This is a genomic window from Aliiroseovarius sediminis (assembly GCF_022678485.1).
In the GTDB taxonomy this organism is placed as follows: domain Bacteria; phylum Pseudomonadota; class Alphaproteobacteria; order Rhodobacterales; family Rhodobacteraceae; genus Aliiroseovarius; species Aliiroseovarius sediminis.
Map to the genome: position 1 here is coordinate 457,682 of NZ_JALBYP010000035.1, position 44,819 is coordinate 502,500.

The 44,819-nt window shown below is 58.7% G+C and carries 48 protein-coding genes, 1 tRNA gene and 2 rRNA genes (1 of these 51 cut by a window edge); 19 read left to right on the top strand and 32 right to left on the bottom strand.

Annotated features, from left to right (window positions below):
• Positions 1-126: the start of a DNA/RNA nuclease SfsA gene (gene sfsA / locus MN186_RS13690; protein WP_242114922.1), read on the bottom strand. Its footprint begins 573 nt before the window's first position; the window shows 126 of its 699 coding nt (coding positions 1-126); its start codon is at positions 124-126; its stop codon lies beyond the left edge, outside the window.
• A 38-nt stretch (positions 127-164) separates the two neighbouring features.
• On the opposite strand from sfsA, the gene MN186_RS13695 reads away from it, so the two are divergent.
• From MN186_RS13695 to MN186_RS13710, 4 genes are read left to right on the top strand one after another with little or no spacing between them, the layout of a single operon-like run.
• A complete protein-coding gene (locus tag MN186_RS13695; RefSeq protein WP_242114923.1) occupies positions 165-893 on the top strand; it encodes a competence/damage-inducible protein A in 729 nt (242 codons plus the stop codon).
• Positions 890-1,618 carry a GNAT family N-acetyltransferase gene (locus MN186_RS13700; RefSeq protein ID WP_242114924.1) on the top strand — a complete coding sequence of 243 codons (729 nt, stop codon included), beginning with the start codon at positions 890-892 and terminating at the stop codon, positions 1,616-1,618. The genes MN186_RS13695 and MN186_RS13700 overlap by 4 nt, the downstream gene beginning before the upstream one ends.
• A 15-nt stretch (positions 1,619-1,633) precedes the next feature.
• Positions 1,634-2,209, top strand: coding sequence for a peroxidase-related enzyme (locus tag MN186_RS13705; protein ID WP_242114925.1), 576 nt, complete (start codon positions 1,634-1,636; stop codon positions 2,207-2,209).
• Positions 2,210-2,244: 35 nt separating this feature from the next.
• On the top strand, positions 2,245-3,150 hold the full coding sequence (locus tag MN186_RS13710) for an OmpA family protein (protein ID WP_242114926.1): 906 nt from the start codon (positions 2,245-2,247) through the stop codon (positions 3,148-3,150).
• A gap of 11 nt (positions 3,151-3,161) precedes the next feature.
• Here MN186_RS13710 and MN186_RS13715 read toward each other — a convergent pair whose 3' ends face one another.
• The 7 genes from MN186_RS13715 to MN186_RS13745 all read right to left on the bottom strand — a co-directional run bounded on the left by MN186_RS13715 (position 3,162) and on the right by MN186_RS13745 (position 9,752).
• Positions 3,162-4,067: a LysR family transcriptional regulator gene (locus MN186_RS13715; protein WP_242114927.1), complete on the bottom strand. Its 906-nt coding sequence runs from the start codon at positions 4,065-4,067 to the stop codon at positions 3,162-3,164.
• 129 nt (positions 4,068-4,196) lie between these two features.
• Positions 4,197-5,117, bottom strand: coding sequence for an AEC family transporter (locus MN186_RS13720; RefSeq protein WP_242114928.1), 921 nt, complete (start codon positions 5,115-5,117; stop codon positions 4,197-4,199).
• 38 nt (positions 5,118-5,155) lie between these two features.
• A complete protein-coding gene (locus MN186_RS13725; RefSeq protein WP_242114929.1) occupies positions 5,156-7,183 on the bottom strand; it encodes an NADPH-dependent 2,4-dienoyl-CoA reductase in 2,028 nt (675 codons plus the stop codon).
• Between the two features lie 81 nt (positions 7,184-7,264).
• Positions 7,265-7,750: a 2-thiouracil desulfurase family protein gene (locus MN186_RS13730; RefSeq protein ID WP_242114930.1), complete on the bottom strand. Its 486-nt coding sequence runs from the start codon at positions 7,748-7,750 to the stop codon at positions 7,265-7,267.
• The gene (locus MN186_RS13735; RefSeq protein ID WP_242114931.1) at positions 7,747-8,130 is read right to left on the bottom strand and encodes a hypothetical protein; all 384 of its coding nucleotides are present in this window, start codon (positions 8,128-8,130) and stop codon (positions 7,747-7,749) included. Before MN186_RS13735 ends, MN186_RS13730 begins: the two co-directional genes overlap by 4 nt.
• Before the next feature lie 29 nt (positions 8,131-8,159).
• Positions 8,160-8,921 carry a DUF6478 family protein gene (locus tag MN186_RS13740; protein WP_242114932.1) on the bottom strand — a complete coding sequence of 254 codons (762 nt, stop codon included), beginning with the start codon at positions 8,919-8,921 and terminating at the stop codon, positions 8,160-8,162.
• A 75-nt stretch (positions 8,922-8,996) separates the two neighbouring features.
• Positions 8,997-9,752, bottom strand: coding sequence for a hypothetical protein (locus MN186_RS13745; RefSeq protein WP_242114933.1), 756 nt, complete (start codon positions 9,750-9,752; stop codon positions 8,997-8,999).
• Between the two features lie 130 nt (positions 9,753-9,882).
• Between MN186_RS13745 and MN186_RS13750 the strand changes: the two genes are divergently transcribed.
• The 3 genes from MN186_RS13750 to MN186_RS13760 are packed head-to-tail and all read left to right on the top strand — an operon-like array spanning position 9,883 to position 13,191.
• Positions 9,883-10,827, top strand: coding sequence for a CPBP family intramembrane glutamic endopeptidase (locus MN186_RS13750; RefSeq protein ID WP_242114934.1), 945 nt, complete (start codon positions 9,883-9,885; stop codon positions 10,825-10,827).
• Between the two features lie 31 nt (positions 10,828-10,858).
• Positions 10,859-11,920 carry an acetyl-CoA carboxylase, carboxyltransferase subunit beta gene (gene accD, locus MN186_RS13755; protein WP_242114935.1) on the top strand — a complete coding sequence of 354 codons (1,062 nt, stop codon included), beginning with the start codon at positions 10,859-10,861 and terminating at the stop codon, positions 11,918-11,920.
• Positions 11,921-11,955: 35 nt separating this feature from the next.
• Complete coding sequence (locus MN186_RS13760) at positions 11,956-13,191, top strand: bifunctional folylpolyglutamate synthase/dihydrofolate synthase (protein ID WP_242114936.1); 1,236 nt, start codon at positions 11,956-11,958, stop codon at positions 13,189-13,191.
• Between the two features lie 485 nt (positions 13,192-13,676).
• Here MN186_RS13760 and zapE read toward each other — a convergent pair whose 3' ends face one another.
• Positions 13,677-14,759, bottom strand: a complete 1,083-nt coding sequence (zapE, locus tag MN186_RS13765; RefSeq protein WP_242114937.1) for a cell division protein ZapE — start codon at positions 14,757-14,759, stop codon at positions 13,677-13,679.
• Between the two features lie 10 nt (positions 14,760-14,769).
• The gene (locus tag MN186_RS13770) at positions 14,770-15,228 is read right to left on the bottom strand and encodes an Lrp/AsnC family transcriptional regulator (protein ID WP_242114938.1); all 459 of its coding nucleotides are present in this window, start codon (positions 15,226-15,228) and stop codon (positions 14,770-14,772) included.
• Between the two features lie 160 nt (positions 15,229-15,388).
• Between MN186_RS13770 and ald the strand changes: the two genes are divergently transcribed.
• Together ald and MN186_RS13780 are read left to right on the top strand one after the other, a co-directional pair.
• Positions 15,389-16,507, top strand: coding sequence for an alanine dehydrogenase (gene ald / locus MN186_RS13775; protein WP_242114939.1), 1,119 nt, complete (start codon positions 15,389-15,391; stop codon positions 16,505-16,507).
• Positions 16,508-16,580: 73 nt separating this feature from the next.
• The gene (locus MN186_RS13780; protein ID WP_242114940.1) at positions 16,581-16,991 is read left to right on the top strand and encodes a DUF1801 domain-containing protein; all 411 of its coding nucleotides are present in this window, start codon (positions 16,581-16,583) and stop codon (positions 16,989-16,991) included.
• A gap of 67 nt (positions 16,992-17,058) precedes the next feature.
• Here the strand turns inward: MN186_RS13780 and MN186_RS13785 are convergent.
• The 11 genes from MN186_RS13785 to pyk all read right to left on the bottom strand — a co-directional run bounded on the left by MN186_RS13785 (position 17,059) and on the right by pyk (position 25,534).
• Positions 17,059-17,135, bottom strand: a tRNA-Met gene (locus MN186_RS13785).
• 143 nt (positions 17,136-17,278) lie between these two features.
• Positions 17,279-17,707, bottom strand: coding sequence for a large conductance mechanosensitive channel protein MscL (mscL, locus tag MN186_RS13790; protein ID WP_242114941.1), 429 nt, complete (start codon positions 17,705-17,707; stop codon positions 17,279-17,281).
• Between the two features lie 134 nt (positions 17,708-17,841).
• Positions 17,842-18,291 carry a YtoQ family protein gene (locus tag MN186_RS13795; protein WP_242114942.1) on the bottom strand — a complete coding sequence of 150 codons (450 nt, stop codon included), beginning with the start codon at positions 18,289-18,291 and terminating at the stop codon, positions 17,842-17,844.
• 50 nt (positions 18,292-18,341) lie between these two features.
• Positions 18,342-20,738, bottom strand: coding sequence for a phenylalanine--tRNA ligase subunit beta (pheT, locus tag MN186_RS13800; protein WP_242114943.1), 2,397 nt, complete (start codon positions 20,736-20,738; stop codon positions 18,342-18,344).
• Complete coding sequence (locus tag MN186_RS13805) at positions 20,735-21,181, bottom strand: ASCH domain-containing protein (protein WP_242114944.1); 447 nt, start codon at positions 21,179-21,181, stop codon at positions 20,735-20,737. The genes pheT and MN186_RS13805 overlap by 4 nt, the downstream gene beginning before the upstream one ends.
• Before the next feature lie 91 nt (positions 21,182-21,272).
• Positions 21,273-21,905 (bottom strand): hypothetical protein, encoded by a 633-nt coding sequence (locus tag MN186_RS13810; RefSeq protein WP_242114945.1) that lies wholly within the window; start codon positions 21,903-21,905, stop codon positions 21,273-21,275.
• Positions 21,905-22,978 carry a phenylalanine--tRNA ligase subunit alpha gene (pheS, locus tag MN186_RS13815; RefSeq protein WP_242114946.1) on the bottom strand — a complete coding sequence of 358 codons (1,074 nt, stop codon included), beginning with the start codon at positions 22,976-22,978 and terminating at the stop codon, positions 21,905-21,907. The genes MN186_RS13810 and pheS overlap by 1 nt, the downstream gene beginning before the upstream one ends.
• Positions 22,979-23,092: 114 nt before the next feature.
• Complete coding sequence (gene rplT / locus MN186_RS13820) at positions 23,093-23,455, bottom strand: 50S ribosomal protein L20 (RefSeq protein ID WP_242114947.1); 363 nt, start codon at positions 23,453-23,455, stop codon at positions 23,093-23,095.
• A 14-nt stretch (positions 23,456-23,469) separates the two neighbouring features.
• Entirely contained in the window at positions 23,470-23,670 is a 201-nt protein-coding gene (gene rpmI, locus MN186_RS13825; RefSeq protein ID WP_242114948.1) for a 50S ribosomal protein L35, read from the bottom strand.
• Between the two features lie 133 nt (positions 23,671-23,803).
• Positions 23,804-24,040, bottom strand: coding sequence for a hypothetical protein (locus tag MN186_RS13830; RefSeq protein ID WP_242114949.1), 237 nt, complete (start codon positions 24,038-24,040; stop codon positions 23,804-23,806).
• 45 nt (positions 24,041-24,085) lie between these two features.
• On the bottom strand, positions 24,086-25,534 hold the full coding sequence (gene pyk / locus MN186_RS13835) for a pyruvate kinase (RefSeq protein WP_242114950.1): 1,449 nt from the start codon (positions 25,532-25,534) through the stop codon (positions 24,086-24,088).
• Between the two features lie 112 nt (positions 25,535-25,646).
• Here pyk and MN186_RS13840 point away from each other — a divergent pair, with 112 nt between their 5' ends.
• The 4 genes from MN186_RS13840 to MN186_RS13855 all read left to right on the top strand — a co-directional run bounded on the left by MN186_RS13840 (position 25,647) and on the right by MN186_RS13855 (position 27,828).
• Positions 25,647-26,405 (top strand): N-formylglutamate amidohydrolase, encoded by a 759-nt coding sequence (locus MN186_RS13840; protein ID WP_420838937.1) that lies wholly within the window; start codon positions 25,647-25,649, stop codon positions 26,403-26,405.
• Positions 26,406-26,487: 82 nt separating this feature from the next.
• On the top strand, positions 26,488-26,805 hold the full coding sequence (locus MN186_RS13845; protein WP_242114951.1) for a DUF1244 domain-containing protein: 318 nt from the start codon (positions 26,488-26,490) through the stop codon (positions 26,803-26,805).
• Complete coding sequence (locus MN186_RS13850; RefSeq protein WP_242114952.1) at positions 26,805-27,443, top strand: DUF5671 domain-containing protein; 639 nt, start codon at positions 26,805-26,807, stop codon at positions 27,441-27,443. The genes MN186_RS13845 and MN186_RS13850 overlap by 1 nt, the downstream gene beginning before the upstream one ends.
• Positions 27,433-27,828: a hypothetical protein gene (locus MN186_RS13855; RefSeq protein ID WP_242114953.1), complete on the top strand. Its 396-nt coding sequence runs from the start codon at positions 27,433-27,435 to the stop codon at positions 27,826-27,828. Before MN186_RS13850 ends, MN186_RS13855 begins: the two co-directional genes overlap by 11 nt.
• 12 nt (positions 27,829-27,840) lie before the next feature.
• Here MN186_RS13855 and MN186_RS13860 read toward each other — a convergent pair whose 3' ends face one another.
• On the bottom strand, positions 27,841-28,695 hold the full coding sequence (locus MN186_RS13860; protein ID WP_242114954.1) for a D-amino-acid transaminase: 855 nt from the start codon (positions 28,693-28,695) through the stop codon (positions 27,841-27,843).
• A 104-nt stretch (positions 28,696-28,799) separates the two neighbouring features.
• On the opposite strand from MN186_RS13860, the gene MN186_RS13865 reads away from it, so the two are divergent.
• The gene (locus MN186_RS13865) at positions 28,800-29,249 is read left to right on the top strand and encodes a DMT family transporter (protein WP_242114955.1); all 450 of its coding nucleotides are present in this window, start codon (positions 28,800-28,802) and stop codon (positions 29,247-29,249) included.
• Between the two features lie 5 nt (positions 29,250-29,254).
• On the opposite strand, the gene dgcA is transcribed toward MN186_RS13865, so the two are convergent.
• Both dgcA and dgcN read right to left on the bottom strand, forming a co-directional pair.
• On the bottom strand, positions 29,255-30,220 hold the full coding sequence (gene dgcA, locus MN186_RS13870; protein WP_242114956.1) for an N-acetyl-D-Glu racemase DgcA: 966 nt from the start codon (positions 30,218-30,220) through the stop codon (positions 29,255-29,257).
• Positions 30,221-30,251: 31 nt separating this feature from the next.
• Positions 30,252-31,253 carry an N-acetyltransferase DgcN gene (dgcN, locus tag MN186_RS13875; protein WP_242114957.1) on the bottom strand — a complete coding sequence of 334 codons (1,002 nt, stop codon included), beginning with the start codon at positions 31,251-31,253 and terminating at the stop codon, positions 30,252-30,254.
• A 280-nt stretch (positions 31,254-31,533) separates the two neighbouring features.
• Between dgcN and MN186_RS13880 the strand changes: the two genes are divergently transcribed.
• The 3 genes from MN186_RS13880 (at position 31,534) to MN186_RS13890 (ending at position 34,050) form a co-directional block, all read left to right on the top strand.
• Positions 31,534-32,493 carry an L-malyl-CoA/beta-methylmalyl-CoA lyase gene (locus tag MN186_RS13880; protein ID WP_242114958.1) on the top strand — a complete coding sequence of 320 codons (960 nt, stop codon included), beginning with the start codon at positions 31,534-31,536 and terminating at the stop codon, positions 32,491-32,493.
• Positions 32,494-32,719: 226 nt separating this feature from the next.
• A complete protein-coding gene (locus tag MN186_RS13885) occupies positions 32,720-33,685 on the top strand; it encodes an acetyl-CoA carboxylase carboxyltransferase subunit alpha (protein ID WP_242114959.1) in 966 nt (321 codons plus the stop codon).
• Between the two features lie 26 nt (positions 33,686-33,711).
• Entirely contained in the window at positions 33,712-34,050 is a 339-nt protein-coding gene (locus tag MN186_RS13890) for a carboxymuconolactone decarboxylase family protein (RefSeq protein ID WP_242114960.1), read from the top strand.
• A 12-nt stretch (positions 34,051-34,062) separates the two neighbouring features.
• Here MN186_RS13890 and MN186_RS13895 read toward each other — a convergent pair whose 3' ends face one another.
• Genes MN186_RS13895 through MN186_RS13910 form a run of 4 tightly spaced genes read right to left on the bottom strand, consistent with a single transcriptional unit; the run spans position 34,063 to position 36,977 of the window.
• Positions 34,063-34,668: a pyridoxamine 5'-phosphate oxidase family protein gene (locus MN186_RS13895; RefSeq protein ID WP_242114961.1), complete on the bottom strand. Its 606-nt coding sequence runs from the start codon at positions 34,666-34,668 to the stop codon at positions 34,063-34,065.
• Positions 34,646-35,401: a lysophospholipid acyltransferase family protein gene (locus MN186_RS13900; RefSeq protein ID WP_242114962.1), complete on the bottom strand. Its 756-nt coding sequence runs from the start codon at positions 35,399-35,401 to the stop codon at positions 34,646-34,648. The genes MN186_RS13895 and MN186_RS13900 overlap by 23 nt, the downstream gene beginning before the upstream one ends.
• Positions 35,401-36,306 carry a cell division protein FtsX gene (locus MN186_RS13905; RefSeq protein ID WP_242114963.1) on the bottom strand — a complete coding sequence of 302 codons (906 nt, stop codon included), beginning with the start codon at positions 36,304-36,306 and terminating at the stop codon, positions 35,401-35,403. The genes MN186_RS13900 and MN186_RS13905 overlap by 1 nt, the downstream gene beginning before the upstream one ends.
• On the bottom strand, positions 36,303-36,977 hold the full coding sequence (locus tag MN186_RS13910; protein WP_242114964.1) for a cell division ATP-binding protein FtsE: 675 nt from the start codon (positions 36,975-36,977) through the stop codon (positions 36,303-36,305). The genes MN186_RS13905 and MN186_RS13910 overlap by 4 nt, the downstream gene beginning before the upstream one ends.
• A 157-nt stretch (positions 36,978-37,134) precedes the next feature.
• Here MN186_RS13910 and MN186_RS13915 point away from each other — a divergent pair, with 157 nt between their 5' ends.
• Positions 37,135-38,031, top strand: a complete 897-nt coding sequence (locus tag MN186_RS13915; RefSeq protein WP_242114965.1) for a zinc-ribbon domain-containing protein — start codon at positions 37,135-37,137, stop codon at positions 38,029-38,031.
• 253 nt (positions 38,032-38,284) lie between these two features.
• Here MN186_RS13915 and MN186_RS13920 read toward each other — a convergent pair whose 3' ends face one another.
• Positions 38,285-38,698, bottom strand: coding sequence for a universal stress protein (locus tag MN186_RS13920; protein WP_242114966.1), 414 nt, complete (start codon positions 38,696-38,698; stop codon positions 38,285-38,287).
• A 135-nt stretch (positions 38,699-38,833) separates the two neighbouring features.
• Positions 38,834-40,078 carry an AGE family epimerase/isomerase gene (locus MN186_RS13925; protein ID WP_242114967.1) on the bottom strand — a complete coding sequence of 415 codons (1,245 nt, stop codon included), beginning with the start codon at positions 40,076-40,078 and terminating at the stop codon, positions 38,834-38,836.
• Between the two features lie 172 nt (positions 40,079-40,250).
• Here MN186_RS13925 and MN186_RS13930 point away from each other — a divergent pair, with 172 nt between their 5' ends.
• Positions 40,251-41,186, top strand: a complete 936-nt coding sequence (locus tag MN186_RS13930; RefSeq protein ID WP_242114968.1) for a carbohydrate kinase family protein — start codon at positions 40,251-40,253, stop codon at positions 41,184-41,186.
• 405 nt (positions 41,187-41,591) lie between these two features.
• On the opposite strand, the gene rrf is transcribed toward MN186_RS13930, so the two are convergent.
• Both rrf and MN186_RS13940 read right to left on the bottom strand, forming a co-directional pair.
• Positions 41,592-41,706, bottom strand: a 5S ribosomal RNA gene (rrf, locus tag MN186_RS13935).
• Positions 41,707-41,917: 211 nt separating this feature from the next.
• Positions 41,918-44,814 (bottom strand): 23S ribosomal RNA (locus tag MN186_RS13940).
• Positions 44,815-44,819: the final 5 nt, after the last annotated feature.

A 44,819-nucleotide genomic window follows, 5' to 3' on the forward strand; every position in this document is an offset into this window, starting at 1 on the left:
CATCATCGATCCGGGATTGGCGCAATGCGCCGTCACTTCGCGCCCGTCATCCAGCACACAATCGGCAAGGAACCGTTTGTAGCGTCGGACAAGAATTGCGGGCACAAGAGGGCTGGGAAATTTCATAAAGCGGGCCTATACCGGAAGAAGAAAAGGAACAAGCCATGCCGAACCCGACCGCCGCCATGCTGGTCATCGGAGACGAGATTTTGTCAGGCCGGACAAGGGATGCCAACATGCATCATCTTGCGGGCAAGCTGACCGAATGCGGTATCGACCTGAAAGAGGTGCGTGTCGTGTCTGATGACCCGCGCGCAATTGAGGCTGCGGTGAAAGAACTTGCTGGCCGTTTCGATCACGTCTTTACCTCGGGCGGGATCGGGCCAACCCATGACGACATCACCGCCGACTGCATCGCACGCGCGTTCGGCGACCATATCGACATTCGCGACGATGCCCGCAACCTGCTGGCCGCGCATTATGCCGCCAAAGGTCAGGAATTCAACGAAGCGCGGCAGCGTATGGCCCGCATCCCTGATCGCGCGACGCTTATCGAAAACCCGGTGTCAGCCGCGCCCGGTTTCACACTCGAAAACGTTAATGTCATGGCGGGCGTTCCGTCTGTTTTCAAAGCGATGGTCGACAGCGTTTTGCCCGGCCTGACAGGCGGTGCGCCGTTGCAATCACGCTCCATCCGCATCGAACGCGGCGAGGGCGAGATCGCTGGACCCCTTGGCAAGCTGGCCGCAGATTATGCCGATCTGGGCTTTGGTTCATATCCATTCATCGAACATGGGCAATTCGGTGCCAATGTCGTAATCCGCGGCACCGATGCCGCCCGGCTTAACGCCGCCGCCCGCGCCTTGTTCCAACTTTTTCCGGAGGCCAAATGAAACGCGACCTTCCCAACGCCGACCAGATCATCGAAGCCAGCGAGGCAACATGGCCCCCCGCCTCCACCCAACGCGTGGGAGCATGGGTCATACGCGATGGCGCGGGCGGCGGTAAGCGGGCGTCGGCAGCGACCGAAAGCTGGCCGACCACCGAAGCAGACCTGCCGGTCGCCGAAAAAGCGATGCGCGCGCAGGGCATGGACCCGTTGTTCCAGATCCGGCATGGCGATGAGAATTTGGACGATATGCTGGAGAAACACGGCTATCACGTTGTCGATCCGGTTAATTTCTGGGTATCGCATGTTGACGATTTGGCCAATGACGCCCCGCCGCCCGTGTCTGCATTTTGCGCTTGGCCTGCTCTGTCGATCATGGACGAGCTTTGGGAACGAGGCGGCATCGGGGCGGACCGGCGCGCCGTGATGGCTCGTGCAGCTTGCCCCAAGACCGCGCTGCTTGCGCGGACAGACGACAAGCCGTCAGGCGTCGGCTTCGTGGGCATTCACGGTGACATCGCCATGGTGCACGCCCTGCATGTCGACGAAAAGATGCGGCGGCGGGGCACCGGTCAAAACCTGATGAAGCAGGCCGCCATCTGGGCAAAGGAACAGGGCGCGAAATACGTAGCCCTGATCGTGACCCAAGGCAACCACGCCGCCAATCCGCTTTATGCCAATATGGGAATGAACCTTGTCGGACATTACCATTACCGCACCAAACCATAGCCAGGGTATGCAATGATGAAACATGACAATGACGGTGTGACTGCGCTGGACCTGCCAATGGTCGACCCGCTGCCCGAGGATATTCAGAAATACTTTGACATCTGCGATGAAAAGCTGGGTCTGGTGCCGAATGTGTTGAAAGCCTATGCGTTCGACATGGAGAAGCTACGGGCCTTCTCGGCCATGTATAACGAACTTATGCTGGGCGAAAGCGGGCTGTCCAAATTGGAACGCGAGATGATTGCAGTTGTGGTCAGCTCGATCAACCGCTGCTGGTATTGCCAAGTCGCCCACGGGGCTGCCGTGCGTGCGCTGTCGGGCGATCCCAAGTTGGGCGAAGCAATGGTGATGAATTGGCGCGCCGCCGAACTGGACACGCGCCAACAGGCCATGCTCAGCTTTTCCGAGAAGATCACAAAAGCCTCGTCTGAAACAACCGAGGCTGACCGCGACGCGCTGCGGCAAGTCGGTTTTTCAGACCGTGACATCTGGGATATCGCAGCGACGGTCGGGTTCTTCTCAATGTCCAACCGCATGGCGTCGGCTGTCGGAATGCAGCCCAACGACGCCTATCACGCCCAAAACAGATAGCTGTGATGGGTCGGCTTTCCCGATGCGCAGCTGGCTTGGCATGCCTTGCCGGACTGTCTTTTCCGGTCCACGCGCTCGATCTGCCCACAGGCGCGAAACTACGTGCGGAACAGGCCCAGAACATGGCCCGCGTTGGTCTTGCGGTGGCCCGGTTCGACGGTGAAACCGTCCCCACAATCGCCACCGAAGGGCAGGTCATCCGGCAGGTCTGGAAGGTGGATGGCACCAGTCAGACCAGCTTTCAGATTCTGATCGCGCTGCGGGAACAGTTGCTTGAACAGGGTTTTGACATCCTTCTGCAATGCCAATCTGTATCCTGTGGCGGTTTTGATTTTCGGTTTGAAGTGGGCCATTTCAAGGCCCCCGACATATTTGTCGATCTGGGCGACTACCACTACCTCAGCGCGCGCAAGGACGACCACTTCATCAGTCTTCTGGTCAGTCGGTCGTACGAGGATGCGTTCATCGAACTGTTACAGGTTGACCCAGCAGGCAGCACCGGGGAAAGCGCATCCGCCAAGCCGGCCCCGGCCGCCCCGACAGAAGCGCGCGCACAGCCCGTCGGCCCGATAGGCATCACGCTGGAAACCACCGGACGGGCGGTTCTGAAAGGTCTGACCTTCACCACCGGGTCATCCGACCTAGCGGATGATGACGTGCCTGTTCTGGCCGAATTGGCGAAATATCTGGCCCAGAACCCCAACCGCCAGATTGGCCTTGTCGGTCACACCGACGCGGTGGGCGGGTTGGATGGCAACGTGAACCTGTCACGCAAGCGCGCCACATCAGTCAAGAACAGTTTGGTCGAGCTTTACGGCGCAGACCCCGCGCAGCTTTCAGCTCACGGCGTCGGTTTTCTTTTGCCGCGCGCATCCAACTTGACCGACGAAGGTCGCAAACTGAATCGGCGTGTCGAGGCCGTTTTGATCAGCACGGAATAGCGCCGGCTGGCTTACCAGTTATCAGGGCCTTTTTCCGCGAAAGCGTGAACCAGAAAGTCGATGAACGCACGCACTTTGGGTTGCGTGAACCGACCCGGCGGATAGACCGCATAAATACCCTGCACATCCTGCGGCAAATCCGGGATTGCATCGACGACAAGCCCCTGTTCCAGCGCATCGGCATAAAGGAAGCTGGGCAAATAGGCGATGCCAAGGCCCGAGATCGCGGCGTTCAGAAGCGATTGCCCGTCATTGACGCTAAGCCAACCTGCGGACCGCACCTGCCGCACCTCGCCCGACGGGGCGGGCACTTTCCATACATTACCAGAGCTTTGGTTTGAGTAGTGCAATAGTTTATGTTCGTTCAGGTCGTCGATCCGGGTTGGACGTCCGTACTGGTCAAAATAGGCAGGGCTGCCAACCATGCGGCGCGTGGTTGTCGCAATCTTGCGCGCCCGCAGAGAGCTGTCTTCAAGCTCGCCCACGCGGATCGCCATATCGAAACCTTCCGATATCAGCTCCACATAGCGATTGGTCAGGTCCATGTTCACATGAACTTCGGGAAAATCGTGCACGAACTCGCCCAGCACCGGGCTCAGATGATTGACGCCGAAATCGGTGGCGACGGAAAGGCGTAAAATACCCGAAGGCGCAGATTGCATCGAAGTGACAAGCGCGTCCGCTTCGCCCGCGTCATTCAGGACCCGGCGTGCGCGGTCGTAATAAGCAAGGCCGATCTCGGTCGGGCTGACGCGCCGCGTTGTGCGGTTCAGAAGCCGGGCGCCAAGACGGGCTTCAAGGCTGGACACATGCTTGGACACGGCAGATTTCGAAATCCCCATCTTCTTCGCCGCATCGGTGAAACCACCCTGATCCACGACGGTGGCGAACGCTTCCATTTCGGTCAATCGATCCATGTCAATCTTTCCACAATTACACCCGTGAAAACCTGTATCGGTTTCAATTGGGGCAAGACTGTGAAGAACACCCGACAATACAGGGGTAATTGCAGGGATCGTTTTGGCTCTGGAAACGGCGTCGCGGTGTTATCTGCTTGCGAAGGCAAGCTCGGCAAGGCTGATCCAGATCGGCAGGCTGATGGCAGACAACAAGGTGGTTTGCGCGATCAGCGTGGCAACCAAGCTTCGGTCGGCCCCAAAGGCTGACGCCAGCACATGCGCCGCAGATGCCGTGGGCAGGGCAGCGAACACCACAAGGACCGACGCGATGCTCGGATCAAGCCGAAACCCCATCCCAACCCCCAGGGCAAAGGCTGGTAGGGCCACCAGCTTGATGGCGCAGATCGCACCGTTGAAACGGTCCAGTCGCGCCAACGCCCCCCAGTTCATCGTAGCCCCGATCGACAGCAGGGCGATGGGGATGGCGGCGCGCGCCAACATCTCGATTGGCATCATGATCGGGTTGGGCAGGCGCCAGCCCATCAGGCCAAACACCACCCCGCCAAGGCTGGCCAGCAAAAACGGGTTCAGGGCGACCTTCACGACCGTTGCGCCAAAGCTCAGCGCGCCACCGCGCGACAGCGCCGAAACAGCAAACAGATTGGCCACGGGGACGCCCATGCCGACCGCCACCGCCATTTCACCGGCACCGCCATGGGTCAGCAGCCCCACCGCGACCAGTCCCAGCGCCGTGTTGAACCGCCAAGCAACTTGCCATGTGCCCGCGAAATCAAGGAATCGTTCTGGCCCAGCGCGACGGACCAGCCAGCCAAGCGCCAGACCGACCGACAGGATGGCCCACACCACAGGGGCCATGATCACCAGCTTTTCAATCTCAATGGGGCGGCTGGCGGCTGCGACGAACAGAAGGGCGGGGAACAGGATCTCGAAATTCAGGCGGTCCAACCCCTGCCACGCGTTCAGTGACAATCGGTTGCGCAACACCCCACCCAGCCCGACCAGAAGAAAGACGGGCATAAGTCCGGTAAAGACGGCGATAAAAACCATACGACCTCCGCGGCGCTGCCCCGGATCACATGATCAGATCAGAGCGAGGCCGCCAAGCGCGATCCTTGGTCGATGGCGCGTTTGGCGTCAAGCTCGGCCGCGACATCTGCGCCGCCGATCACATGCGGTGTCTTTCCGCGCGCCTCAAGCGCATCTGCCAAGCTGCGATCGCTGACTTGCCCCGCGCAAAGGATGACGTTGTCGACTTCGATCACGCGCGGGTCTTCGCGCGCTTCACCGGTCGAGACCATCAGCCCTTGGTCCGTGATACGCTCGTAATTCACGCCGCCCACCATCTCGACCCCCTTCATGCGAAGGGTTGCGCGGTGAATCCAGCCGGTTGTCTTGCCCAGCCCTTTCCCTAGCGCCTTGGCCTTGCGCTGCATCAGCGTCACTTGGCGTGCAGGAGGCTCGGGTTGCGGACCGTCGGGTGACAGGCCACCGCGTACCTTTGTGGGATCGGTCACGCCCCATTCAGCCAGCCATTCCTCCAAATCCTCGGTTGGGCTGTCACCGGCTTGGGCCAGATACTCGGCCACATCAAAACCGATGCCGCCTGCGCCGATGATCGCCACGCGATCGCCCACGGGCACCTCGTGGCGCAGCACGTCGACATAGGACAGGACGTTCTTCGCCCCCTGCCCTTCAATCCCCGGATCACGGGGCAGGACACCGGTGGCAATGATCACCTCGTCAAAGCCGTCCAGATCGTCCGCGATCGCTTCTTTGCCCAGTTGCAGGCAAATGTCTGACGCCGCGATCTGCCGTTCGTACCATTCGACCAACCCGATGAATTCCTCTTTGCCCGGGATTTTCTTGGCCATATTCAACTGCCCGCCCACGTGATCCGCGCGATCAAACAGCGTGACCTTGTGGCCTCGCTCGTCCGCCACAAGGGCCGTGGACAGCCCCGCAGGACCGGCCCCAACGACGGCAATGGTCTTGGGTGTGTCGGTCTTATCATAGCGCAGTTCAGTTTCGTAACAGGCGCGAGGGTTGACCAAACACGTCGAGATCTTGCCGTTGAACGTGTGGTCCAGACAGGCCTGATTGCAGGCGATGCAGGGCGCGATGTCACCCGCGCGACCCGCCGCCGCTTTCACAACGAAATCAGGGTCGGCAAGGAAAGGACGCGCCATCGACACCATGTCAGCCGCGCCATCTGCCAGAACTTCTTCTGCTACGTCCGGGTGGTTGATCCGGTTTGACGTGATGATCGGCACCGATACCTGCCCCATCAGCTTTTTCGTGACCCATGTGAACGCCGCACGCGGGACCGAGGTCGCTATGGTCGGAATGCGCGCTTCGTGCCAGCCGATGCCGGTGTTGATGATGGTGGCGCCCGCCTTCTCGACCTCTTTCGCCAATTGCACGACCTCGTCGAAGGTCGAGCCGTTGGGCACAAGGTCGATCATCGACAGGCGATAGATGATGATGAACTCGGGTCCGACGGCGGCGCGCACGGCTTTCACGACCTCGATGGGCAGGCGCATCCGGTTTTCATATGACCCACCCCAGCGATCTTCGCGTTTGTTGGTGTGTGTCACAAGGAACTGGTTCAGGAAATAGCCCTCGGAGCCCATGACCTCGACCCCGTCATAGCCAGCCTCTTTTGCGCGCGCGGCGGCGGTGGCGAAATCTGCGATCTGTTTCTGGATGCCATCCTCGTCCAGCTCTTTCGGCGGGAACGGCGAAATCGGCGATTTAATCGGGCTGGCCGACACGCAGTCCGGCCCATAGGCATAGCGCCCGGCGTGCAATATCTGCATTGCGATCTTGCCGCCTTCTGCATGAACGCGGTCGGTGACTGTGCGATGATTGGCGATATCCTTGTCCGAAAAAAGCCCCGCAGCACCGGGAAAAACGCCGCCTTCGTGGTTTGGGGACATACCGCCGGTAACAATCAACGCCGCCCCACCACGGGCGCGTTCGGCATAGAATTCAGCCACGCGCTGCCAGTCGCCACGTTCTTCAAGCCCGGTGTGCATGGATCCCATAAGCACACGGTTTTTCAAGGTGGTGAAGCCCAAATCAAGCGGGGCAAGAAGATTGGGATAGCTGGTCATTATGGCGGCCTCCTGTCATCTGGGGCAATCTGGACGAGGGGTTGCAGACTGTCATGCAAAACGCTGCGTAACCCCGACGGTTCACCCTGCGAACTGGCTGGTCAGCGCGTCGATCTGGGCGGGATTATATACGGTGATGCCTGCACCACGCAGGGCGGCGGTGGTTACACCAAACCCGTCCCGTCGCCCCCCGTCGTGATGCCCGCTGTAAAGAACGGCTGATCCGCAAGACGGGCTGGCCTCGGTCAGCAGAGCATAGTTGCACCCGCGCGACCGCGCCAGATCAACCGCCATCCTTGCACCGGTAACGAAGGCAGCGGTCACATCGCCACCTTCGTAATCGACCACCTTAGCGCGTCCGGCCAGAACATCGTCACCGTCATAACCCGGCTCGATCTCGGCTGGCAGTCGAGGCACGGGAAGGCCCCCGGCCAATTCGGGGCAGAACGCGACCACGCGACCGGCGTTCTGCCACCCGGTCAAACAGTCGTGCAGCAACGTCTTGGCTCGCCCGTCATAGCGCACCTTTTGGCCCAGCAAACACGCGCTGACCAAAAGCCGGGTCATACTTGGCCCGTATCCACACAATGTCGGCGAAACGCGCGTTTGAGCATATCTAATTCCTCGCGCAACAAGTCGACCTCGGCCCGAATATCACCGTCAAGCGGTTGACCCGTCACAACCGTGAAACTGTCCAGCACCGTGCCACTGGCCTTGTCTGAAATGATGAACGTCTGGATGCCATCCGACAGCGCGTCAGTCGGGATAGGCACATGAACGCGATACATGCCGGGCTGATCGGGGTCGGGTGACACGGTCACGCCGTCGATGGGCTGCGCCAGATGCGTCACCTCAAGCAAAGGATCATCTTGGTCGCCCGGCAGGGTTAAAACACCTTCCCAGATCCCGGTCTGAATGCACGTTTTCTCAAGTTGAAGTTTCGTCACCTTGGGCTCCTTCTCGGGTCGGTTCGCAATCAGACCTCGGCGCGGGGGCGTCGGCTGAAGGTTATGTCACGCAGGGTCACTTGGCTCATCCCCGGATTTTCGAACATCAAATCGACCCACATGCGGTCAACCCGCTTTTCGTTCAGGTTGGTGTAGGCCAAGTCAAATTCGACAACCGCTTCGCCACCCTCAGCAGGCAGGCCCCGGGTGATTTGTTCGGTGTTAGGGCCATGCTGGACGTTCAGACGTGCGAACATATTTACTGGCCGCTCGGCCTCGACCAAAGCGCACAGGCGCACAAGGTGGTTGCGCTTCAACCCCTCGACCGCCGCATCAGGCAGGTTCAGCACCAGCGACAGAAACGACCCTTCGAACCCCAGCACGTCCAGCCGCAGCCCGAACGGGGCCAGATCGCCTTCCCGCGTGTTACGAACCTGCCGGATCGTCACCTCGGACCAAGGGCAGTCGTGAAAGATCGCGGCCTCGGCCCCGAAGGTCGTTTTATTGTCAACCGAGGTTTTGCCGGGCGGCGACAGCGGCCCACGCCAGATTTCAGGCCGACACACCCAGTCACTATGAAGGGGCCGCTGGATTGCGTCCGAACCAACCATCGGCAGGGTCAATCTGCCATCGGCCACATGCAACACCCGGTCCAGCGCGAGGCGCAACTGACGCGCTTGGCTGCGCATGGCACGCAGGGTGGTCAGATCAAGCGTCTGGGCTTGCTGCAAAGCCGATTGCCATCGCTGCAAGGCGCTGCGCTGCCGCCATTTGTCAAGGATGCCGTTCACAGGATGCTCCGCTTGGTTGGCGTGGGGCAGACGGGGCTGGGCCCCGTTATGCCACCGCCTTGATACAGAAAAGTGTTAGTCGAGCAAGTCACCCAATAGCCCCTTCAGTCCACCGCCACCCGACGCATCGCCATTTGCCTTGCGAATGGTCGCCACGAACTGCGCCAATAATGATTGTGTCTTGCGCGTGTCTAGCGGGTGATCCGTGAAAGCGGTGGCGCTGGCGGTGACCAGCATTCCGTTCAATTCGAAAAACGCCCGCCAAGTGGTGTCCGAGAGGGCTGCGGGCAGACCCTCAGACTGGTCCGCTGCGCGTATGTAAAGCACGTTTTTTGAGGATTTCATGTCCAGCACCGTGACCGTTTCCGCACGGCCCACCCGGCTTAGCGCCGCACGGCCCTTTTGACTTTCCATAAAACCGCGCGCTGCGCGCATTCGGGCGTCTGGGTCGCGGGGCAGCGCGGTGGCCTCGACCGGCATGGGCAGGACGGTTGCGGTCAGAAAGGCGGGCTTGGCTGGCTTGGGGTCGCGGGGATCCTTGGTCAGCGCGGCACAGGCGCCAATTGGCACGAATGCGCCCGATTCTGTATCGCGGTGGGCCGTGGTGTCGATACAAAACCCTTTGGGCGCGGCGATCGTCACCTTGCCACCCATCACGGATTTCTGGCGCACCAGTTCCGCCCGAGGCATCTTCGCATCATCCGAAAACACCGCACTGTCAGACAGCCCGCGACCCGACGCACCATCGCCGCCACCAAAGCAACCCGCCAGGGCGATCATCGCTAAGGACCCCAACGCCCAAGACGCCGCTGACAACCGTCGCTTCTTCATCTGTCGACCCATACACGCCCTCTACGACCATACCCGGAACCCTATTACATTCTTCCATGTTTTGCCGGTTGTCCATCCGCCAGTTCGCGCCCATCTTAGAGCGCACGTGTTTCTTTTTGTCAGGTTTTCAATGTCCCAGCCCACACCCCCCAAAGATACCGCCCTGACGCCTGCTTTCTGGTCGCCCGCATATCCCCGCATTCAGATCTGGCGCACGCTGTTAGGGATTATCACCATCCATGTCATTTTCTTTGCTGTGACGATCGGCGTTTTCTTCGCAGGCGCGGCGTTTTTGCAAACGGATGTCACGCAAATGCTTGACGTCTCGCCAACGCGAACTGCGATGATTTTCGTCACGTTCATTGGCTATCATATTGGGCTTTGGATTGTGCTCAGGGTCCTGCATAAACGCGGTTTTCGTAGCCTGTTCGGCCCGGCCCGTCGGGTGAATTGGCGGCATTTCCGGCGTGGGGTCTTGATCGCCCTAGGCGTCAATCTAGCCGCCATTCTTGTTCAAATGCTGCAACCATTCTTCCTGCCAACCTTACCCGAGGCAAGTGCCGCGCAATCCCTGCCGCTTATCACCTGGGCCATACTGGTGATCCCCGCACTGATCCTTGTCTTCATCCAGATCTTCGCCGAAGAACTGGTGTTTCGCAGCTATCTTCTGCAACAATTGCGTGCGCGGTTTCGGTCGATCTGGATCTGGGCGATCCTCCCGTCTCTGATCTTCGGACTGCTGCATTTCGACCCGCAGACCTATGGCATAAACGCAGTGTTCTATGTTCTGCATACGACGGTGATCGGGATCGTGTTGGCGGTCGTCACGCTTCGCACCGGCAATATCGGCGCCGCCGCTGGCCTGCATTTTGCCAACAACGCGATGCTGATCTTTTCCGGCACCAAAGGCACCTTGGACGGGTTTTCGCTTTTCCTGTCGGAAATGGACCTGACCAGCGCGCATATGGGAGTGTCGATCCTGTCGCAGACTGCCGTGGTTCTGGTCGCGTTTTTACTGTGGTCGCGACGCGCCGGGCATGTGCAGCCAATTGCAAATACTGCGCAGGCGGACTAGGTAAAGCGAAACCGATCAAGGAAGGCTGGCGATGAACTGGATCTCGAACTATGTGCGCCCGCGCATCAACTCGCTTTTTTCGCGCCGCGAGGTGCCCGAGAATCTGTGGACCAAGTGCCCGGAATGCGGAACGATGCTGTTTCACCGCGAATCGGCCGAGAACCTGAACGTCTGCACAAACTGCGATCACCACATGGCGATCACGCCGCGCGAACGGTTCCGCGCCTTGTTCGACAACGGCACCTACACCGAGATTGACGTCCCCGCCCCAGTGGACGACCCCCTTAATTTCAAGGACCAGAAAAGATATCCCGAACGCATGAAAGCCGCGCGTAAAGCCACGGGCGAACGCGAAGCGATGCTGGTCGCCGAAGGTGACATCGGGCGCACCCCCATCGTCGCAGCCGCGCAGGATTTCAGCTTCATGGGCGGGTCGATGGGCATGTATGTTGGCAATGCCATCATTGCAGCCGCCGAACGCGCGGTGGTCGCCAAACGTCCGCTTGTGCTGTTTTCGGCTGCGGGCGGTGCGCGGATGCAGGAAGGCATCCTGAGCCTGATGCAAATGCCGCGCACCACGGTTGCGGTGCAAATGCTGAAAGAGGCCGGGCTACCCTATATCGTCGTCTTGACCCACCCGACGACGGGCGGGGTCACGGCCTCGTACGCTATGCTGGGGGACGTGCATATTGCTGAACCCAATGCACTGATCTGTTTTGCCGGGCCACGCGTCATCGAACAAACCATCCGCGAAAAACTGCCCGAAGGGTTCCAGCGTGCCGAATACCTGCTGGACCACGGGATGCTGGATCGCGTCACTCATCGCAAGGACATGAAGAATGAGCTGGTCTCGATCCTGCGTATGTTGACCGGGCAAAGCCCTGCGGTGATGGGCGATCTGCCAAAACCCGAAGCCCTTGCAAAGCCCAAGGATGACCCGAAAGACGCGCCCAAGAATACGGCGGCAGGCGCGGGGAAAGACAAGGTGCGCGACAAGGTCAAGAACACCGAGAAAGACACCAAGAAGAAAAAGGCGGGAAAGGGTGCCGAACCCCCCCCCGTCAAACCCGACACCCAGGCCGCGAAAGAGTGAGTCCCCAAGGTTCTGACATTATTCTTAAGCGGATGATGTCGCTTCACCCGAAAATCATCGACCTGACGCTGGATCGTGTCTGGCGGCTGCTTCATGCGGTGGGCGACCCTCAAGATCGTCTGCCGCCGGTGATCCATCTGGCTGGCACCAATGGCAAGGGATCAACCCAGGCGATGCTGCGCGCGGGGCTGGAAGGGGCGGGCAAACGTGTGCACGCTTACACCTCACCTCATCTTGCACGGTTTCATGAACGCATCCGGCTGGCGGGTGATCTGATCGACGAAGACGCGCTGACCCAGGTGCTTGACCGTTGCTACGCCGCCAATAACGGCGACGTCATCACATATTTCGAGATCACGACCGTCGCCGCCATGCTGGCCTTTACCGAAACCCCCGCAGACTTCACATTGCTGGAAACCGGGTTGGGCGGGCGGCTGGATGCAACGAACGTGGTCGCGCAGCCAGAGCTGACCATCATCACCCCTATCTCGATCGACCACACGCAATTTCTGGGCGACACGCTGGCCGCGATTGCAGGCGAGAAAGCGGGCATCCTGAAACGTCGTGTGCCCTGCGTCGTCGGCCCCCAACCCGACGAGGCACTAGAGGTAATCGAAGCGCGCGCCACCAAGCTGGGTTGCCCCCTGATCGCCCACGGTCAGCACTGGCATATGTGGGAAGAACGCGGGCGGTTCATTTTTCAGGATGAGACCGGGCTGCTGGACCTGCCCATGCCCGCCCTGATCGGCACGCACCAGATGCAGAACGCAGGCATCGCCATCGCCGCCCTGCGCCATCTGGGCTTCGACGAGGACGCCTGCGCCGCCGCCATGCGCGATGTCAGTTGGCCCGCGCGGATGCAACGCCTGCGCCACGGCCCTCTTGTCACTGCCGCAGGCAATGCAGAGCTTTGGCTGGACGGTGGGCACAATCCTGCGGCGGGCGAAACACTGGCTCAGGTTTTGGCCGATCTGCCCAAACGACCGACGCATCTGATTTGCGGGATGTTGAACACCAAGGATATCGCCGGATATCTGCGCCCCTTGTCAAAGAGTGCCGACAGCCTGACCGCCGTGTCGATCCCAGACGAGCCCAACACCCTGCCCGCCGACGCGACCGCACGCGAAGCCCAAGCCGTTGGACTTTCCGCATCAGAGGCAGAGACTGTCCGCAAGGCAATTACGCAGATCACGCGTGACAACCCCGATTGCCGCATTCTGATTTGCGGTTCGCTGTATCTGGCGGGGAAGATCCTGCAAGACAACAGCTAGGCGCATAATCACCAAAGTCACCACGTGATCACATATTATTTTTCATGCCAGTGGCGATTTTGGATTCACTGCACCCACCAACCCCCCGAAAAGAATCACTTTTTTGCGATCATGCGAATCGGTAAATGATTCGGGGCAAAATGTTGACAAATTAAGCGCTTAGCCGCTATGAATAGGATATTCTTCAGGTAAAGTTCACACCAAGTGAACGGCTTGTCGAGCAGTACATATGACCGGGGGGTCTCATGTTTTGGTTGGTGCAAAATTTGGGTGAAAGATTTGTGATCACAAATTTTTTCATCTATGCGCCAACAAATTGGGACCGCCCCTGCCATAATTTCCTTCGTCACGGAGCCGCAATTTCAGGTGCTTGAGGTGCCCTTTGCTTTCCGTGGTCTGTGCGCTGACGTCAGGGTTGTCGGGGCATGATGCGCTAAGTTAGGCGGGCGGGTTAAGACCTTGGGGTCGCCAATGGCGGCCCCGTTTCAATTTCGGCCCCAATCCTTATCCTGCATTTCGCGCAAACGGCTGGCGGTGCGTTCAAATTCGAACGACCCTTCGCCTTCGACATACAACATCTCTGGTTCGGCAGCAGCGGATGCGATCAGCCTGACCTCAGCCTCGTAAAGCGCGTCGATCAGCGTCACGAACCGCTTTGCCTCGTTGAAGTTGGACCGGCTGAGGCGGGGGATATCCTCCAGCACCAACAGCTTCACTGCACTGGCAATTGTAAGGTAATCGCCCGGCCCCAGCATCGCGCCGCACAGATCGTGGAATCCCGCCCGCGCGGCACCGTTGCGATAGGCGGGCAGAACCACGTCGCGCCCTTTCACGGTCAGGGTCAGCGGCGTCGCCTCGCCCCCCGTCAGATCGCGCCAGATCGCGTCGATGGCCTTGCGCGCTTCGGCCCCCGCGGGGGTGAAATAGACCCGCTCGCCCGCCAGCCGATCCTGCCGGTAGTCGTTTGGGCTGACCAGTTCGTGCACGACCATCTGTTCCTTGATCAGCTCTATAAACGGTAGGAACAGCTGACGATTCAGCCCGTCCTTGTAAAGATCATCCGGTTGCCGGTTCGAGGTCGTCACCACCACCACGCCAGCATCAAACAGTTTTTCAAACAAGCGGCCGACCAGCATCGCATCGGTAATGTCGGTGATCTGCATTTCGTCAAACGCAAACAGCTTCACGTCAGCCACGATCTTGTCGGCCACCGGGGTAAGCGGGTCATCAACGCCGGTCTTGCGCGCTTGCGCCATGCCCTCGTGGACCTCTTGCATGAAGCCATGGAAATGGACGCGGCGCTTGGCAGGTGTCTCGAGGCTGTCGACGAACAAATCCATCAGCATGGACTTGCCACGCCCCACACCACCCCACAGATACAGCCCTTGCGGCACATCCTCGGGTTTGGAATGAAACAACCCACCCAAGATGCCGCGCTTGCGGGTGGGGGTAGCGTCCAAATGGGTGCGGATGTCTTCCAGAACGGGCAAGCAGGCCTCTTGCGCCGGGTCGCGTGTGATCTGCCCTTCTCGGACCAGATCGTCATAAATCTCGATCAAACTCGTCATCAATTACACCTTAAACCGGTAGTGCGGTCGTCTTGAACACGGTGCGCAGCGCAAAACTGCTTTGCATCCCCTGCACGCCGGGCAATCGGGACAGGTATTGGCGGTGGATACGTGCAAAATCCTCGGTATCGCGCGCGACGACTTTCAGAATATAGTCCGCCGTCCCGGCCATCAGGTGACATTCCAGCACATCGGGGATCAGGGCTACCTCACGCTCAAACTTGTCCAACAAATCGTCGGCCTGACCTGACAACGTTATTTCGACGAAAATGGTGGATGGGCGCCCCATCTTACGGGCGTCCAGCAGGGCAACATAGTCGCGGATATAGCCTTCTGCCTCCAGCCTTTGCACACGGCGATGGCAGGCGGAAGGGGATAGGTTGATCCGCTCGGACAGGTCCGAGTTTGACATCCGGCCCCTGCGTTGAAGCACACCAAGGATGCGGCGATCTATGCTGTCTAACTGCATATCCTGTGAACTTTCTTGCGCGCCTATCATAAATGTTGGTTCATTCTTCGAACACGTTTATCGCTTGCAACGAATCTTTTCAAAGCAATTGCGAAAAAATCCAACAGACTCGCCGCCTGACATATCGTAAAACCGACAACAGGGAAGAGGAGGAAACCCCATGCTGATCGGATGTCCGAAAGAAATCAAACCACAGGAATTTCGCGTTGGTCTGACACCTGCCGCAGCAGGCGAAGCGATTGCACGCGGTCACAGCGTTGTCATTCAGACCAACGCGGGCCTTGGCGCTGGCTTCACGGATGGCGATTACATCGCAGTGGGTGCCCAAGTTCTGGACACAGCCGAAGACGTGTTTACCAAAGCTGAAATGATCGTAAAAGTGAAAGAACCGCAAGCGGCAGAGCGCAAGATGTTGCGCGAGGGGCAGCTTCTATTTACCTATCTGCACCTTGCCCCAGATCGCGCACAGACCGAAGATCTGCTGGAAAGTGGCTGTACCGCCATCGCCTATGAGACCGTGACAGACCGCAAGGGTGGCTTGCCCCTGCTGGCCCCAATGTCCGAGGTCGCCGGTCGCCTGGCCCCGCAAAGCGGTTCATGGGCGTTGCAGAAGGCCAACGGCGGAAGCGGCGTGTTGATGGGCGGCGTGCCGGGCGTCCGTCCGGCCAACGTGGCCATTATCGGCGGCGGCGTCGTCGGAGCGGCTGCGGCGCGTGTGGCGGTTGGTATGGGGGCGAATGTCACCGTGCTTGACCGCTCCGTGCCGCGACTGTCGTATCTGGACGACGTGTTCATGGGGCGACTGACAACCCAGTATTCTGACGCGTCCGGGGTGGCGGAACTGTTGCCGCGCATGGATATGGTCATCGGTGCGGTTTTAATCCCCGGCGCGGCAGCCCCGAAGCTGATCAGCCGCGAACAATTATCATTGATGAAGCCCGGATCGGCGCTTGTTGACGTAGCCATTGACCAAGGCGGCTGTTTCGAGACATCGCGCGCCACGACCCATGCCGAGCCGATCTACGACGTCGACAGCATCGTTCATTACTGCGTCGCCAACATGCCCGGCGCGGTTGCCCGGACCTCGACCATCGCACTTGGCAACGCCACAATGCCTTTCGTATTGGCGCTGGCTGACAAGGGCTGGAAACAAGCCTGTGCGGATGACGAACATCTAATGTCTGGCTTGAACGTCCATGCTGGAAAGCTGACCTATACCGCCGTGGGCGAGGCGCTTGGCATTAACACAATCACGCCGCAAGAGGCGCTGAGCATCTGAAGCGACCCACCGGGAAAACCCTGCCAACCAGGGGTCCTTTGACATGACCATCCTGTGCTTGCACCGTCTTCATATGGTCACTCCTCCTCGACCCTTTGCAAGCACTGCTGTCGCCGAAAGGTTCGATGGTTTTCCGCCCGACACCCGGGCAGGGCTGCTGGAGCTGCGCGATCTGATCTTCGAAACTGCGGACGATTTACCAGCGGCAGGCCGCATCGAGGAAACGCTGAAATGGGGACAACCTGCTTATTTAACGCCCGACAGCCGTTCCGGCACGACAATCCGTCTGGGCATACCCAAGACAGGCGGCTTTGCTCTGTATGTGCATTGCCAAACCACTCTGTTGTCCGAGTTCCAAAGCTTATTTCCGGACAAATTCAAATACGAGGGCAACCGCGCCATTCACTTCACACCCGGCCAGCCTCTGCCGTTTGAAAAATTGCGACTGCTAATCAAGAACGCGCTGACCTATCATTTGAAATGACACTAAGACGAAAGAAGCCTTGCGCGCGGCGTGGCCTTTTTTGTCGTCCTGTTCGAATGGCCGGATGTGGTAGCGTGGGGCGGACTTGAACCGCCGACCCCAGCATTATGAGTGCTGTGCTCTAACCAGCTGAGCTACCACGCCATCTCACATCGAAGGCCCAGATATTCCGGCCCGCCCCCCGTGTCAAACGAAAAACACCGTTTTCTTCACGGCCGCAGGAAAAAGACAAAGGAAAAAGGGCGCCGTATTTACACGGCACCCAACGAACGCAAGCTGCAGCGATGTTACTTCTGCAACGCGTCGCGTATTTCAGCCAAAAGCTCAACCTCGGTCGGGCCTTTGGGTGCAACTTCGGGGGCCTCTTGTTCCCTTGCCACCGACTCTTTGGCCTTGTTGACAAAGCGCACCAGCATGAACACCACAAAGGCGATGATCAGGAAGTTAATGATGGCCATGACAAAGGAACCATAGGCAAAGACAGCGGCACCACCGTCACGCGCGGCTTCCAGCGATGCGCCTTGCGGTACGGATCCTGACAAAACGGCGTACATATTGGTGAAATCAATCCCACCCGTAAACAGCCCGATAATCGGGTTAATCAAGTCGTCTACCATCGAACTGACGATCGCCGTGAAAGCGGCACCAATAATGATACCAACGGCCATGTCCATGACATTGCCCTTGGCGATAAAATCTTTGAATTCTTGAAGCATACTGTCCTCGCTAGGCCTTAATCACCGATGTAATTTCATCGGCTTGGTTAAAGCGTAGCGGAAAAGTCGGGTGCGCGCCTACTGTTTCGCGGGGAAAAACAATAAGCGCGTCCCCATCAATGGCTGAAACAAGTTCAACGCCCCAAGCTGCCGGTCAAAACATAGCGCAAGATCTCGACCACCTGATGTGGTTCGCGCGCGACGGCAAGGGCGGCGGCATCAACCTCTTTCAGCGGATGGTCATGTTCGGGCTGCTGCAAAACGATCAGGGATTTGCCTTTCGCGGCAGCATATCCGGCATCGAACGCGGCGTTCCACTGGCGGTATTTCTCGCCAAAACGCACGACGACCACATCAGAATCTTCAATGGCCTTGCGGGTGCGAATTGCATTGATCATCGCGCCCTTGTGGTCATGCCAATACTTGTTGTCCTCGGCCCCAAGAATGGCGACACCACAATCATCGGACGCATCGTGATCGGTTACAGGGGCCGAAAACGTCACATCCAGCCCCTTGGCACCGTCAATGATCTGTTCACGCCAATCGGTGTGGATTTCGCCGGACAGGTATACGTTCAGGGTCATATCATTCCTCCAGTTATGGCGCGCGGCACTGCTGCGCCGTGCGTATCAGTTCAGCCACGCAGCGCACCGCCGGTGGCTTTCGCGACCTTTTCGACGATCTTGGCACTGACCGCGTCGATCTCTTTGTCGGTCAAGGTCGCGTCACGCGGTTGCAGGCGCACGGTGATGGCGAGGGATTTCTTGCCCTCGCCCAGCGAGCCGCCGATGAATTCGTCAAAGACGTTTACGTTAACGATCAGCGCCTTGTCAGCACCCGCGGCGGCATTGACCAGATTGATCGCTTCCACATCGGCATCCACCACGAAGGCAAAGTCACGTTCTACGGGTTGCAAGTCGCTCGCACCCAATGCCGCACGACCGGTGCCTTTGGCTTTCGGGAATGGCACTTTGGCCAGATGCACGGCAAAGGCCACGACCGGGCCTTTCACGTCCATCTCGGCAATCGCTTTGGGGTGCAGTTCACCAAACGCGCCGAGGATGTTCTTCGGCCCCAGACCCAGCTTGGCGGACCGGCCCGGATGCCACCACGCGTTCATATCGCGCACGAAGGTCAGCTTGGCGGGCGCGCCGATGGCGTTCAACACCGCCTCGACATCCGCTTTCGCGTCATAGGTATCGACCGGGCGGCGCGCGCCGAAACGGTCGCGCGGGCCGGTGTGGCCAACCAGAATGCCGGTGACCATCTGTTCGTATTCCTCTGGCTCGCCGCCGTGGAACACAGGGCCAACCTCGAACAGCGCCAGATCCATGAAACCACGCGCCTGATTGCGGGCGGCGGCTTGCAGCAGACCGGGCAGAAGGGATGGGCGCATATGGCTCATTTCCGACGAGATCGGGTTTTGCAGTTGCGTCACATCCGCCCCGCCGCCGAACCGCTTGGCGCTATCGGCGTCAATGAAGCTGTAGGTCACACATTCGTTGTAGCCCAGCGCTGCCACGGTGCGGCGCGCCATGCCTTCGCGTTTCTGCAGCGGCGTCAGGATCGCCTTGGGCACACCCAGATGAGTGCGCGGCAGCGGCTTGCCGACCAGCTTGGTCAGGCTTGCCACCCGTGCGACCTCTTCCACCAGATCGGCCGAGCCCTGCACGTCGGGGCGCCAGCTTGGCACGTGGGCCATGCCGTCCTTGATGGTGAAGCCCAGCGCGGTCAGCGTCTTGCGCTGTTCATCCGCCGGAATGTCCATGCCGACAAGAGATTGAATACGGTCCGTGTCCAGTTTGAAGGCGCGGTCCTTGTCTGGCACCGCACCGGCTGTCACAACGTCCGACGGCTCGCCCCCGCACAGATCAAGGATCATCTGCGTCGCGGCTTCAATCGCGGGCGCGTTATACGCCGGGTCAATGCCGCGTTCATTGCGATAGCGCGCGTCGGAGTTGATTTTCAGCGCGCGACCGGTGCGGGCAATCTGTTTCGTGTCCCAGAACGCGGCCTCAAGAAATACGTTGGTGGTGTCAATGGTCGCACCGGTGGGCAAGCCACCCATGATGCCGCCGATGGACTCCACGCCTTCATCGTCCGAGATCACGACCATGCCGGACGCGAAGGTATATTCCTTCTCGTCCAGCCCCGTCAATGTCTCGCCCCCCGTGGCGCGGTGCACGCGCAGGTCGCCTTTGACCTTGTCGGCGTCAAACACGTGCAGCGGACGGTTCATGTCATAGGTGAAGAAGTTGGTGATATCGACAAGGGCCGAAATCGGGCGCAGCCCAATCGCGCGCAGCCGCGCTTGCAACCACGCAGGGCTGGGGCCGTTCTTCACACCCTTGATCAGACGGCCCATGAACAGCGGGTTCGCGTCCTTGGTGTCATCATCAATCGTCACGTTGATCGGGCTGGGACCATTGCCGGGAACCTTGTTTTCCTTCAGCGGCTTCAGCGTGCCCAGACCCCGGGCCGCCAAGTCACGCGCAACGCCGCGTACGCCCAGCGCGTCGGGGCGGTTGGGCGTGATGGCGATCTCGATCACCGGATCGACGCGTGAGGGGTCGTTGGCGGCGAGCCAGTCGACGAAACGCTCGCCCACTTCGCCCGAGGGCAGCTCGATGATGCCGTCATGTTCGTTCGACAATTCCAACTCGCGTTCCGACGCCATCATGCCGTGGCTTTCGACACCGCGGATTTTGCCGACGGACAGGGTCACGTCGATGCCGGGTACATAATCGCCGGGTTTGGCGAGGACCACGGTGATGCCTTCGCGCGCATTGGGCGCGCCGCACACGATCTGCACGTCACCTTCGTTGGTTTCCACCATGCAGACCTTCAGACGGTCCGCGTCGGGGTGTTTTTCAGCCGATTTGACCTTGGCGAGCGTGAACGCGCCCAGACGGTCCAAGGGGTTGTAGATGCCTTCAACCTCCAGCCCCAGATCGGTGCAGGCGTCCGCTATGTCATCGACCGAGGCTGTGGTGTCGAGGTGATCTTTCAGCCAGGAGAGTGTGAATTTCATGTCTTGTCCTCTGTCTGCATCGCCGGACGGCTTGCCAAATCTTCAACCACTTCGAATTTTTCAAAAAGCAACATCATCTCGGGATCAAACCCGCCGTTGCGTTCGAAAAAGGCCTTGTGGCCGCGCTGCCAGCCTTCCAGCGTTTCGCCCTCGGCATGGGCCAATTCCTCGGTAACATCGCAAAACCGGACCTGTTCGACCGACTTGGTGCGGATCACCAGCGCTGGCGTGCCGTCCCAATTGGCCGCGATATCGCAGCGCCCAACCTGAGGCATGGATTCCGGGTCATCCGCAAAGTCAAGCAACGCGCCAGAGGTCGCATGCTTCTGCCCCGCCCGCACCCGCTTGATCAACTTGGCCGACAGCTTAGCGCTGTCGCCAAACTTGAAGGTTCCGGCGCCGGGATAGGTAACTTGCAGGTCTTCGATGTCGTCGTCGCTCATTGGGAAAGCTCCAGATCGGTGCGGGCCTTGGCGATGTCGTCCACTGAGACCGTGGTGTCGAGGTGATCTTTCAGCCAGGAGATGGTGAATTTCATTTTACTACATCCTTGAGGCTGGAATTTTTCAGTCCGCGAAAAGAAAACACGATTGCTAGCTCCATCAGTAGCCAAACCAAAACAAGTGACAACACACTTGCAGATATAGGTGACAGCTTTAACAAGACGTCGTTTCTCTGACTTCCATGACTATCGACCGTTCGCACCGGGCGCCCCCCTTCATGGACACGAACCAAGTCGATACCGATTTTACTTGCTATAGAGAAGCCTATGCTCTGCTTGGGAAGTAAGGGGGCGATTAAATAGCCCGGCCAATCATCCCCTCCTCGTTCTTTGTAGTAAACTGGCGTATCGGGGTAAACAAGTGCGACGTCATCATCCACGAGAATCGCGTAATCGATAACCACGTCTGCCGGATCCAGACTATGGTTGAATAGCAGCTCGATCTCTTCAGTTGGTCGTCTGCCTTCGTTTGAAATCGATAGTTCGATCTTACCTACGCGCGAATAACCGAAGCTTTGGTCATTCATCTCTCTCTCCACATGGACTTTCAAGTCTGACCCAAATGGATGATTGATCGGTAGAAACGGTTCAGCCAGATATCCAATGAAGGCCGCAACAATGCTACACAGTATCGCAACCGAGATACGTGACATTTCTCTTTTCATTACCTACTCAACCCCCCACGCATCGTCGGCACGTCCAGCGAGCTGAATCCATAGTGGCGCAGCCAGCGCAGGTCCGAGTCAAAGAACGCGCGCAGGTCGGGGATGCCGTATTTCAGCATGGCCAGACGGTCGATGCCGAGGCCGAAGGCGAAGCCTTGCCAGTCGTCGGGGTTCACGCCTGCGGATTGCAGCACGTGCGGGTGCACCATGCCGCTGCCCAAGATTTCCATCCAGTCGTCGCCCTCGCCCAGTTTCAGCGTGCCGCCTTCCCATGAGCAGCGGATGTCGACCTCGGCGGAGGGTTCGGTGAAGGGGAAGTGCGAGGCGCGGAAGCGCAGCTCGATCTCGTCAATTTCAAAGAACGCGCGGCAGAATTCCTCCAGCGTCCATTTCAGGTTCGCCATCGAGATGTCTTTGTCGATCGCCAGCCCCTCGACCTGATGGAACATCGGCGTGTGGGTCTGGTCGTAATCGGCGCGGTAAACGCGGCCCGGCGCGATCACGCGGATCGGCGCGCCCTGCGCCATCATCGCGCGGATTTGCACGGGGCTGGTATGGGTGCGCAGCACGTGCGGCGGGCGGTCATCGCCTTCGGGCATGGACATATAGAAGGTGTCCATCTCGGTCCGGGTCGGGTGGTCCGCCGGGATGTTCAGGGCGTCGAAGTTGTAGAAATCGCTTTCGATCTGCGGGCCTTCGGCAACGGCAAAGCCCATGTCACCGAAGATCGCAGAAATCTCTTCCGTGACCTGTGAAATGGGGTGGATGGTGCCTTGGCGCTGCGGGCGGCCCGGCAGGGTCACGTCCAGCCATTCGGTGCGCAGACGCTCGTCCAGCGCGGCGTCTGCCAACCCGGATTTCTTGGCGGCGATGGCCGAGTTGATCTCGTCCTTCAGCGCGTTCAACTTGGGGCCTGCGACTTGGCGTTCTTCCGGCGTCATCTTGCCCAGTTCGCGCATTTTCAGGGCCACTTCGCCCTTCTTGCCGACCGCCTGAACGCGGATGTCTTCCAATGCGGCCTCGTCAGACGCGGCGGCCACGGCGTCGATGTATTTTTGCCTCAGATCGTCCATCCCGGACCCCTTTATCTTGATCATGCCCCTGCTACGAAACGGGGCGCAATAAAGCAAGAAGCCGCGAGACCTGAAAAGGTCCGCGGCTTCCAAAACTGTCTCTCCGGTAGGGAGTTACGCGAGCGCGGCCTTCGCCTTTTCGACGATGGCACCAAATGCGTCGGGCTCGTGCACGGCCAGATCGGCCAGAACCTTGCGGTCCACTTCAACGCCGGCCAAGGTCAGGCCGTTGATGAAGCGCGAGTATGTCAGAGCCTCGTCATGCGAACGCACGGCAGCGTTGATACGCTGGATCCACAGCGCGCGGAAGCTGCGCTTGCGGTTCTTGCGGTCGCGTGTTGCGTATTGGTTCGCCTTGTCGACGGCCTGACGCGCCACCTTGAAGGTATTCTTGCGGCGACCGTAATAGCCTTTGGCGGCTTTGACGACTTTCTTGTGACGGGCGTGGGTTGTGGTTCCACCTTTAACGCGGGACATATCTGTATCTCCTCTTAGCGGTCGTAGGGCATGAAGCCCTTGACGATCTTGGCGTCGGGGGCGGACAGGGTCGTGGTGCCACGGGCGTCACGAATGAACTTGGTGCTGCGTTTGATCATGCCGTGGCGTTTGCCGGCCTGACCTGCCAGGACTTTGCCTGTCGCAGTTACCTTAAAGCGCTTCTTGGCGCTTGATTTGGTCTTCATCTTGGGCATTTCCGTCTCCTTCATAGATTCGGTTTCCGCACGACTCGGCATGCCACTTGGCCGGTCGCGCATGAAGTGCGGCATATAGGCGGAAACGTTCAGGCTGGCAAGTGGAATCTGGCGGGGTTGGCCTATCGAACGCTCAGGCCGACAACATCAGCTTCAGACGGGTGAAAACGTTCTGGAACGCAGCGAAGATATCTTCGATCTGATAACCGCCGGGGCGATTCATGATCGCAAGCGCCACCAGCGTGCCCCCGATCATAACCAGGATGGCCGGCACCCGTGGCGCGCGCCCTTCCCGGATCGCAGACAAGAAAGAAGGGACCGCCAGCACAAGCACCATGATCCCCACAACCAGAAACGTATCTTCCCTCATAACTCACTCCTTCACACCACCCCGGACGGGGATAAGGAAGTGAGTTTATTCCTGATCTGTGGCAAAAATTAGTCGTTCATCGCAGGGGGCCACCCGAAGGATATTCGTCGTGCCCGGTACATTGAAAGGCACACCTGCGGTGACGACGATCTGGTCGGTCTCGGTCGCAAAGCCGGCACTGCGCGCGGCACGGGCAGCAGAGACAACGGCGGCCTTGAACCGGAACACCTCGTCCGGGGTCACAAAACAGTTGGTGCCCCATGTCAGACACAACCGTCGTGCAGTGCCACGCAAGGGCGTCAGAGCAAGGATTGGCACGCTGGGACGTTCGCGCGCCGTCAACAGCGCGGTTGTGCCTGACTGGGTAAAACAGCAGATTGCCTTGATATCCGTGGTTTCCGCAATCTCACGTGCCGCGGCGACAATGCCATCGGCAACACCGCTGCGGGTGGCAACGCGGTGGGCATCAACCTGATCCAAGTAGGTCTGATCATGCTCGACCTCGATCGCGACGGCGTTCATGGTCGATACGGCCTCGACCGGATAATGACCAGCCGCACTTTCCGCCGACAGCATCACCGCGTCGGTGCCGTCATAGATGGCATTGGCCACGTCCGAGACCTCGGCCCGGGTGGGCATCGGGCTTTCGATCATGCTTTCCAGCATTTGCGTGGCCACAATCACCGGCTTACCTGCCCGGCGGCAATAATGGATCAGACGCTTCTGAATCGGAGGAACCGCGTGGACGGGCAGTTCAACCCCCAAATCGCCGCGCGCCACCATGATCCCGTCCGATGCAGCAAGGATCGAGTCAAACGCATCCACCGCGGCCGGTTTTTCGATTTTGGACAGGATGGCGGCGCGACCCTTTGCCAGTCCGCGCGCCTCTTCCACGTCGGCAGCGCGTTGTACGAAACTCAGCGCCAGCCAATCGACGCCAAGCTGGCAAACGAACTCAAGATCAGCGCGGTCTTTGTCCGACAGCGCCGCCAAGGGCAGCACCACGTCAGGCACGTTCACCCCCTTGCGGTCCGAGATCGTGCCGCCCACCTCGACTACGCAATCAGCAAAGTCAGAGCCGCAATCCTTGACCTGCAACCGCAGCTTTCCGTCGTTGACCAGCAGGCTGGACCCTGGCTTCAGCGCGGCGAAAATTTCGGGATGCGGCAGGCAGACGCGCTTGGCATCGCCCGGCGTCTTGTCCAGATCAAAGCGAAACGGCTGATCTTCCTCGATCTCAACGGCGCCATCGGCAAACACGCCACAGCGCAGCTTGGGCCCCTGAAGGTCGGCCAGAATGGCGATCGGGCGCTCCATGTCTTTTTCGACCTGCCGCACAATGGCGTGGTTCTTGCGCTGTTCGTCATGGGTGCCGTGGGACATGTTCATGCGGAACACGTCGGCGCCAGCTTCGAACAGGGCGCGAATCGTATCGTAGTCGTTGGAGGCCGGGCCGAGTGTTGCGACAATCTTGACGTTGCGATGGCGTCTCACGGGGCGCATCTCCTTCTTATTGGTCTTTATTATGGGTCATATGATCTATGCCCGATAATGTTAGCGCCGACAACTGGCGCTTGCAGGAACTGTCGCATAAACGGGTCTGGTAATGAAAAACGACATGACCATGACTTATCGACCCTTTCACATCCTTGGCGAAGATCGGCCCTCGCGGTGGCTGATCACCTGTGACCACGCCGCAAACACCGTGCCACCCGGCGTCAACGGCGGCAGTTTGGGCGTCGCACCGGACGATATGGCCCGCCACATCGCTTATGACATCGGCGCGGCGGGCGTCAGCCGCCATCTGTCTCACCTGCTGGATGCGCCTGCGATCCTGTCCAACTTCTCGCGCCTCGTCATCGATCCGAACAGGAGCGAGGATGATCCGACCCTGATCATGCGGCTTTACGACGGCACGGTAATTCCCGGCAATCGCCAACTTGACTTAGCCGAGCGAGAGCGGCGGCTGGATGCCCTCTATCGTCCCTATCACGACACTATCGCACGGTTAGCCGCCCGGCAGGACGATACGGTGATTGTCGCGATGCATTCTTATACCCCGCAGTTACAGGGGCGCGAGAAACGGCCGTGGCATATCGCAATCCTGCATGACCGCGACAGTCGACTTGCCACCCCCCTGATCGATCGGCTGCGCGAAGAACCCGATCTGTGCGTCGGGGAAAACGAGCCCTATGGCGGGCATCTTGATGGCGACAGCATCGACCGCCATGCGGTGGCGATGGGCCGCGTCAACGTGTTGATCGAAATTCGCAACGACCTGATCGAAACTGATGCGCAACAACGCGACTGGGCCGAACGGCTGGCACCAATTCTGACCCAGACCTTGGCAAAGATCGGGCTTTGACGGGCGCCGTCGCACAGGCGGTTGACCTTCGACCGTTCCCGCCCCACCCTCTGCAAAGGCCCAATCAGCCAAAGGACACGCCATGGATGACCAAACCCGCACCGAACTTGAAGCCGCCGCCTATCGCCGGCTGCAAAAGCACCTGATGGAGGACCGGCCCGAGGTGCAGAATATCGACATGATGAACCTGGCCGGTTTTTGCCGCAACTGCCTGTCGCGCTGGTATCAAGAGGCCGCGAACGAGCGCGGAATCGAGATGTCGAAAGCCGAAGGGCGCGAGGCATTCTATGGAATGCCTTATGACGACTGGAAAAAGAAGTTCCAGACCGACGCCAGCGCCGAAAAACAGGCTGCATTTGACGTGGCGTTCAAGGAAAACGTATTGGGCGAAAAGGGCTGATGCGCCCATCCGATCAATTGGCCGCGTTCACCCGCGACGCGCTGTCGGGGGGTCAAAGCCGTGGCGACATCCGCGCGGCTTTGGCCCGGTCCGGCTGGGCGCCCAACGAAATCGACGAGGCGCTGGACGCGTGGGCCGATATCGACTTTCCCACCCCGGTGCCGCGCCCCCGCCCCTATGTCTCGGCGCGCGAGGCGTTCTTTTACGGGCTGATGTTCGCCGCCCTTGCGATGACCGCATGGCATCTGGTCGCACTTTTGCACAACCTGATCGACCATTGGGTTGCGGACCCTCTGAACGACGACGCGGGGCGGTATGCAATCAATTCGACCCGCTGGTCGATTGCCGCGCTCGTGGTGTTCGCGCCCACCTTCCTTGTGATGAACCACCGCGCGGTGCAGGCGACCAACTCCGACCCCGGCAAACGTCGGTCAGGCGTGCGCAAATGGTTCGGCTATGTGACGCTGTTCCTCGCCTCGATCTCGCTTCTGGGGGATCTGATGGCGATGATCTATGCGCTGCTCAGCGGTGATCTGACGGTGCGTTTCATGCTCAAGGCATTGGTGGTGGCCGGTGTAGCGGGCACGGTCTTTGCCTATTTCCGGCAGGACACGGAAGAGGCGCAGGATGGGACGTGATACAATCATCCCGGCGCTGATTGCAGCATTGGTTTTAGTCGCCATCGCGGCGGGGCTGACCATTACCGGCGGCCCGATCTCGGCACGTGCGGAACGGCGCGATTTGGCGCGGCTGGACGATTTGCGTACTCTGAAAACTCTGATCACTTGTCAGCATCAAGTGAACGGTGCGTTGCCTGATACGCTGTTCGTTGATACAAATTGCGCCTACAGCCCGTTGGGCACGGACCCGTTGACCAATGCGCCTTATGGCTATGAAAAACTGTCAGACACGTCCTATCGCCTGTGTGCCAGTTTCGAACGGCCCGATCTGATCCGCGATCACGATCTGGGGCCGGGCACGTGGCAGCCCGACAGCGGGTGTTTCATCCTGACCCAGCCCTAGCAGCCCGCCGGACTATACCGCCGATTTCAGGCTTTCGTCGATATAGATCTCGCGAAGCCGTGTCGCCACCCGGCCAGGTTCGCCCTCGCCCAGCACAACGCCATCGATCTGCACCACGGGCATCACAAAACCGGACGCTGACGTATAGAAAGCCTCGTCCGCGTTCTGTGCTTCTTCGATGGTGAAGCTGCGTTCTTCAACCTCCATCTGCGCTTCCTCGGCATAACGCAGAACGGCGGCGCGGGTAATCCCGTGCAGGATGTCGTTGGACAACCCGCGCGTGATGATCTTGCCATCCTTCACGATATAGACGTTGTTTGACGTGCCCTCGGTCACATAGCCGTCTTCGATCATCCAAGCGTCATCAGCGCCCGCCGCCTGCGCCATCATTTTCCCCATCGAGGGATAAAGAAGCTGCACCGTCTTGATGTCCCGTCGCCCCCACCGAATATCGTCGATCGAGATCACTGTCATAGGCTTCACCGACTTTGCCAGCCCCGGCTTTGCTTGCGTGAACAAGACCACGGTCGGCTTGACCTCGTCGGGGTTCGGAAACACGAAATCACGATCCCCCGGCGCCCCGCGCGAGATTTGCAGATAGATCAACCCCTCGTCGATATCGTTCAGACGCACCAGCTCGCGATGGACCTCAAGCAGATCGTCGGTCGTAATCGGGTTTTCGATACCCAACTCGTTCAACGACCGTTTCAGCCGCTGGGCGTGGCCGTCAAACGCAATCAGTTTGCCACCCAGAACGCTTGTCACCTCGTACACGGCATCTGCGAACAGAAAGCCACGGTCGAAGATCGAGATCTTTGCGTCGGTTTCAGGCAGGTACTCTCCGTTCACGTAGACGGTGCGGGTCATGTCAGGTCTCCTTGGTGTGACGTTGCGGGCGCGTTGACCCGCACAGCGTTTCCTGTTTTGGCTGTTGATACTCGGCCCTGCGACAGATGCAAAAGGGAAATACCATGCCAAGCGCAACACATTCCGCCGTCATCATGCTGACCGCAGGGATCGGCATCCCGGTGCTGGCTGCCCTGAACGCAGCACTGGGGCAGCGCATGGGATCGCCAATCGCGGCAGGGGTAATCCTGTTTCTGGTGGCGCTTGCGACAACCGGGGGTGTGTTCCTGGCCTCTGGCGGGTCGCTGAGGGGGGCCATCGGCGCGCCGCTGCACCTGTTTTTCGCAGGCTGCCTTGTGGCATTTTATGTGCTGACGATCACTTGGGTCGCGCCTAGTTTCGGGGTTGGAAACGCGGTGTTTTTCGTGCTGTTGGGGCAGTTGATTTCTGCCGCGGCCATCGACCATTTCGGTCTGTTTGGCGCGCAACCCAGCCCGCTGACATTCTGGCGGATGGCAGGCATCGCGGTCATGGGGGTCGGCGTGTTCCTGACCCAGATCGCGGGGCGCAGCTAGATACCTTACCCCCACAGCTTGGCCGATGGCGGGTGAACGCCTTTGTCGTCGAACAACAGCGGCGTGTCGCGATCTTCGGCCAGCAAAAGCGGTCCGTCCAGATCCGTCACCATCGCGCCCTGCGCGACCAACGTGGCAGGCGCCATCGCCAGCGACGACCCCACCATGCAGCCAACCATGACCTTGTAACCATCGGCCAAAGCGGCATCACGCAACGCCAGCGCCTCGGTCAGGCCGCCGGTCTTGTCCAGCTTGATGTTTACGACGTCATACTTGCCCTTCAGTCCCGGCAGGCTGTCGCGGTCATGGCAGCTTTCATCGGCGCAGACCGGTACCGGGCGCTCCATCCCGATCAGCGCATCATCTTCACCCGCTGGCAGAGGTTGTTCGACCAGATCGACGCCCAGTCGCACAAGATGCGGGGCAAGGTCGGCATAGACATCGGCCGACCACCCTTCGTTCGCGTCCACGATGATGCGGGCCTTGGGTGCCCCTTTGCGCACGGCCTCAAGCCGCGCCATGTCGTCGGGGGTGCCCAGCTTGATCTTCAGAAGCGGGCGATGGGCGTGTTTTGCAGCCTGCGCCTGCATCTCGGCTGGTTCGGCCAGTGACAGGGTATAGGCGGTGATCTCGGGCTTCGGCGCAGGCAAGCCTGCCAGTTCCCAGACACGTTTACCCGCGCGCTTGGCCTCAAGATCCCACAAGGCACAATCCACCGCGTTGCGCGCGGCGCCTGCTGGCAGACGGTCCAGCAGTGTCTGACGCGTCACATCAGCGGGCAGACCCATGATCTGATCCGTAACGCTTTCAAGTGTCTCGCCATAGCGCGCATAGGGCACACATTCGCCCCAGCCTTGATGATCGCCATCCGTGACCCGAACAGTCAGCACCTTCGCCTCGGTCCGTGACCCGCGCGAAATGGTGAACACCTGCGCCAGCTTGAAGACATCTGCCGTGATTGAAATTTCCATGTCTGCCCCCTGTTTAGCCTGAACTGGCAGTTTATACAGCCGCCAGCGCATCCACCAGCTTGTCGGCCCCGAACCGGAACGGATCGGTGGCGGGCAGGCCCATCTTGGCTTCAAGCTCTGCCAGATAGGCGGTAGCGGCATCCTCGGCCATATGTTGGGTGTTGACCGAAATACCGATGACCTGACAGGCCGGGTTGACCACCTTTGCCAAGGTCAAGGCAACATCGCGCAGGTCTTCCAGCGATGGAAGCTGATAATCGGGCAGTCCGCGCATATGCTCGCGCGTGGGTTCGTGGCACAGGATCAGCGCATCGGGCTGGCCGCCATGGATCAGTGCCATCGTCACCCCGGAATACGAGGCATGGAACAGCGATCCCTGCCCCTCGATCAAATCCCAGTGGTCGGGGTCGTTGTCGGGCGAGATATATTCAACCGATCCCGCCATGAAATCCGCCACCACCGCGTCCAATGGCGCACCGTCCCCGGTGATCAGAATACCGGTTTGCCCAGTGGCGCGAAAAGTCGATTTCATCCCGCGTTCGCGCATCAGTTTATCCATCGCCAGCGCGGTATACATTTTGCCGATCGAGCAATCCGTACCCACGGCCAGACAGCGCTTGCCGGTGCGTTTCTTGCCGTTGGCAATAGGGTATTTGACTTCAGGCAGGCGCACATCATGCAGCTCTTGCCCGGTCGCTTCGGCCACCGCCACCAGATCGCGTTCGTCGCGCAACAGGTTGTGCAGGCCCGAGGCAAGGTCGAACCCTTCCTCAAGCGCCATCACCAGCATCTTTTTCCACTCCGGAGAGATTACACCACCCCGATTGGCCACGCCAATGACCAGCGTCTTTGCCCCCGCTTCTTTCGCTTCGGCCAAGGTCATGTCGGCCAAGCCAAGGTCCGCACCGCAGCCGTCCAGGCGCAATTGGCCTACGGCGTTCTCGGGTCGCCAATCTTTGATGCCCTGCGCGACTTTCGCCGACAATTGGTCGGGCACATCGCCCAGAAACAGAAGGTAAGGTGTCTTGATCATATTCGCGCCCCGTAAACATGTTTGAGGAATATTCCGTCGAAAATCACGACAATTCCTTGCAAAATCAGCGCTTCTAAAAGCTATTTCAAAATATTCTTCGGATTTTGTCGTATATAATCGAATATTTCCCCAATTCCGTTATGAAGCCCACCAGAATCTTCCACCTGCTGCGCCGCCGCACGACTCCTTTCTGCAGGTGCAAAATAACCTTGCCAGCCAGTCAGTAATTTAATAACGATTGCAGTCGAGAAGTCGTAATATCCTTACTGAAAGGTGCTGCATGTCCTTCCGCATCCAACCCGCCGCCCCGGCCCGCCCCAACCGCTGCCAGTTGTTTGGCCCGGCCTCGAATACAAAATTGTTCGCGAAGATGGCGACATCGGCAGCGGACGTCATCAACATAGACCTTGAGGATAGCGTCGCACCCTCAGACAAGGATATGGCGCGCGCCAACGCGATCGAGGCGATCAACACCGTCGACTGGGGCAACAAATACCTTTCGGTTCGCATTAACGGGCTGGACACGCCCTATTGGTATCGCGACGTGGTCGATCTGCTGGAACAGGCTGGCGGCCGTCTGGATCAGATCATGATCCCCAAAGTGGGCTGCGCCGAAGACATCTATGCCGTCGATGCACTGGTCACGGCGATTGAGCGCGCGAAAGGTCGAACCAAACCCATCAGCTTCGAGGTAATCATCGAAAGCGCCGCCGGCATCGCGCATGTCGAAGCAATCGCGGCAGCTTCACCACGCCTTCAAGCCATGTCGCTGGGCGCGGCTGACTTTGCCGCATCGATGGGAATGCAGACCACCGGGATCGGTGGGACGCAGGAAAACTACTACATGCTGCGCGATGGAGAAAAGCACTGGTCCGATCCGTGGCATTGGGCACAAGCCGCCATTGTCGCGGCCTGTCGCACACACGGGGTTTTGCCGGTGGATGGACCTTTCGGCGACTTCTCGGATGACGAGGGTTTCATCGCGCAGGCCAAACGTTCGGCCACTCTGGGGATGGTGGGCAAATGGGCCATTCACCCCAAGCAAATTGCACTTGCCAACGAGGTATTCACCCCGTCAGACGAAGCCGTCGCCGAGGCCCGCGAAATTCTGGCAGCGATGGAAGAGGCCAAGAGCAAGGGCGAAGGCGCTACGGTTTACAAGGGTCGCCTAGTCGACATCGCGTCGATCAAGCAGGCCGAGGTGATCGTGGCGCAGGCCGAGTTGATCGCCAACAGCTGATTTTTTGCGTCATTCCAGAAAGTCCCCCCTCATGTGGGGCCTGTGTCTTTGGTGCGGACTGTCGCAGCGCAGGCAAACCAGTCGCATCGGAAACCGGCGCGGGTTGAGGGGGGTGGAAAATGCCCACATCCCGCACCAATTTGCGCCGCGGAAATCAGAGCAACAGTTGTATTGCCGCGCCGCAAGCGGCATATAGCGGGGGACAGACACGCAATCAGGCTGACCTATGACCAACTATCTTGAGTTCGAAAAACCGCTGGCAGAAATCGAAGGCAAAGCTGAAGAGCTGCGCGCCCTTGCCCGCGCCAATAAAGAGATGGACGTGGAAGGCGAAGCCGCCGCGCTGGACACCAAGGCCGGCACGCTGTTGAAAGAGCTTTACAAGGATATGTCGCCCTGGCGCAAATGCCAGGTTGCGCGCCATCCCGATCGCCCGAACTGCAAAGACTATATTGAGGCACTGTTTACCGAATACACCCCACTGGCCGGCGACCGGAACTTCGCTGACGACCATGCGGTGATGGGCGGTTTGGCCCGGCTTGACGACATTCCCGTTGTCGTGATCGGGCAGGAAAAGGGCAACGACACCAAATCACGCATTGAACGCAATTTCGGCATGGCGCGGCCCGAAGGCTATCGCAAGGCCATCCGCCTGATGGATCTGGCCGACCGTTTTGGCCTGCCCATCGTGATGTTGGTGGACACGCCCGGAGCGTATCCTGGCAAAGGCGCGGAAGAACGCGGCCAGGCCGAGGCGATCGCCCGGTCGACCGAACGCAGCCTGAATGTGAAATCGCCGGTAATCTCGGTCATCATTGGCGAGGGTGGTTCAGGTGGGGCGGTCGCCTTGGCCACCGCCAACACCGTGATGATGCTAGAGCATTCGATTTATTCGGTAATCAGCCCGGAAGGGTGCGCGTCAATCCTGTGGAAAGATGCCGAAAAGATGCGCGAAGCCGCCGAAGCCCTGCGCCTGACCGCGCAAGACCTGAAACAACTGGGTGTCATTGACCAGATCATCCCCGAACCGCTGGGTGGCGCACAACGCGGGCGGGTTGATGCCATTCAAGCGGTTGGCAAGGCGATCGGAGCCGAGCTGAAATCGCTGAAAAAGCGCCATAAAGGCGACGCGCTGATGAAAGAGCGCCGCGAGAAGTTCCTGAAAATGGGTGAAAAAGGGCTGGCAGCCTAAGCACGCCCACCGGACAGGAGGCCACCATGGACTGGAAAGCATTTCTTGCCGATATTGAAGTCGGCACCAATCATCTTGCCAATGGTATCCCCGCAACGATGAAGGGTTTCGCGCAGATGGGCGCTGCTGCCAAAACCGACGGTGCGCTAAGTGAAAAGACCAAGGAATTCATTGCGCTTGGCATCGCCATCTCGACCCGCTGCGACAGTTGCATCGGTTTTCATGTGCGATCACTCGTGCGACTGGGCGCGACCCGCGACGAAATGAACGAGGCGCTGGCGATGGCGTCCTATATGGGCGGTGGCCCGTCGATTGCCTACAGCGCCAAGGCACGCGAAGCGTTCGACCAATTCAGCGCGGGTTAAGGGCGCGGACTTTCACCACATGCTGGATTTTGCGCGGTCCGGCCATTCCTTATCATAGGTGGCCCCGTCAAAATCGTCCGCGGTCATTTCTTTGAGCATATCCCCCACCGTCGGCAGCCCGGCACTTTCATCGCCCGACGTCCACAAACCTGCGCGCAGTATTGCACGGCCGCATTGAGAGTAGATTTCGTGGACGCGGATCACGACAACCGTTCGAGGTTGCTTGCCGGCCTTCTGGAACCGGGCGCGCAAGGTGGCATCGGCAGTCAGGCGCGCTTCGCCATTCACGCGCACCACATTGTTTGACCCCGGCACCATGAACATCAGCGACACGCGTGGATCATTGACTATGTTGCGCAGACTGTCGATCCGTTCATTGCCACGCCAATCGGGCAGAGCAAGGGTTTGCGCGTCAAGCTCCGCCACCACGGGTCCATCATCGCCGCGTGGACTGCCATCGGCGCCTTCCGGCCCCACGGTCGACAGAACACAGAAGCGCGAGGCCATGATCCAATCGCGGTAGGTCGGTGTCAGGTGATGCGACACCTTGATTTTGGAAGCTTCGCCGGGCGTGCCGTAAAGGGCTTCCAGATCTTTAATTGTGGTCAGATATTCCATCGTGCTTCACCTCAAGCCCCGCCTCTTTCATCAGGGCGTTTGATCCAGTTTCGATCACATCTTCCAACTGTTTCATGAACAAGGCCAGTTTCAACCCTGGCTCGATCTGCGGGTGAAATTCAACCACGGCAAGGCCAGGATGGCGCATGATCCCATGACGCTTCCAAAACACGCCTACATTGGTCGAGGCTGGTACACAGGGTTGCCCTGTCTCACGATAGAGGACTCCTGTCCCGATCTTATATGGCTTGGCCTCTCCCGCCGCGACGCGCGTGCCTTGGGGAAAGATGATCAGCTGACCGGGCAGCGCCGCGCCCGTTTTCACATCCGCCATCATCTGCTTGATCGCCGTGCCACGTTTACCACGATCAACGGCCACGCACCCGATGCGTTGCGCGTAATATCCCAGGATCGGGGCCCATTTCAGTTGCTTCTTCATGATGAATTTCGGGCGTGGCACGGCCGAGGTAATCATAATAATGTCCAGAAAGCTCTGGTGTTTTGACGCGATAATCACCTCGTCAGTTGGCGGAGCGCCCCGGATTTCAGTACGCAACCCAATCATCCAACCCGCCGTCCAACGCACCCAGCGGCAATAGGTATGAATGGCCGAAAACGCGTAATCGCGATTTACCATGGCAAGCGGCGTGAAGAACACCGCCAGCACCGCCATCATCAGATACATCTGCATGATGAAAAACAGTGATCGAAGCCATTGGATCGCGTCACGCATCAACGTTTCTCCTGCAAGACGTTTTTGGCTGTTTGGCGAGTCGCAAGAAAGGCGACAAGTGCTGCAAACAACGGGATCAACGCCGGCCACAGCCATTCCCACCGTTGGAATCCGATCCCGGTCAAGAAATTTCCTTGGTCCCCAACCGATGGCATCAGAAAAATGGCCAGAGCACCCAACGTTGTGCCCACGACAGCCCCGCCCAGCGCGCGCAGGGTATAGCGGCGGACGAAGGCACGGGTGATATAGTTGTCTTGAGCGCCAACAAGACGCAAGACGCGGATGACCTGTTCATTGGCGGACAGCGCAGCAGATGCTGCCAGCGTGATCACCACCCCTGCCAGCGCCGTGATCAACACGATGGCAACCAGACCCAATGCGCGCAGGCGGGTCGCCGCCCGCACCAGCGGTTCACGCCATCGAGCGTGATCGTCAAGAATGGCGCCGGGCGCTTCGCCCGCCAGTCGCGCGCGCAGCCCTTCGGGGTCGAAACCTTCGGCATCCTCGATCACCTCGACCAGTTTCGGGATAGGCAATTGATCCAACGGCAGGTCAGGCCCGAACCACGGCGCGAGCAAGGCGCGTTGTTCGTCATCGCTTAGGGGCCGCGCGTCTTTCACGCCGGGGGTCGTGGCCAGCACCTCCATCACGGCAAGCACCTGTGCATCCATTTGATCCAAGGGCGCAGTGATGCGGATGGTCGAGCTTTTCGCAAGCGCGTCGCCCCAGCTGTCCGCCAAACGGCCCGTTGCCAAAGACAACGCCAAGGCAAACACCGCCAGAAACGCCATCGACGCGGCCGCAAACACGGTCAGCCGGGCGGTATAACCTGTCGGCGGAACGACCCGGTCGGCCTGCGCATCACCGGCCAGAAAATGCATCAACGTGCTGAGCCGCGCTTTCATAGGTCCGCTCCTGCCTGGTGAACATTTTTGTTCGAAATCCGCAAGACCCGCGCCTGCACCTGCGCTTTGGCAGACCGGATCAGGTTCATGTCGTGGGTGGCGATCAGGACGGTCTTGCCCATGCGGTTCAGCTCGACCAGAAGCGTCAGCAGCCTGAGCGACATTTCCCAATCCACGTTGCCAGTGGGCTCGTCCGCCAGAATGACGTCGGGCGACATCACCACGGCGCGGGCCAGGGCCGCACGCTGTCGTTCGCCGCCGGAAAGCTGGGGCGGCTTGGCGTCGCGCTGCGTGGACAGACCGACCCAAGCCAGCAGATCGTCCAATTCGGACGGGTCGGCAAGACTGCGGCCCGACACGGTCAGGGGCAGCGATACATTCTCGGCCACACTGAGGTGATCGAGGAACTGGCAATCCTGATGCACCACACCAATCCGGCGACGGGCCTTGGCCACATCGTCACGCGACATTTGCTGCGCATCACGATCGAACAGCGACACCCTTCCTTTCGTGGCGATCAGCGCGCCGTAGCACAGCTTGATCAATGTGGTTTTGCCAGCCCCCGATGGCCCGGTCAGGAAGTGAAAAGACCCCGGCGCCAGTTGCAGTGAGATGTCCGATAAAAGGGTCGTATCCCCGTATCCATAGGACACTTGTTCCAGCTCGATCACGCGCGGTCCTCGCTTCTTGTTTGGCGACCGTTTTGCCTCAGCCTTGCATTTGTTTCAATGCAGAGCTTGCAATGGTTTGATTTTCGAGGTGAAACTGACATATTGATCCGGTAACGGCAGGAAAACCCCGCGAAGCGTCGGGGATCGAGGGAATAGTATGCGTCTGGTTTGCCCGAATTGCGGCGCTCAGTACGAGGTGGATGATCGTGTGATGCCCGAAACTGGGCGTGACGTACAATGTTCGAACTGCGGACATGCGTGGTTCCAGGTGCCTCCTAGTGTCGAATCGAAAGAAGTTGAGCCTCAGGAAGAAGATGTCGCAACCCCATCGCCATTCGACGATATAGAAGATATCGACGAAGACGACGCAGGTGAAAAGGATACCGAAACATCCGTCAGTCCCGATGCGCTGGATGAAGAAGCCTCTGTCGATGAGTCGGTCGATGATGATGATGACGACAATGACGGGGCCGATGCGCCTGCCGCCATGCCTGCACGGCAGTTGGACGACAATGTGCGCAGCATTCTTCACGAAGAAGCCGAACGCGAACGCTCCGCCCGTGAAGAAGACCGCGAGGCGCTTGAGACCCAGACTGACCTTGGTCTTGACGAAGCGCCCGGCCCAACAGAGGACGAGGCCGCGCGCGATACTGCGACAGGCCAATCCGGCGATGGGTCGGACAATGGGGATGATCAACCGCTGGCCCCGGACGAGATGAAAGGTCGCAACGTTCTGCCGGATATCGAGGAGATTAACTCGACCCTCGATGCGCCGGACGGGCAAGCCGCCGTTGCAACGCCTGAACCTGATACAGACGCGACGCCCGGCACGACGGGATTTCGTCGCGGGTTCATACTTGTGATTGTTATCGCCTGCCTGTTGGCAATTCTTTACATTTTCGCACCTGTGATCGCGGAACGCGTCCCGGCCCTTGAGCCGTTCTTGGAGCAATTCGTAGATCTAGCCGACCGGGTCCGCATCGGGGTTGAGGAAACCATGAGCGCGGCTGTCGAGAAGATGCAAGGACTGCTTGACCAACCCGATAACGGTTAATGAAAACACACCGACTGGCCGCTGTCGCGTAGGCGCGGGATCTGTTGCTTCGGAAAGTTCCCGATGCGGCCAATACGCGATCACCCATAAAGCGCTGGTCAACTGGGTAAGAAATCCAAGGGCCAGGCCGCATATCGCAGGCATCAAAAGACATCCGGATACTACTTTTTCAAGAGGCTCTCGGATCAACCGCTCACCCCCCAGATACAACCGGGGGATGGGGGTATATTAGAACACTTGGGCGGCGCGGTGATCAATCACGCGTTCGCTGAACATGCACCGCGCAGCGGCAATGGCGCACCACCCGCGCAGCGGTCGAACCAAGGAAAAAATCGCTCAAACCGGGTTTGTGCGAACCGATCACGACGCAATCAAAGTCATGCTCGTGCGCATAGTCGATGATCGTGCGTGCTGTATGCCCCGACAGAAGAACCGGCTTCACGCCATCCATTCCTGCGGTTTTCTGCTTCAAGATATCGCGGGCGTTGTCCAGCCCGGCTTGTATGACATCGTCATTCAGATAGGCGCTGACGGACGCATGCGGGGCTTCGTGCACATGCAGCGCGGTGATTGCGCCGCCATCGGCCATCAAGCTGCGTGCAATTTCCAGCGTTTCGGGCGAGATGCCGTGGTCCAACGCCATCGGGACCAGAATCTTCTTATACATGGGTTCCTCTTTCCATCATGTTGTACCGTTGGGTAACGAAACGGATTAACCGCTCCGTGCCTTGATGCCCGCCCTATGGCACAGATCAGGCGATTGTGCACCATGATGCGCATCATACGGACAGCTTTTTCGGGGTTAGTCACGCAAAAGGCCCGGCAGATGATCGGTCATGCGGGACAATGTGGGAATCAAGGGAAAAAGGCTGGCTTGGACCGAATGATAGATGTCTGGCTTTCCCATGAATTGGGTTGCTGTGGGCTGGCCTTGGCTGTCGATTTCAGGATACCAACCGCCCCTGTCGTGATCCATGAAATGTTCGTCTGCAAACTGCCACAGGCGGGCATACCAATCACGTTGCGCACTCGATCCGCCCAGTTTCAGAAAACTGGCAAGAACGCCAATTGCCTCGGTCACAGGCCACCAGTAACGATCACAGATGGCGGGTGATCCATCAAAATCCAGCGTATAAAACAGCCCGCCCTTCTGTTGATCCCATGCATCTGTCAATGCCTGCTCGGTCAAAGTCCAGGCGGCATCCCGCGAGGCATCATCGGGTCGCCCGCTAAGGTCCCAGTATTGCAACAATAGTCGGGCCAGCTCGAACGAGTGACCGGGCGTGGTGCCCGCAGGGCGAAACATGGGGTTGCCCGCGTAATCACGGTCGACCTGCCAATCGCCGGTGTAATGTTCAGGCAACCGCCAGTTTTCAAGCGGGGCAATTTTGCCAACAAAAAAATCCAAAATGCGCCCGGCCTGCTGTCGATACCGTTCCCGACCGGTCGCTTCATAGGCGGTCAATAGGGCCTCGACCCCATGCATGTTTGCATTCATCCCGCGATAGGTCGAAAACGGCGACCAGTCGCGCGCCCATTCGTCGGCAAACAGCCCGGCGTCATCCTTCCAATAATGCCGTTCAAGAATAGCGGTCACATCGTCCAACAATCTGTCCGCATCTGAGTGTCCGGCCAGTTTTGCACTGGCACCGGCCAGCAGAACAAAGACATGCCCATAGGCCAGCTTGCGCCCGTTCGTGACCTTGGGGCCATTCAGCGCCCACAGATATCCGCCATGATCACAGTCGCGATGATGCCCCCACAGATAAGCCATACCGTGATCGATTATCGCCTCACAACCCGGCACCCCGGCAAGTTTGCCCAAAGCATAGGAATGAACCAGCCGCGTTGTGGTATGCAGCTCTTGCACATCGGTCTTCAGCGGCTGGCCGTCATGGTCAAGCAAATGATACCCGTCGCGCGATCGCGAACTGGCCTTGAAAAACGCAAACTGTCGCCGGGCGTCGGCACGAAGCCAGTCGCGGTGCTCTGCCGTATTGAACTGGTGGCGCGGGGCGGGTGGTCGCGCGGGATCATATGCTGTCATCAAAGAACCTTGTGGGGATTTCAGGCTAGAAGCATTTCCGGTTTGATTTGCGTTATAGCCTTAGCCTACTTGCCCCATCCATCCAATCCGGATCGAACCGGCGGTGCGCGGCGTTGACACACAGCCGAATTTCAGCGTTAAAACAACCCATCCCAACCGGAAGGTTTGACAGATGATCTTGTGCTGCGGCGAAGCGTTGATCGACATGATCCCCACCCCGACCAAAGCGGGGCCAGACGGGTTCGTGCCACATTCGGGTGGGGCAGTATTCAACACCGCCATCGCACTGGGGCGGCTGGGGGTCGAGGTCGGGCTGCTGACCGGGTTATCGTCCGACATTTTTGGCAACCAGTTACAAACAGCCCTTCACGACAGCCATGTGGACACATCGCTGGTGATCAAATCCGACCGGCACACTACGCTGGCCTTCGTGAAGCTGACTGATGGCCATGCGGCCTATTCCTTCTTCGACGAGAACTCGGCCGGGCGTATGATTTCACCGGACGATCTCCCGACCCTGCCCGACCACATCAGTGCACTATATTTCGGCGGCATCAGTCTTTCATGTGAACCGGGCGCCGACACTTATGCGCAGCTTGCCCAGACGGGCGCTGCCGGCAGACTTGTGATGCTGGATCCAAACATCCGCCCCGGCTTTATCGAGGATACCGCCCGCTATACCGCCCGCCTGCGCCGCCTGTTCGCGCTGGCCGATATCATCAAAGTTTCAGACGAGGATCTTGATTGGCTTCACCCCGGCCCCGATGATCTGCGTCGTAAGGCCGGTTTTTTGCTGAAGGAAGGCCCCGCCATTGTCATCGTGACCAAGGGGGCCGATGGCGCAGCTGCATTCACCGCCGAAGGGGTTGAGGCTGAGGCCAAAAGCGATCCGATAACGGTCGTCGATACGGTCGGAGCGGGCGATACATTCAACGCTGGCCTATTGGCGAAGCTGTCAGATCTGGACCTGCTGAACAAGACGGCGATCCGCGACATCACCGCAAATCAACTTCACGCCGCCCTGGCCTTTGGGGCTCGCATTGCGGCGATCACCGTAGGGCGCGCCGGTGCCAACCCGCCGTGGGCGGACGAGCTTTCGCAGACATAGAGGCTGAGCTGAGCCCTAGGTCGTTGTACGCGTGGCTGGTCAAATTTTGGAAGCCACAACGCGTCATAGACCAAGGGGCTGCGTTGAGGCGGCTGAATAAGGACCCGGCCCGCGTCACGAAGAGGCGTGACATCCTAAAAAGCGGCGGCGTACTTCGCGATGGAAGCAAAGTGAAGTACGCCTTCATTGCCGCCCATCAAAAGCATTTAATCAAGAGCATTTCAAGATCACGTACCTGGAGCCGGATGCCTTTGGGTTGATACGCCGCTTGGCGCAGCTTGGCATCTTGGATGGATCAGCTTTCGTCGTTTTATACGGTTTGTCTGCCGGGACTACCGTTATTTTAGGGGCTGTTTGTTTTGATTATTTTATCATCGTATTGAGAGATTCTTGGCTTTTTATTAGGTTTGGCGGCGACCTACTCTCCCACGTCTTGAGACGCAGTACCATCGGCGCGACAGTGCTTAACTTCCGAGTTCGGGATGGGATCGGGTGTTTCACTTGTGCTGTGACCACCAAACCGAATAAAGAGCCAAGTTGATCGATTTTTGCGTTGCAAAATATCGATCAACGGCGGCAGGCGTTTGCACAGCAAATGCCGATAGCCACCCCGATTGAGGTCGCTTACCGCCGGTTCCAAGTCAGTACACTGGTGTGTATGCTTTTGATTTATCAGTATCGTTTTGTACCGCTCTCTTTACGTGATCGCGGTGATCTATCTTCTACTGGATCAAATCAAGCCTATCGGACCATTAGTACCGGTCAACTGAACGCATTGCTGCGCTTACATCTCCGGCCTATCGACGTGGTAGTCTTCCACGGTCCTCAGGGATACCTTGTTTTGAGGGGGGCTTCCCGCTTAGATGCCTTCAGCGGTTATCCTGTCCGTTCATAGCTACCCAGCACTGCCGTTGGCACGACAACTGGTCCACCAGTGGAACGTTCACCCCGGTCCTCTCGTACTAGGGGCAACTCCTCTCAAGTATCCTACACCCACGGCAGATAGGGACCGAACTGTCTCACGACGTTCTAAACCCAGCTCACGTACCTCTTTAAACGGCGAACAGCCGTACCCTTGGGACCTGCTCCAGCCCCAGGATGAGATGAGCCGACATCGAGGTGCCAAACACTGCCGTCGATATGGACTCTTGGGCAGTATCAGCCTGTTATCCCCGGCGTACCTTTTATCCGTTGAGCGATGGCCCTTCCACTCGGGACCACCGGATCACTATGGCCGTCTTTCGACTCTGCTCGACTTGTCAGTCTCGCAGTCAGGCTGGCTTCTGCCATTGCACTCAACGAGCGATTTCCGACCGCTCTGAGCCAACCTTCGCGCGCCTCCGTTACTCTTTAGGAGGCGACCGCCCCAGTCAAACTACCCGCCACACAGGGTCCCGGATCCGGATAACGGACCGCGGTTAGACATCAAACAGAATTAGGGTGGTATCTCAAGGGAGGCTCCACAGAAACTGGCGTTCCTGCTTCAAAGCCCACCACCTATCCTGCACAAATTGTGCCTGATGCCAGTGTGAAGCTGTAGTAAAGGTGCACGGGGTCTTTCCGTCTAACCGCGGGAAGCCTGCATCTTGACAGGCAATTCAATTTCGCTGAGTCGATGTTGGAGACAGCGGGGAAGTCGTTACGCCATTCGTGCAGGTCGGAACTTACCCGACAAGGAATTTCGCTACCTTAGGACCGTTATAGTTACGGCCGCCGTTTACCTGGGCTTCAATTCAAGGCTTGCACCTCTCCTTTTAACCTTCAGGCACCGGGCAGGCGTCAGACCCTATACGTCGTCTTACGACTTCGCAGAGCCCTGTGTTTTTAGTAAACAGTCGCCACCCCCTGGTTTGTGCCCCCAGTCAATACTTGCGTAGAAACTGGGCCTCCTTCTCGCGAACTTACGGAGGTATTTTGCCGAGTTCCTTCAACATCGTTCTCTCAAGCGCCTTGGTATGCTCTACCTATCCACCTGTGTCGGTTTAGGGTACGATCTAATAGAGGGGCTATTTCCAGGAACCTCTCAGCAGCCCATTCAATCCAATAAGGATGAACTACCTCCGAGATTCGTCACCACCTCATGGCCCAGGAATATTAACCTGGTTCCCATCGACTACGCCTTTCGGCCTCGCCTTAGGGGTCGGCTTACCCTGCTCAGATTAGCTTTAAGCAGGAACCCTTGGATTTTCGGCGACAGGGTCTCTCACCCTGTTTGTCGCTACTCATGTCATCATTCTCACTAGTGATCTCTCCACGGGATCGCTCACGCGCCCGCTTCACAGAAAGCTCCGTGTCTCCGACACTCATTTTTGATGTCCTACCGCTTCGCTACTTGAGGACCAGCCTCAAACAGACAAAACAATACAACAAATGAGTTAAGAGACATGGAACTATGTCACACTACGCTCTGCTACCGCATGCACAAAGTGCACACCCTAAGCTTCGGCTCATGGCTTGAGCCCCGGTACATCTTCGCCGCAAGACAACTTAATTTAGACCAGTGAGCTGTTACGCTATCTTTAAAGGATGGCTGCTTCTAAGCCAACCTCCTGGTTGTTTTGGTCGTCTCACCTGCTTTCCCACTTAGCCATGAATTAGGGGCCTTAGCTGTAGGTCAGGGTTGTTTCCCTCTCCACAACGGACGTTAGCATCCGCTGTGTGTCTGCCATATAGTACTTCTCGGTATTCGGAGTTTGATTAGGATCAGTAAGGCTGTAGGCCCCCATTACCCATTCAGTGCTCTACCCCCGAGAGTATTCGTATGACGCTCTACCTAAATAGATTTCGCAGAGAACCAGCTATCTCCGAGTTTGATTGGCCTTTCACCCCTAGGCACAGCTCATCCCGTTCTTTTTCAACAGAAGTGGGTTCGGTCCTCCAGTGCATGTTACTGCACCTTCAACCTGGCCATGCCTAGATCACTCGGTTTCGGGTCTGATCCATCTAACTCGACGCCCTATTAAGACTCGCTTTCGCTGCGCCTACACCTAACGGCTTAAGCTTGCTAGATAGACCAAGTCGATGACCCATTATACAAAAGGTACGCCGTCAGCCCGCAAGGGGCCTCCGACTGATTGTAGGCGTTCGGTTTCAGGTACTGTTTCACTCCCCTCGTCGGGGTGCTTTTCACCTTTCCCTCACGGTACTGGTTCACTATCGGTCAGTAAGGAGTACTTAGCCTTCGAAGGTGGTCCTCCGATCTTCAGACAGAATTTCACGTGTTCCGCCCTACTTAATACGTCCTATCATGCTTCATATACGGGACTGTCACCCACTCTGGTTGTGCTTTCCAACACATTCTATCCACACTCAAGGCTCGGCTGGTCCCCGTTCGCTCGCCGCTACTAGGGGAGTATCAATTGATGTCCTTTCCTCCGGGTACTTAGATGTTTCAGTTCCCCGGGTTTGCTTTTATAAACCTATGTATTCAGTCTATAAATACCTGTCTCAGAAAGATATAAGCTGCCACGATGGGCAATTATATCAAACTGTCAGGTGGGTTGCCCCATTCGGAAATCTCTGGGTATAACGGCTATTCTCACCTTCCCAAAGCTTATCGCAGAGTATCACGTCCTTCATCGCCTCTTACTGCCAAGGCATTCACCAAACGCCCTTCTCGCGCTTGATTTGATC

Coding starts and splice junctions, on each gene's coding strand:
- MN186_RS13695 (WP_242114923.1), top strand. CDS start 165: ATGCCGAACCCGACCGCCGCCATGCTGGTCATCGGAGACGAGATTTTG.
- MN186_RS13700 (WP_242114924.1), top strand. CDS start 890: ATGAAACGCGACCTTCCCAACGCCGACCAGATCATCGAAGCCAGCGAG.
- MN186_RS13705 (WP_242114925.1), top strand. CDS start 1,634: ATGAAACATGACAATGACGGTGTGACTGCGCTGGACCTGCCAATGGTC.
- MN186_RS13715 (WP_242114927.1), bottom strand. CDS start 4,067: ATGGATCGATTGACCGAAATGGAAGCGTTCGCCACCGTCGTGGATCAG.
- MN186_RS13720 (WP_242114928.1), bottom strand. CDS start 5,117: ATGGTTTTTATCGCCGTCTTTACCGGACTTATGCCCGTCTTTCTTCTG.
- MN186_RS13725 (WP_242114929.1), bottom strand. CDS start 7,183: ATGACCAGCTATCCCAATCTTCTTGCCCCGCTTGATTTGGGCTTCACC.
- MN186_RS13730 (WP_242114930.1), bottom strand. CDS start 7,750: ATGACCCGGCTTTTGGTCAGCGCGTGTTTGCTGGGCCAAAAGGTGCGC.
- MN186_RS13745 (WP_242114933.1), bottom strand. CDS start 9,752: ATGAAGAAGCGACGGTTGTCAGCGGCGTCTTGGGCGTTGGGGTCCTTA.
- MN186_RS13750 (WP_242114934.1), top strand. CDS start 9,883: ATGTCCCAGCCCACACCCCCCAAAGATACCGCCCTGACGCCTGCTTTC.
- accD (WP_242114935.1), top strand. CDS start 10,859: ATGAACTGGATCTCGAACTATGTGCGCCCGCGCATCAACTCGCTTTTT.
- MN186_RS13760 (WP_242114936.1), top strand. CDS start 11,956: ATGTCGCTTCACCCGAAAATCATCGACCTGACGCTGGATCGTGTCTGG.
- zapE (WP_242114937.1), bottom strand. CDS start 14,759: ATGACGAGTTTGATCGAGATTTATGACGATCTGGTCCGAGAAGGGCAG.
- MN186_RS13770 (WP_242114938.1), bottom strand. CDS start 15,228: ATGCAGTTAGACAGCATAGATCGCCGCATCCTTGGTGTGCTTCAACGC.
- ald (WP_242114939.1), top strand. CDS start 15,389: ATGCTGATCGGATGTCCGAAAGAAATCAAACCACAGGAATTTCGCGTT.
- MN186_RS13780 (WP_242114940.1), top strand. CDS start 16,581: ATGGTCACTCCTCCTCGACCCTTTGCAAGCACTGCTGTCGCCGAAAGG.
- mscL (WP_242114941.1), bottom strand. CDS start 17,707: ATGCTTCAAGAATTCAAAGATTTTATCGCCAAGGGCAATGTCATGGAC.
- MN186_RS13795 (WP_242114942.1), bottom strand. CDS start 18,291: ATGACCCTGAACGTATACCTGTCCGGCGAAATCCACACCGATTGGCGT.
- pheT (WP_242114943.1), bottom strand. CDS start 20,738: ATGAAATTCACACTCTCCTGGCTGAAAGATCACCTCGACACCACAGCC.
- MN186_RS13805 (WP_242114944.1), bottom strand. CDS start 21,181: ATGAGCGACGACGACATCGAAGACCTGCAAGTTACCTATCCCGGCGCC.
- MN186_RS13810 (WP_242114945.1), bottom strand. CDS start 21,905: ATGAAAAGAGAAATGTCACGTATCTCGGTTGCGATACTGTGTAGCATT.
- pheS (WP_242114946.1), bottom strand. CDS start 22,978: ATGGACGATCTGAGGCAAAAATACATCGACGCCGTGGCCGCCGCGTCT.
- rplT (WP_242114947.1), bottom strand. CDS start 23,455: ATGTCCCGCGTTAAAGGTGGAACCACAACCCACGCCCGTCACAAGAAA.
- rpmI (WP_242114948.1), bottom strand. CDS start 23,670: ATGCCCAAGATGAAGACCAAATCAAGCGCCAAGAAGCGCTTTAAGGTA.
- MN186_RS13830 (WP_242114949.1), bottom strand. CDS start 24,040: ATGAGGGAAGATACGTTTCTGGTTGTGGGGATCATGGTGCTTGTGCTG.
- MN186_RS13840 (WP_420838937.1), top strand. CDS start 25,647: ATGAAAAACGACATGACCATGACTTATCGACCCTTTCACATCCTTGGC.
- MN186_RS13845 (WP_242114951.1), top strand. CDS start 26,488: ATGGATGACCAAACCCGCACCGAACTTGAAGCCGCCGCCTATCGCCGG.
- MN186_RS13850 (WP_242114952.1), top strand. CDS start 26,805: ATGCGCCCATCCGATCAATTGGCCGCGTTCACCCGCGACGCGCTGTCG.
- MN186_RS13855 (WP_242114953.1), top strand. CDS start 27,433: ATGGGACGTGATACAATCATCCCGGCGCTGATTGCAGCATTGGTTTTA.
- MN186_RS13860 (WP_242114954.1), bottom strand. CDS start 28,695: ATGACCCGCACCGTCTACGTGAACGGAGAGTACCTGCCTGAAACCGAC.
- MN186_RS13865 (WP_242114955.1), top strand. CDS start 28,800: ATGCCAAGCGCAACACATTCCGCCGTCATCATGCTGACCGCAGGGATC.
- dgcA (WP_242114956.1), bottom strand. CDS start 30,220: ATGGAAATTTCAATCACGGCAGATGTCTTCAAGCTGGCGCAGGTGTTC.
- dgcN (WP_242114957.1), bottom strand. CDS start 31,253: ATGATCAAGACACCTTACCTTCTGTTTCTGGGCGATGTGCCCGACCAA.
- MN186_RS13880 (WP_242114958.1), top strand. CDS start 31,534: ATGTCCTTCCGCATCCAACCCGCCGCCCCGGCCCGCCCCAACCGCTGC.
- MN186_RS13885 (WP_242114959.1), top strand. CDS start 32,720: ATGACCAACTATCTTGAGTTCGAAAAACCGCTGGCAGAAATCGAAGGC.
- MN186_RS13890 (WP_242114960.1), top strand. CDS start 33,712: ATGGACTGGAAAGCATTTCTTGCCGATATTGAAGTCGGCACCAATCAT.
- MN186_RS13895 (WP_242114961.1), bottom strand. CDS start 34,668: ATGGAATATCTGACCACAATTAAAGATCTGGAAGCCCTTTACGGCACG.
- MN186_RS13900 (WP_242114962.1), bottom strand. CDS start 35,401: ATGCGTGACGCGATCCAATGGCTTCGATCACTGTTTTTCATCATGCAG.
- MN186_RS13905 (WP_242114963.1), bottom strand. CDS start 36,306: ATGAAAGCGCGGCTCAGCACGTTGATGCATTTTCTGGCCGGTGATGCG.
- MN186_RS13915 (WP_242114965.1), top strand. CDS start 37,135: ATGCGTCTGGTTTGCCCGAATTGCGGCGCTCAGTACGAGGTGGATGAT.
- MN186_RS13920 (WP_242114966.1), bottom strand. CDS start 38,698: ATGTATAAGAAGATTCTGGTCCCGATGGCGTTGGACCACGGCATCTCG.
- MN186_RS13925 (WP_242114967.1), bottom strand. CDS start 40,078: ATGACAGCATATGATCCCGCGCGACCACCCGCCCCGCGCCACCAGTTC.
- MN186_RS13930 (WP_242114968.1), top strand. CDS start 40,251: ATGATCTTGTGCTGCGGCGAAGCGTTGATCGACATGATCCCCACCCCG.